The sequence below is a fragment of the Delftia sp. WSY_12 genome (assembly GCF_043104645.1).
Taxonomy (GTDB): Bacteria; Pseudomonadota; Gammaproteobacteria; order Burkholderiales; family Burkholderiaceae_C; genus Comamonas; species Comamonas tsuruhatensis.
In genome coordinates, this window is the sequence record NZ_JBICKW010000051.1 from 1 (window position 1) to 55861 (window position 55861).

At 67.9% G+C, this 55861-nt stretch carries 48 protein-coding genes (1 of these 48 cut by a window edge); 15 read left to right on the top strand and 33 right to left on the bottom strand.

The window, feature by feature from the left end:
* Window positions 1–112: 112 nt before the first annotated feature.
* On the bottom strand, window positions 113–2023 hold the full coding sequence (locus ACF8LI_RS22855) for a bifunctional metallophosphatase/5'-nucleotidase (RefSeq protein ID WP_392413520.1): 1911 nt from the start codon (window positions 2021–2023) through the stop codon (window positions 113–115).
* Window positions 2024–2171: 148 nt separating this feature from the next.
* Between ACF8LI_RS22855 and ACF8LI_RS22860 the strand changes: the two genes are divergently transcribed.
* On the top strand, window positions 2172–4691 hold the full coding sequence (locus tag ACF8LI_RS22860) for a heavy metal translocating P-type ATPase (RefSeq protein WP_392413522.1): 2520 nt from the start codon (window positions 2172–2174) through the stop codon (window positions 4689–4691).
* Window positions 4692–4704: 13 nt separating this feature from the next.
* Here the strand turns inward: ACF8LI_RS22860 and ACF8LI_RS22865 are convergent, their stop codons facing one another.
* The 3 genes from ACF8LI_RS22865 to ACF8LI_RS22875 all read right to left on the bottom strand — a co-directional run bounded on the left by ACF8LI_RS22865 (window position 4705) and on the right by ACF8LI_RS22875 (window position 6690).
* Entirely contained in the window at window positions 4705–5409 is a 705-nt protein-coding gene (locus tag ACF8LI_RS22865) for a riboflavin synthase (protein ID WP_012207520.1), read from the bottom strand.
* A gap of 100 nt (window positions 5410–5509) precedes the next feature.
* The gene (locus ACF8LI_RS22870; protein ID WP_065346807.1) at window positions 5510–6385 is read right to left on the bottom strand and encodes a hypothetical protein; all 876 of its coding nucleotides are present in this window, start codon (window positions 6383–6385) and stop codon (window positions 5510–5512) included.
* A gap of 155 nt (window positions 6386–6540) precedes the next feature.
* Entirely contained in the window at window positions 6541–6690 is a 150-nt protein-coding gene (locus tag ACF8LI_RS22875; RefSeq protein ID WP_013800628.1) for a hypothetical protein, read from the bottom strand.
* Window positions 6691–6886: 196 nt separating this feature from the next.
* On the opposite strand from ACF8LI_RS22875, the gene ACF8LI_RS22880 reads away from it, so the two are divergent.
* The 4 genes from ACF8LI_RS22880 to ACF8LI_RS22895 all read left to right on the top strand — a co-directional run bounded on the left by ACF8LI_RS22880 (window position 6887) and on the right by ACF8LI_RS22895 (window position 14441).
* Window positions 6887–7570: a DUF2760 domain-containing protein gene (locus tag ACF8LI_RS22880; RefSeq protein ID WP_392413524.1), complete on the top strand. Its 684-nt coding sequence runs from the start codon at window positions 6887–6889 to the stop codon at window positions 7568–7570.
* Between the two features lie 2 nt (window positions 7571–7572).
* The gene (locus tag ACF8LI_RS22885) at window positions 7573–9447 is read left to right on the top strand and encodes an Hsp70 family protein (RefSeq protein ID WP_392413525.1); all 1875 of its coding nucleotides are present in this window, start codon (window positions 7573–7575) and stop codon (window positions 9445–9447) included.
* A gap of 161 nt (window positions 9448–9608) precedes the next feature.
* The gene (locus ACF8LI_RS22890; RefSeq protein ID WP_212644759.1) at window positions 9609–11456 is read left to right on the top strand and encodes an ATP-dependent endonuclease; all 1848 of its coding nucleotides are present in this window, start codon (window positions 9609–9611) and stop codon (window positions 11454–11456) included.
* A 150-nt stretch (window positions 11457–11606) separates the two neighbouring features.
* Complete coding sequence (locus ACF8LI_RS22895) at window positions 11607–14441, top strand: Hsp70 family protein (protein WP_392413528.1); 2835 nt, start codon at window positions 11607–11609, stop codon at window positions 14439–14441.
* Between the two features lie 97 nt (window positions 14442–14538).
* Here ACF8LI_RS22895 and ACF8LI_RS22900 read toward each other — a convergent pair whose 3' ends face one another.
* Window positions 14539–16449, bottom strand: a complete 1911-nt coding sequence (locus ACF8LI_RS22900; RefSeq protein WP_392413530.1) for a trypsin-like peptidase domain-containing protein — start codon at window positions 16447–16449, stop codon at window positions 14539–14541.
* A gap of 203 nt (window positions 16450–16652) precedes the next feature.
* Here ACF8LI_RS22900 and ACF8LI_RS22905 point away from each other — a divergent pair, with 203 nt between their 5' ends.
* Window positions 16653–18095 carry an NAD-dependent succinate-semialdehyde dehydrogenase gene (locus tag ACF8LI_RS22905; RefSeq protein ID WP_392413532.1) on the top strand — a complete coding sequence of 481 codons (1443 nt, stop codon included), beginning with the start codon at window positions 16653–16655 and terminating at the stop codon, window positions 18093–18095.
* 44 nt (window positions 18096–18139) lie between these two features.
* Here the strand turns inward: ACF8LI_RS22905 and ACF8LI_RS22910 are convergent, their stop codons facing one another.
* From ACF8LI_RS22910 to ACF8LI_RS22925, 4 genes are all read right to left on the bottom strand, one after another.
* Window positions 18140–18661 carry a GNAT family N-acetyltransferase gene (locus tag ACF8LI_RS22910; protein WP_392413533.1) on the bottom strand — a complete coding sequence of 174 codons (522 nt, stop codon included), beginning with the start codon at window positions 18659–18661 and terminating at the stop codon, window positions 18140–18142.
* Window positions 18662–18752: 91 nt separating this feature from the next.
* Entirely contained in the window at window positions 18753–20738 is a 1986-nt protein-coding gene (locus ACF8LI_RS22915) for an FUSC family protein (RefSeq protein WP_392413535.1), read from the bottom strand.
* Entirely contained in the window at window positions 20735–21196 is a 462-nt protein-coding gene (locus ACF8LI_RS22920) for a MarR family winged helix-turn-helix transcriptional regulator (RefSeq protein ID WP_012207511.1), read from the bottom strand. The genes ACF8LI_RS22915 and ACF8LI_RS22920 overlap by 4 nt, the downstream gene beginning before the upstream one ends.
* A gap of 157 nt (window positions 21197–21353) precedes the next feature.
* Window positions 21354–22439, bottom strand: coding sequence for a YeiH family protein (locus tag ACF8LI_RS22925; RefSeq protein WP_392413537.1), 1086 nt, complete (start codon window positions 22437–22439; stop codon window positions 21354–21356).
* A gap of 132 nt (window positions 22440–22571) precedes the next feature.
* On the opposite strand from ACF8LI_RS22925, the gene ACF8LI_RS22930 reads away from it, so the two are divergent.
* Complete coding sequence (locus ACF8LI_RS22930; protein WP_013800638.1) at window positions 22572–23477, top strand: LysR family transcriptional regulator; 906 nt, start codon at window positions 22572–22574, stop codon at window positions 23475–23477.
* A gap of 6 nt (window positions 23478–23483) precedes the next feature.
* On the opposite strand, the gene ACF8LI_RS22935 is transcribed toward ACF8LI_RS22930, so the two are convergent.
* The 3 genes from ACF8LI_RS22935 to cphA (ACF8LI_RS22945) form a co-directional block, all read right to left on the bottom strand.
* On the bottom strand, window positions 23484–23966 hold the full coding sequence (locus ACF8LI_RS22935; RefSeq protein ID WP_013800639.1) for a CreA family protein: 483 nt from the start codon (window positions 23964–23966) through the stop codon (window positions 23484–23486).
* 1 nt (window position 23967) lies between these two features.
* Complete coding sequence (cphA, locus tag ACF8LI_RS22940) at window positions 23968–26541, bottom strand: cyanophycin synthetase (protein WP_392413539.1); 2574 nt, start codon at window positions 26539–26541, stop codon at window positions 23968–23970.
* 66 nt (window positions 26542–26607) lie between these two features.
* Entirely contained in the window at window positions 26608–28809 is a 2202-nt protein-coding gene (gene cphA / locus ACF8LI_RS22945; protein WP_016450863.1) for a cyanophycin synthetase, read from the bottom strand.
* Window positions 28810–29027: 218 nt separating this feature from the next.
* On the opposite strand from cphA (ACF8LI_RS22945), the gene ACF8LI_RS22950 reads away from it, so the two are divergent.
* The 3 genes from ACF8LI_RS22950 to ACF8LI_RS22960 all read left to right on the top strand — a co-directional run bounded on the left by ACF8LI_RS22950 (window position 29028) and on the right by ACF8LI_RS22960 (window position 32419).
* Window positions 29028–31322, top strand: coding sequence for an ABC transporter ATP-binding protein (locus ACF8LI_RS22950; protein ID WP_016448747.1), 2295 nt, complete (start codon window positions 29028–29030; stop codon window positions 31320–31322).
* 3 nt (window positions 31323–31325) lie between these two features.
* Window positions 31326–31829, top strand: a complete 504-nt coding sequence (locus ACF8LI_RS22955) for a DUF1854 domain-containing protein (protein WP_016448746.1) — start codon at window positions 31326–31328, stop codon at window positions 31827–31829.
* Between the two features lie 155 nt (window positions 31830–31984).
* Window positions 31985–32419, top strand: a complete 435-nt coding sequence (locus ACF8LI_RS22960; RefSeq protein WP_016450864.1) for a hypothetical protein — start codon at window positions 31985–31987, stop codon at window positions 32417–32419.
* A 24-nt stretch (window positions 32420–32443) separates the two neighbouring features.
* On the opposite strand, the gene ACF8LI_RS22965 is transcribed toward ACF8LI_RS22960, so the two are convergent.
* The 17 genes from ACF8LI_RS22965 to gspG all read right to left on the bottom strand — a co-directional run bounded on the left by ACF8LI_RS22965 (window position 32444) and on the right by gspG (window position 47622).
* Window positions 32444–32917 carry an EF-hand domain-containing protein gene (locus ACF8LI_RS22965; protein ID WP_016448744.1) on the bottom strand — a complete coding sequence of 158 codons (474 nt, stop codon included), beginning with the start codon at window positions 32915–32917 and terminating at the stop codon, window positions 32444–32446.
* A 62-nt stretch (window positions 32918–32979) separates the two neighbouring features.
* The gene (locus ACF8LI_RS22970) at window positions 32980–33900 is read right to left on the bottom strand and encodes a 5'-nucleotidase (protein WP_203400404.1); all 921 of its coding nucleotides are present in this window, start codon (window positions 33898–33900) and stop codon (window positions 32980–32982) included.
* Window positions 33901–33916: 16 nt separating this feature from the next.
* Window positions 33917–35143: a type II secretion system inner membrane protein GspF gene (gene gspF, locus ACF8LI_RS22975; RefSeq protein ID WP_016448742.1), complete on the bottom strand. Its 1227-nt coding sequence runs from the start codon at window positions 35141–35143 to the stop codon at window positions 33917–33919.
* Window positions 35144–35285: 142 nt separating this feature from the next.
* A complete protein-coding gene (locus ACF8LI_RS22980; protein ID WP_016448741.1) occupies window positions 35286–35930 on the bottom strand; it encodes a glutathione S-transferase family protein in 645 nt (214 codons plus the stop codon).
* An 88-nt stretch (window positions 35931–36018) separates the two neighbouring features.
* Entirely contained in the window at window positions 36019–36708 is a 690-nt protein-coding gene (locus ACF8LI_RS22985; RefSeq protein WP_016448740.1) for a YafY family protein, read from the bottom strand.
* A gap of 4 nt (window positions 36709–36712) precedes the next feature.
* Window positions 36713–37714: an LLM class flavin-dependent oxidoreductase gene (locus ACF8LI_RS22990; RefSeq protein ID WP_016448739.1), complete on the bottom strand. Its 1002-nt coding sequence runs from the start codon at window positions 37712–37714 to the stop codon at window positions 36713–36715.
* A gap of 85 nt (window positions 37715–37799) precedes the next feature.
* Entirely contained in the window at window positions 37800–38084 is a 285-nt protein-coding gene (locus ACF8LI_RS22995) for a hypothetical protein (RefSeq protein WP_223275171.1), read from the bottom strand.
* 63 nt (window positions 38085–38147) lie between these two features.
* Window positions 38148–39509 carry a GspE/PulE family protein gene (locus ACF8LI_RS23000; protein WP_373800879.1) on the bottom strand — a complete coding sequence of 454 codons (1362 nt, stop codon included), beginning with the start codon at window positions 39507–39509 and terminating at the stop codon, window positions 38148–38150.
* A 14-nt stretch (window positions 39510–39523) separates the two neighbouring features.
* Window positions 39524–41893 (bottom strand): type II secretion system secretin GspD, encoded by a 2370-nt coding sequence (gene gspD, locus ACF8LI_RS23005; protein WP_016450867.1) that lies wholly within the window; start codon window positions 41891–41893, stop codon window positions 39524–39526.
* A gap of 3 nt (window positions 41894–41896) precedes the next feature.
* Complete coding sequence (gene gspN, locus ACF8LI_RS23010) at window positions 41897–42700, bottom strand: type II secretion system protein N (RefSeq protein WP_016450868.1); 804 nt, start codon at window positions 42698–42700, stop codon at window positions 41897–41899.
* A 2-nt stretch (window positions 42701–42702) separates the two neighbouring features.
* A complete protein-coding gene (gene gspM / locus ACF8LI_RS23015; RefSeq protein WP_034364462.1) occupies window positions 42703–43245 on the bottom strand; it encodes a type II secretion system protein GspM in 543 nt (180 codons plus the stop codon).
* Window positions 43242–44486, bottom strand: a complete 1245-nt coding sequence (gspL, locus tag ACF8LI_RS23020) for a type II secretion system protein GspL (protein WP_043790034.1) — start codon at window positions 44484–44486, stop codon at window positions 43242–43244. Before gspL ends, gspM begins: the two co-directional genes overlap by 4 nt.
* 44 nt (window positions 44487–44530) lie before the next feature.
* Complete coding sequence (gene gspK, locus ACF8LI_RS23025; protein ID WP_209799943.1) at window positions 44531–45508, bottom strand: type II secretion system minor pseudopilin GspK; 978 nt, start codon at window positions 45506–45508, stop codon at window positions 44531–44533.
* Window positions 45505–46212 carry a prepilin-type N-terminal cleavage/methylation domain-containing protein gene (locus ACF8LI_RS23030; protein ID WP_043790035.1) on the bottom strand — a complete coding sequence of 236 codons (708 nt, stop codon included), beginning with the start codon at window positions 46210–46212 and terminating at the stop codon, window positions 45505–45507. Before ACF8LI_RS23030 ends, gspK begins: the two co-directional genes overlap by 4 nt.
* Window positions 46213–46611, bottom strand: a complete 399-nt coding sequence (gene gspI / locus ACF8LI_RS23035) for a type II secretion system minor pseudopilin GspI (RefSeq protein ID WP_016448731.1) — start codon at window positions 46609–46611, stop codon at window positions 46213–46215.
* Window positions 46608–47063 (bottom strand): GspH/FimT family pseudopilin, encoded by a 456-nt coding sequence (locus ACF8LI_RS23040; RefSeq protein ID WP_047326421.1) that lies wholly within the window; start codon window positions 47061–47063, stop codon window positions 46608–46610. The genes gspI and ACF8LI_RS23040 overlap by 4 nt, the downstream gene beginning before the upstream one ends.
* Window positions 47064–47145: 82 nt before the next feature.
* On the bottom strand, window positions 47146–47622 hold the full coding sequence (gene gspG, locus ACF8LI_RS23045; protein WP_016448729.1) for a type II secretion system major pseudopilin GspG: 477 nt from the start codon (window positions 47620–47622) through the stop codon (window positions 47146–47148).
* Window positions 47623–47644: 22 nt separating this feature from the next.
* Between gspG and ACF8LI_RS23050 the strand changes: the two genes are divergently transcribed.
* A complete protein-coding gene (locus ACF8LI_RS23050) occupies window positions 47645–48118 on the top strand; it encodes a type II secretion system protein N (protein WP_016448728.1) in 474 nt (157 codons plus the stop codon).
* Window positions 48119–48124: 6 nt separating this feature from the next.
* Here the strand turns inward: ACF8LI_RS23050 and ACF8LI_RS23055 are convergent, their stop codons facing one another.
* The 3 genes from ACF8LI_RS23055 to ilvA are packed head-to-tail and all read right to left on the bottom strand — an operon-like array spanning window position 48125 to window position 51103.
* On the bottom strand, window positions 48125–48718 hold the full coding sequence (locus ACF8LI_RS23055) for a histidine phosphatase family protein (RefSeq protein ID WP_392413543.1): 594 nt from the start codon (window positions 48716–48718) through the stop codon (window positions 48125–48127).
* Window positions 48715–49527 (bottom strand): adenosylcobinamide-GDP ribazoletransferase, encoded by an 813-nt coding sequence (locus ACF8LI_RS23060; protein WP_392413545.1) that lies wholly within the window; start codon window positions 49525–49527, stop codon window positions 48715–48717. The genes ACF8LI_RS23055 and ACF8LI_RS23060 overlap by 4 nt, the downstream gene beginning before the upstream one ends.
* 22 nt (window positions 49528–49549) lie before the next feature.
* Window positions 49550–51103 (bottom strand): threonine ammonia-lyase, biosynthetic, encoded by a 1554-nt coding sequence (ilvA, locus tag ACF8LI_RS23065; RefSeq protein ID WP_392413547.1) that lies wholly within the window; start codon window positions 51101–51103, stop codon window positions 49550–49552.
* Between the two features lie 366 nt (window positions 51104–51469).
* Here ilvA and ACF8LI_RS23070 point away from each other — a divergent pair, with 366 nt between their 5' ends.
* The gene (locus ACF8LI_RS23070; RefSeq protein WP_016448724.1) at window positions 51470–51922 is read left to right on the top strand and encodes an OsmC family protein; all 453 of its coding nucleotides are present in this window, start codon (window positions 51470–51472) and stop codon (window positions 51920–51922) included.
* A 117-nt stretch (window positions 51923–52039) separates the two neighbouring features.
* Here ACF8LI_RS23070 and coq7 read toward each other — a convergent pair whose 3' ends face one another.
* Window positions 52040–52657, bottom strand: a complete 618-nt coding sequence (gene coq7, locus ACF8LI_RS23075) for a 2-polyprenyl-3-methyl-6-methoxy-1,4-benzoquinone monooxygenase (RefSeq protein ID WP_016448723.1) — start codon at window positions 52655–52657, stop codon at window positions 52040–52042.
* Window positions 52658–52988: 331 nt separating this feature from the next.
* Between coq7 and ACF8LI_RS23080 the strand changes: the two genes are divergently transcribed.
* From ACF8LI_RS23080 to ACF8LI_RS23090, 3 genes are all read left to right on the top strand, one after another.
* Entirely contained in the window at window positions 52989–54044 is a 1056-nt protein-coding gene (locus ACF8LI_RS23080; RefSeq protein ID WP_047326424.1) for a porin, read from the top strand.
* A gap of 182 nt (window positions 54045–54226) precedes the next feature.
* Window positions 54227–55375 carry a porin gene (locus ACF8LI_RS23085; protein WP_016448721.1) on the top strand — a complete coding sequence of 383 codons (1149 nt, stop codon included), beginning with the start codon at window positions 54227–54229 and terminating at the stop codon, window positions 55373–55375.
* A gap of 134 nt (window positions 55376–55509) precedes the next feature.
* Window positions 55510–55861, top strand: partial view of a M20 aminoacylase family protein gene (locus tag ACF8LI_RS23090; RefSeq protein WP_016448720.1) — the 5' end (the start) only. It continues 875 nt past the right edge of the window; 352 of the gene's 1227 nt are visible here — the first part of the coding sequence; it begins with the start codon at window positions 55510–55512; its stop codon lies off the right edge, out of view.

The window sequence follows — 55861 nt, forward strand, 5'->3', positions numbered from 1 at the left end:
TACTTTCTTATCGCGCGATAAGAAAGTAGGTCGGCCGCCGGGCCGAAACCCGGCCTCGAAAAACAACCCCCCGGCAGGGAACAAAACAGATCCCTGAACCCATCAGGAAGACTCAGCGCCCACCCTGAAAACTACGCGTACTGTACAGATCCGTCGCCAGCCGCGACAGCAGCGGCAGACCAGACACCGCATCCACCGGCTGCCTCTCGATGTAGTTGAAGAACACATCGGAATCGAGCACGCCAATGTCCAGACGGCGCGCATCAGGCACGGCCGCCAGCGTCTTGTAGCCATCGCCACCCGTGGCATTGAAGCTCAGCACGAACAGCTTGTATGTGCGCGCGGTATCCAGCGGCTTCCACGTCTTGCTCGCGTTGTCATACACCTCGATGCCCGACACGCGCTGGCCGGCTGCCGCTGCCGCGTTCACGTCAAAGCGCAGGCCGCCCGTGTAGGGGTAGGGGCCGGTCGTGCCGCTGGGGCCGTACACGGCCTGCAGGCCGTCCTCGAGCATGCCCTTGACTTCCGTGCCGGTGATGTCCAGGCGGAACAGCTTGTTGCCGAAGGGCAGGACCTGGATGACCTGGGCGGCCGTGGTCTGGCCCAGCAGCGGGATGCGCACGCCGCCGCCGCTTTGCAGGGTGATGTCGGCGCCGCCGTAGTGGCGGTTGGCTTCTTCCAGGTAGGCCTGGGCCACGAGCTGCTGGATGTCGCCGCCGCGCACGCTGACGCTGCCTTCGGCATTGCAGGCGGCGCTGGACTGGCTGTAGTTCATGGTGCCGACGCCGCCGGGCACGCGGCGCGAGCACAGTTCCCGGGGCACGGTGGCGACCTGCTTGAGGTTGAACTGGGCGACCTTGTCCTTGAAGGGCTGCAGCGCGGCGGTGGCCTTGGCCGAGGGCGTGGTCACGCGCAGCACGCCGGTGGCGGCGGCGCTGGCCTTGAGGGCGGTCTTTTGCGCATCGGTGGCGGCCTTGCCGGCGATGGTGAAGCTGTCGCCGATCAGCACATGGGGCGTGCCCGTGCACTGGGTGACGCGGCCGTCGGCGTCGAACTGGACCTTGAGGTCGCCGACGACCTGGGCGTACTCCCAGGCCTGGACCACGCAGACGGGGCTGCCGTCCCTGTCGGTCAGGCGTGTGGGGTAGGCGCCGCCCGGTGTGCCCACGCCGGTGGTGTTGAGCACGTCGGGGCCGAGCAGGGTGTGCGAGTCGCCGCCCACGACCACGTCCACGCCGCTGAGCTTGGGCACGATCTGGCGGTCGTACTCATAGCCCACGTGGCTCATGACGATGATCTTGTTGATGCCCTTGGCGCGCAGCGCGTCGATTTCGCGCTGGGCCGCCGTGGCCTCGTCCTCGAAGGTGGTGTCGGTATCGGGGCTGGACGATGCCTTGGTCTTGCCCGCAATGGTCAGGCCGACGATGCCGATCTTCTGGCCGCCGCGCTCCACCACGGTGGAGGGGTTCACATAGCCGGGCGCCTTGGCCGCGTTCAGGGCCGAGTTGGCGCCAAAGCGCACGTTGGCGCTGAGCACGGGCGTCTTGCAGGTGCCGGCGCGCAGGCGGTCCAGGAAGGACTTGAGGCCGCTGTCGCCCTTGTCGAACTCGTGGTTGCCCAGCGTGAAGGCGTCAAAGCAGACGGTGTTCATGAGGGCGGCATCGGCCTCGCCGTCGGCGCCTGCGCGGTTGAAGTACAGCGTGCCGGTGAGCGCGTCGCCGGCATGCAGCTTGAGCACGTTGGGCGACTGCGTGGCCAGCTCCTCGATGGCCTGGGTCACGCGCGCAAAGCCTGCGGCGTCCACGGCCACGGCTTCGGCCTTGCCCGTGCCGGCGTCCAGCTGCAGGGTCTTGCTCTTGGACTCCAGCGTGGAGTGGTGATCGTTGATGTGCAGAATGCGCAGCTCCAGCGGCTGGCCTGCGGGCGTGTCGTTGCCGGAGCCGCCGCAACCGGCGATCAGGGCGGAGGCAGCCAGGGCCACGGCCAGCGGGCGCAGGGCGGGGCGATGGGAGGTCAAGGACATGAACGGGTTCTCTCTGTATCGGTTTGTCACGGCCGCCGATGCTGGGCAAGGCAGATGACATGGCGATGAAAGCGCCCTGCAGGGGGCTTGACCTTGACATGGTGGCAATCTCTAAAGTGCCTGCATGCGAGAACAAAGGAGTCAGGCAATGAATGCATCGACCAAGGCCGGCATGGCCATAGACCTGCCCGTTCAGGGCATGACCTGCGCCTCCTGCGTGGGGCGTGTGGAGCGCGCGCTCAAGAAGCTGCCGGGCGTGCAGGAAGCCGTGGTCAACCTGGCCACCGAAAAGGCCAGCATCCGCTTCGAGGGCGCGGCCGATCTGCCCGCCGCCATTGCAGCCATCGAGAAGGCCGGCTACGAAGTGCCCCAGTCCAGCGTGGAACTGGAAGTGGAGGGCATGACCTGCGCCTCCTGCGTGGGCCGCGTGGAGCGTGCGCTGAAAAAGGTGGAAGGCGTGCAATCGGCCAGCGTGAACCTGGCCACCGAGCGTGCAGTGGTGACGCTGGCTGGCAGTGCAGATGTGGCGGCCCTTGTGGCAGCTGTGCACAAGGCCGGGTACGAAGCGCGTCCGCTGGGCGCCAGCGCGAACCCGGCCAGTGAAGGCGGCGCAGCGCAGTCGCCGGCCGAAGACGGCACGGAGCAGCGCCAGGCGCGCGAGCGGGCCTCGCTCAAGCGCTCGCTGATCGTGGCCGCAGTGTTCGCGCTGCCGGTGTTCGTGCTGGAGATGGGCGGCCACATGGTGCCGGCCTTCCACCATTGGGTGGGGCAGGCCATCGGCACGCAGAACAGCTGGTATCTGCAGTGCCTGCTGTCGGCCATCGTGCTGTTCGGGCCGGGCCTGCGCTTTTTCCAGAAAGGCATTCCCGCGCTGCTGCGCGGCGCGCCCGACATGAATTCGCTGGTGGCCGTGGGCACTTCGGCGGCGTTTGCCTATTCGCTGGTGGCCACCTTCGTTCCGCAGTGGCTGCCGGCCGGCACGGTGAATGTGTATTACGAGGCGGCGGCCGTGATCGTGGCGCTGATCCTGCTGGGCCGCTTCATGGAGGCGCGCGCCAAGGGCAATACCTCCGAAGCCATCCGCCGCCTGGTGCGACTGCAGGCCAAGACGGCGCGCGTGCGCAAGGACGGCGCCGTGCAGGAGGTGGACATTGCCGCCGTGCGTGCGGGCGACACCATCGAGGTGCGGCCCGGCGAGCGCATTCCCGTCGATGGCGAGGTCATCGAGGGCAGCAGCTTCGTCGATGAATCCATGATCAGCGGCGAGCCCGTGCCGGTCGAGAAAACCCCGGGTGCCGAACTGGTTGGCGGCACGGTGAACCAGAACGGCGCGCTGGCCTTTCGCGCCACCAAGGTGGGCGCGGACACGCTGCTGGCGCAGATCATCCGCATGGTCGAGCAGGCCCAGGGCTCCAAGCTGCCCATACAGGCCCTGGTGGACCAGGTCACCATGTGGTTCGTGCCGGCCGTGATGGCCGTGGCCCTGCTGACCTTCGGCGCCTGGCTGGCCTGGGGGCCGTCGCCCGCGCTGAGCTTTGCGCTGGTCAATGCCGTGGCCGTGCTCATCATCGCCTGCCCCTGCGCCATGGGCCTGGCCACGCCCACTTCCATCATGGTCGGCACGGGCCGGGCCGCGCAGATGGGCGTGCTGCTGCGCAAGGGCGAGGCGCTACAGACCTTGAAAGACGCCCGCGTGGTGGCCGTGGACAAGACCGGCACGCTGACGCGCGGCCGCCCCGAGCTGACCGACCTGGTGCTGGCCCCGGGCTTCGAGGGCGAGCGCAGCCGCGTGCTTGCGCTGGTGGCGGCCGTGGAGGACCGCTCCGAGCACCCGATTGCGCGCGCCATCGTGGATGCTGCCAAGGCCGAGGATTTGCCGCTGGGTGCTGTTGATCGCTTTGAATCGGTGACAGGCTTTGGCGTGCGCGCCCAGGTGGACGGCGTGCGCGTGGAGATCGGTGCCGACCGCTTCATGCGCGAATTGGGCCTGCAGGTGGACACGCTGGCAGACGAGGCCGCGCGCCTGGGCGACGAAGGCAAGACGCCTCTGTATGCCGCGGTGGACGGACGCCTGGCCGCCATGATCGCCGTGGCCGATCCCATCAAGGACAGCACGCCGGCCGCCATTGCCGCCTTGCACGGCCTGGGCCTGAAGGTGGCCATGATCACCGGCGACAACCGCCGCACGGCCGAGGCCATTGCGCGCCAGCTGGGCATCGACGAGGTGGTGGCCGAGGTGATGCCCGGCGGCAAGGTCGATGCCGTCAAGCGCCTGAAGGCCGAGCACGGCACGCTGGCCTATGTGGGCGACGGCATCAACGACGCGCCGGCCCTGGCCGAGGCCGATGTGGGCCTGGCCATCGGCACGGGCACGGACATCGCCATCGAGGCGGCCGACGTGGTGCTGATGTCGGGCGACCTGGGCGGCGTACCCAATGCGATTGCGCTGTCCAAGGCCACCATGGCCAACATCCGCCAGAACCTGTTCTGGGCCTTTGCCTACAACGTGGCCCTGATTCCGGTGGCCGCGGGCCTGCTGTACCCCGTCAACGGCACGCTGCTGTCGCCCGTGTTCGCGGCTGGGGCCATGGCGCTGTCCAGCGTCTTCGTGCTCAGCAACGCGCTGCGCCTGCGGCGTTTCAGTCCGCCGCTGGCGGCGGGGCGTTGAACGACGAAGGCAGTCAGCCGGGCAGCTTGGGGACGTCTATGAAGTCGTCCAGGCTCAGGCCTTTTTCCTTGAGCAGGGCTTCTAGCACGGGCTGCAGGCGGCCCAGGCTTTGCTGCACGGTCTCGCGCACCGTGTCCACCACGACCTGGGTGCTGCGGTCGATCTCCACATTGAGCAGGTCGCCCACGCCCTTGGACTCGAACACGGTCATGCGGCGCGTCTCGGGGATCAGCCAGACCTCGAACCAGCCGGCCTGGCGGTCCACCTCGGACACCGTGAGGCTGGCGCCATTGATGGCGATGTAGCCCTTGGCGAACACGTAGTGGCGAAAGCCCTCGGGAATGCCGAAGCGGATGCGGTGGTTGGTGTCGCTGGAGGCCACTTCCAGCACGGGCGAGGTGAAGTCCACGTGGCCCGACAGCGGATGGCCGCCGATCTCGGCGCCGTCCTTTGCCGCGCGCTCCACATTGACGCGCCCGCCCACGGCATAGCCGCCCAGCGTGGTGATGTTCAGGCTTTGCAGCATCACATCGAACGTGGCGCGCGTGGGCGAGAGGATCTCCGTCACCGTCAGGCACACGCCGTCGGTGGAGACGCTGGCGCCGATGGCCAGGTCCTGGCAGAAGCCTTCGGGAAAGTCGAGGGTGAAGGTGCGCAGGCCGTTCTGGTCGCGCAGCGCGGCAATGCTTGCCACGGCCTGGATGATGCCGGTGAACACGATGTGGGATTCCTTGGAGCCGCCCGGTCGGCGGCGAAGCGGGTATTTTGCATCGCGGCGCTGCGCTGCGGGGGCGCAGGCCGGCGTGTCCCTGCGGGCATCAGGCCGGTGCCGCGGCCTCTTCCCACCAGCCGCTGAGGAGGGCGGGAGGGCGCTGCGCCGCATGCACCCAGGCACAGGACGGCCAGGCATCCTGCTGCACGTTCATGCCCGCATAGATGCCGTAGCCGGGGCCGGCCGCGATCTCGCCTTCGGCATGCAGGGTCTCGCCCGCGCGGATGCTGCAGGCCGCACGGATGTCGCCCAGCGCACGCATGCCCCAGTCCACCTCGATGTGGCTGCCGCCTTCCACGTCGGCGCCAGCGTACAGGCCATGGCCCAGCTCGATCAGGCCGCTGGCGCGGATGCTGCCGCCCGCGCGCAGGCCCTTGCCGCAGCGGATGGCGCCCTGCACCTCGATGTCCTGGCCGGCCTGGGCGCCGCCGGCCAGGCGCAGGTCGGCGCCGCAGCGCAGCTCCCAGCCGGCGCGCACGTCCTCGGCGCGCAGTTCCTCGTGCACGTCCACGCTCCATGCGGCCTTGACCAGGCCGCCGGCCTGCAACGGGCCGCTGCAGAAGATGGCGCCGCCGCTGTGCAGGTCCTGGCCGGCCTCGATGCGGCCGGCGTGGATGCCGGCGCCGGCCTGCAGCGTGCGGCCCACGGCCAGCAGGCCGGGTACGCGCAGCTCGCCATGCACGACGACGCTGCCCGAGAACACCAGGGCATCGGCCTCCAGGTGATCGACCTCCAGCACGGCGTCGGTGGGGCCGAACTGGTTCATGAGCCAGCGCGCGTCCTCGACGCGGCCATCGCCCACCAGGGCATCGAGCACGCGCTGGTAGTCGTTGCCGTCATGGCGGTTGCGCACGAACCAGCGAAAGCCCGCCGCGCAGGGGCTTTTGGCACGCAGAAAGTTTTGGGAGAGTTCCATGTCCATCATCGGCTCCGGGGTCAAGGCGGCTGCGCCATGCGGCGGCGCGGCCGAAAAGGCGTGCAGGCCAGGGAGGTGCGGGGCGTGGGCCGGCAGCTCCTGGCATGCGCTTCGCATGCGGGATTCGCTGCGGGGGCCGTGCGGGAAGCTGGGGGTGGACCTCAGGCTTTCCGCACGGCGGCGGAAAGCAGGGCCGTGAAGCCGCACAGGCTGATGAAGGCCGTGGGCACGCCGTGCACGCGCTGCGGCCGCTGCGCGCGCAAGGCGGTGCAGCGGGTCGGGGCGTGGCGGAAAAGGCGTGTATGGGCCATGGACAGGGGCAGGAGCAGCCGCGATTATGCCGCGAGGCCATTTGCGCACGGGGGCATGGGGCCGTGTACAGCACGGGGCTTCGTTGCTTTGGGTAACATCACGGACCCTGCGGGCGCCCGGTGGAGGACCACCGGCGCCCGGTTGCCCTGCTGCGCGGCGATCGGCCCGGCAGGGTCCTCTCGCCAAGAGAAGCCCATGAATTCCAAGACTCCCCCCTCGTTCCTGAGCCGCATCGCCATCGCGATCGGCAGTTTCTTCGCCATCCTCGGCAACGGCCCCCTGGCCGCCGACGTGTCCCGCCTGCGTGACGGCGAGCCGCTGGCCGCCGACGTGCCGCCGTCCGCACCCAAGGAGGTGCGCGTGGAGGTGCCCGTGGACCGGATCGTCGAGGTCCGCGTCGAGGTGCCTGTCGAGAAGGTGGTCGAGAAAGTGGTTGAAAAGCGTGTCGAGGTGCCGGTCGAGAAGATCGTCGAAAAGACCATCGTGGAGCCGGCCGCACCCGCTGGCACCGCCGCACTGCAACTGCTGGGCCTGCTGCAGCGCGAGGCGCGCTTCGTGGACTTCGTGCAGGAAGACGTGGCCGGCTATGCCGACGCCGAGATCGGCGCCGCAGCGCGCGTGGTGCACGAAGGCTGCCGCAAGGTGCTGCGCGAGCATTTCAGCATCGCCCCCGTGCGTGCCGAGGCCGAAGGCAGCCGCGTCACGCTGGCCGCAGGCTTTGATGCCGCCGCCGTGCGCCTGACGGGCAACGTGGTCGGCCAGGCACCGTTCACGGGCACGCTGGGCCACCGTGGCTGGCGCGTGGACGATGTCCGCCTGCCCCAGCTCACCGATCACAAGGCTGCCGCCATCGTGGCCCAGGCCGAGGTGGAGCTGTGAGCATGGACCAGTCCCGCCAATCCTCCCAGGCGCGCTACAGCATCGGCATCGACCTGGGCACCACGCATTGCGCGCTCTCCTATGTGGACCGCCAGGCCAGCGATGGCGAGAAGGTGGTGCAGGGCGTGCTGGACATTCCCCAGCTCACCGGCCCCTCCAGCGTGGAGGCGCGCCCGCTGCTGCCGTCCTTCCTCTACCTGCCGCATGAAAGCGAGCTGACTGCGGCCGACATGGCCCTGCCCTGGGGCGCCAGCCAGGACTTCGTGGTGGGCGAGTTCGCGCGATCGCGCGGCGCGGCCACGCCGATACGGCTGGTCTCCAGCGCCAAGAGCTGGCTGTGCCATCCGGGCGTGGACCGCCGCTCGCCCCTGCTGCCGGCCGATGCGCCCGAGGAGGTGCACCGCGTCTCGCCGCTGACCGCCTCCATCCGCTACCTGTCGCACCTGCGCTGGGCCTGGGAACAGGCCCATCCCGAGGCGCCGTTCGATGCCCAGGACGTGACGGTGACCATTCCCGCCTCGTTCGACCCGGCCGCGCGCGAGCTGACGGCCGAGGCCTGCCGCGCGGCGGGCTTCCAGAAGCTCACGCTGCTGGAGGAACCCCAGGCTGCGCTGTACAGCTGGATCCAGGCCAGCGGCGGCCAGTGGCGCAAGCAGGTGCAAAGCGGCGAGATCATCCTCGTCGTGGACGTGGGCGGCGGCACCACCGACCTGTCGCTGATTGCCGTGCTGGAAAAGGACGGCGGCCTGGAGCTGCAGCGCGTGGCCGTGGGCGAGCACATCCTGCTGGGCGGCGACAACATGGACCTGGCCCTGGCCTACGGCGTGGCCCGCAAGCTGGCCCAGGAGGGCAAGCAGCTCGACGCCTGGCAGACCCGTGCCCTGGCCCATGGCTGCCGCCAGGCCAAGGAGCAACTGCTGGCCGATGCCACGCTGCAGTCCGTGCCCGTGGTCGTGCCCAGCCGGGGCAGCAAGCTCATCGGCGGCAGCATCCGCACCGAGGTCACGCGTGACGAGGTGCTGCAGATGCTGGTGGAAGGCTTCTTCCCGCGCGCAGCCGTCTCCGACAAGCCCCAGACCCGCGCGCGCGCCGCGCTGACCCAGCTGGGCCTGCCCTATGCGCAGGACGCAGCCGTCACGCGCCACCTGGCGGCCTTCCTCTCGCGCCAGGCCGGCGCCACCGAGCAGATCGAAGGCCTCCAGGGCACGCAGCCCGAGGGCGCGTCCTTCCTGCATCCCTCGGCCATCCTGTTCAACGGCGGCGTGCTCAAGGCGCCGCAGATCGAGCAGCGCATCCTGGAAGTCGTCAACGGCTGGCTGGCCGGCGAAGGCGCGCAACCCGCGCGCCTGCTGGACGGCGCCAACCTCGACCTGGCCGTGGCGCGCGGCGCCGCCTACTTCGGCCATGTGGCGGCTGCGGGCCGTGGCGTGCGCATCCGTGGCGGCACGGCGCAGAGCTATTACGTGGGCGTGGAAAGCAACATGCCCGCCATCCCCGGCATGGAGCCGCCCATATCTGCCCTGTGCCTGGCGCCCTTCGGCATGGAAGAGGGCACCGAGGTGGCGCTGGACACCCAGGAATTCGGCCTGGTCGTGGGCGAGCCCGTGCGCCTGCGCTTCTTCGGCTCCTCCGTGCGCCGCGCCGACCAGGTCGGCACCGTGCTGGACTTCTGGGGACCCGAGGAGCTGGTCGAGCTGCAGGAAATCGAGGCCCATCTGCCCGCCGAAGGCCGTGCGCCCGGCGAGATCGTGCCCGTCACCCTGCATGCGCGCGTGACCGACATCGGCACGCTGGAACTCAACGCCGTGCCCGTGGGTGGTGACGAACGCTGGAAGGTGGAGTTCGACGTGCGGGCCGACACCCTGAAGGACTCGTAAACTTGAGACAGCTGCGTGGCTGGAGCTTGATGGGATGCCGAATCCTATTAAATAGTGAGAGGCAGGTGCGGCCCGACTTGATGCCACTATTTGCTGCAACGCGGTCCGTGCCGAGCGTCTCTCGGCATGACCATGCTTTTATTGAAACTTAGGCCTGAAAAATGCGCTTGTTGCACTACCTTGAAATCCAGAACTTCAAGCGCTTCGGCGAACGTCAGCACATAAAGCTGGATCACCCTGCGGTACTCATTGGCCCCAATAATTGCGGCAAGACTAGTGCGATTCAGGCTTTGGCTTTGTGGGCGCAGGCTGTACAGACTTGGTATGAGGCCCGTCGCGATTCCACTGCGAAGGAACGTACTGCAACATCTATCAACCGGCTCAATATCGTAGCTGTACCGGTACAACGCACGCGGTTTTTTTGGAACAATGCGCAGGTGCGCAAAGGCAGCAAAGATATCCCTCTCCTCATCACTGTGGGCGTGGAGTTTCAAGGAAAAGTGCATGCACTGACAATGCGCTTTCGCAATCAGGGTGACGAACTCGTATATTGCTCACCGGATGAGTCCGTGATGGCTAATCTTGATTTGCTAGCTTACGCAGCAAGCTTGAAGGTGGAGTTGCTTTATCCCATGTCGGGGCTGGACACAGAGGAGCCCATATTGCAACCAGGCCGCGTGGATGTGTTGCTAGGGCAGGGGCGCACAGCAGATGTACTACGTAATCTTTGTCTGGCAGTAGTCAAATCATCGACGGATGATTGGACTCGAATTGCTGGTCTCATGCGCAGACTTTTTAATGTGGAACTGAGTGCGCCTAAAGAGACTACACGCGGAAGTATTATGTTGGCCTATCGGCAGCCTGGGGTCAAAGAGGCATTGGATATTTCTTCTGCTGGGCGTGGTATGCAGCAAATGTTATTGGTGTTTGCTTATCTTTATTCGCACAAGCGCAGCGTATTGCTTGTGGATGAACCCGATGCTCATCTGGAAATATTACGCCAGAAGCAGGTATATGTATTGCTAAGGGACATCGCTAGCGAGAACGGTTCACAGGTGGTGCTGGTAACCCACTCTGAGGTAATTTTGGATGAAGCACTGGACACCAATCTGACGCTATTATTGGAAGGACGTACAGATGATTTGGCGGGCAAGCTGGATATTCGCAATGCCCTTAAGCACTTCGGCGCTGAGCACTACGTCAAGGCTCGCGAGCGTGGTTACGTCCTTTACGTTGAAGGGGGAACGGATGTGGACATGCTCAGGGCTCTTGCCGAGCACATCCGGCATCCGGTGGCATCCATATGGGATGAAAGGATCAATACTTTTTATGTTCAGAACAACTATCCGCAACAAGACATGGATGCGGAGTTGGAGCGGGTGGAAGGTGGTTTTAGCGTAACGCCCCGGGATCACTTCAAGGGGCTGAAAGGACTGCTTTCCGGCCTGCAAGGATTGGCCATCCTTGACAACGACGGGCATAGTCGACAGGACCGAGATGAAGGAGCACTGAAGATCCGGTACTGGAGACGTTACGAAACCGAGAACTATTTCCTGACGCCGGATCTTTTGCGGCGCTATGCGCTGCATCAGTACCCGTCCGACGATTTGTTTTCGCAGGATGCGCAGACTGCTGTGCACGATGTTCTAAGGGCATTGGTCACAGAGTTAATCTTTGATGGCAATAAGACAGACTATGACGCATGGCAGCAGTTTCCACCTGAGGCCGCACGGCTCTTATGGGAGGCCAAAACCGAGCGCCGCAAGCTCAGTACGTTGGCAGAGACATTTTTCCGGCAACTCGCACGACGCCTAGGCGGCGCAATGCTGCTGACCAAGGGAGAGCTTCATCGGCTGGTTCCCCTCGCTGAATTGTCAGCAGCAGCAGAGACTGAGGTGCGCGCGAAACTAGATCTCTTGGAGGAACTGTTCCGTAGGGCCCAACGGCATGGTGAGCAAGTAAACGTGCCTGATTCGGAGCATGTTTTGCCCACTGAGTCGCAAGGGTGATGACGGTCCCACCATTTCCTTGCATTTGGCTTGTGTCTGGAGGCACTCTATCGTGCAGAAGGCTGGCGAGTCAGACGCGATGGTGCAGCATTGATTCAGGACTGCGCAGGATCGTACGGACGCTCTTCCGTTTTCAAAAAGGCAGCTTGAATGCCTGATACCGCCGCCCTCGCTCCCGACGCCGCCCACATCGTGGGCATCGACCTGGGCACCAGCCACACCGTGGTGGCGCATGTGCCCGTGGGCGGCACGGCGGCCGACATCGCCTTGCTGCCCGTGGCGCAGCGTGTCTCGGCTGGCGAGGTCGCTGCCCAGGTGCTGCTGCCTTCTGCGCGCTACCAGGCGGCGCCCGGCGAGCTGGGCGATGCCTGGCAGCAGCCCTGGGCGGCACTGGGCGCCGATGCGCAAGCGCCCGCCGTCAATGGCCGCTGGGCGCGTGATCTGGGCGCGGCCGTGCCGTCGCGCCTGGTGGCCAGTGCCAAGAGCTGGCTGTCGCACGCGGGCGTGGACCGCACGGCGGCCATCCTGCCCTGGGGCGCGCCCGAAGAGGTGGCCCGGCTGTCGCCGCTGCAGGCCTCGGCCAGTTACCTGGACCATGTCCGGCAGGCCTGGGACCGCACGCACCCCGGCGCGCCGCTGAGGGACCAGCTGGTCGTGCTGACCGTGCCGGCCTCATTCGACGAAGGCGCGCGCGCACTGACGCTGGAGGCCGCGCGGCTGGCCGGTCTGCCTGCGGTGCAATTGCTGGAGGAACCCAAGGCCGCCTTCCACGACTGGCTGGTGCTGCAGGGCGAACGCCTGGCGGCCGAGCTGGCGCACTGCCGCCTGGTGCTGGTGGTGGATGTGGGCGGCGGCACCACCGACCTGACCCTGATCCGCGTGCAGCCCGCTGAAGCTGGAGGCCTGCCCGTGCTGACACGCACGGCCGTGGGCGAGCACCTGATGCTGGGCGGCGACAACATGGACCTGGCGCTGGCCCATCGGCTGGAGCCGCAGTTCGCCCCGCCCGGCGAGCGTCTGCCCGCCGCACGCTTCGCCCAACTGGTGCAGCGCTGCCGCATGGCCAAGGAACAGTTGCTGGCCGACGATGCGCCCGAGTCCGTGGCCGTGACCCTGCTGGGCGGCGGATCGAAGCTGCTGGCGCAGACGCGCACGGCCACGCTGCGCCGCGACGAGGTGCGCGAGGCCGTGGTCGAAGGCTTCATGCCGCTGGCCGGCCTGCAGGATCTGCCCACCCGGCGCCAGGGCGCTTTGCGCGGCCTGGGGCTGCCCTATCCTGCCGATGCGGCGATCACACGGCACCTGGCGCAGTTCCTCGCGCAGCACGCGGCTGGGGAGTTGCCCGATGCGGTCCTGCTCAATGGCGGCGTCTTCCACGCCCATGCGCTGGCCCAGCGGCTGGTGGCGCAACTGCAGGCTTGGCGCGGCCAGCCGCTGCGCCTGCTGCACAACCCGCATCCCGACTGGGCCGTTGCACGCGGCGCAGCGGCGCATGGCCTGGCCATGCATGTCCAGTGCCGTCCGTCTGAGGATTTGCCGGAATCGGAAGATGCCCGGACTGTGCCCGCCCCGGTACCGCGCATCGGCGGTGGCTCGCCGCGCAGCTACTGGCTGGTCCTGCCCGAGAAGGCGGGTGCCGCACCACAGGGCATCTGCCTGCTGCCGCGCGGCACGGAGGAGGGCGTGCGCATCGTGCTCTCCGGCCGGCGCTTTGCGTTGCGCCTGGGCCAGGCCGTGCGCTTTTCGCTGGTGGCCAACAGCTTGGCGGCGGCGCCTGCGCAGGCCGGCCGTATCGCGGCGCTCGACGGCGAGGGCTGGGTCGAGCTGCCCGCCCTGTCCACCGTGCTGCCCGCGCCCGAGGGCCGGGACAAGGCCCAGGTCGAAGTGCAACTGCAGGCCTGCATGACCGAGGTCGGCACGCTGGAGGTGCGCTGCGTGGCCGCCGACGATGCGCAGCGCCAGTGGTTGCTGCCGTTCAGCGTGCGCGGTGCGCTGGCCGCAGATGCGCAGGACACCGGCGATCTTTCTGCCCGGCAGGGCCGGCTGGCGGATGCCGTGGCCCTGATCGAGCGCATCTTCGGCAGCCAGGCCCAGGAGGTGACGGCCAAGGAGGTCCGCCAGCTGCGCCAGTCGCTGGAGCGACGGCTGGGCCCGCGCGAGGACTGGGACCTGCCGCTGCTGCGCGCACTGTTCGACGCCTTGCTGGCCCGCGCCAGGCGCCGCCGCCGCACGGCCGAGCACGAGCGCGTCTGGCTGAACCTGGCAGGCTGGTGCCTGCGCCCCGGCGTGGGCGCCGAGCTGGACGGCTGGCGCATGCAGCAGGTCTGGCAACTGCATGGCCAGGGCCTGGGCCATGGCGGCGAGGCGGCCAACCGCACCGAATGGTGGGTGTTCTGGCGCCGCGTGGCCGCGGGCCTGGACGAGGCCCGGCAGATGGAGCTGCTGGAAGAGGTTGCCGGCCACATGCAAAAGGCCGTGCAGCAGTCCGCGCAGCGCAGCCAGGGCAAGTCCGCCCATGGCAGCTACGACGACATGCTGCGCCTGTTCGCCGCCATGGAAGCTGTGCCCTGGCAGTACCGCCAGGAAATGGGCCAGTGGATGCTGCAGCGGCTGAAGCACCCCGGTGAATCCGTGCAGACCTGGTGGGCCATAGGCCGGCTGGCCGCGCGCATGCCGCTGGCGGCCAACGCCCACCGCGTCATGCCGCCCGAGGCTGCGCAGGAGTTCCTGGACGCCACCCTGGCGCAGGACTGGCGCCGCAATGAAACCGCCATGTTCGCCGCCGTGCAGATGGCCCGCATGACGGGCGACCGTGCGCTGGACCTGTCCGATGTCCAGCGCGCCCTGGTGCTGGAGCGGTTGCGCGGCGCCGGTGCACCGCAGCGCTGGATCGACCTGGTGGAACAGGTCCAGCAGATGGACGCCCAGGATGCGAAGCGCAGCTTTGGGGATAGCCTGCCGCCGGGGCTGGTGCTGGTGGGGTGACGGCTGTTGTCCCAAAAAGAAGGCCCCGCAGTGCGGGGCCTTCTTTTTGGGGAGGCACTGCAGCAAGGGCAGTGCGCTGTGCCGGGTAGTGCTGGGCTTATTGCGATGTCCAGACGTAATAGGCGATGCCTTCGTTGCGGAAGCGGGCAAAGGTGGCGATCACATAGTCGCGTTCGCTGGCATTGGCCGTGTAGAAGTGGGCACCGGAGTCCAGGTTGTAGAACCGGTATACGGGAACGCTGCCAGCGACGGCATTCTTTTGCGCGTACCAGGTGGGGCCTTCGTAGTTGAAACGGGCAAAGGTCTGCAGAACGTAGTCACGTTCGCTTTCATTGATGGTGTAGAAGTGCGCGCCCGAGTCCTGGTTGTAGAAGCGAAATACCGGGCTCAGGTCCTGCCGGGGCTGGGCAGATGCATAGAACGCCACGTTCTCGTACTGGAACTCAGGGAGTTTGGCGATCACGAAATCCCGCTCGGCCACGCTGCCCGTATAGAAGTGGGCACCGGTGCTCGCGTTGTAGAAGCGGTACACAGGGCTGCGTGCGGCGGTTGTGCTGGCTGCCAGCCACTTCTGGATGGCGGGGAACAACAGGTCAAAGCGCCCGTAGATCGAGGTGCCACCAGATGCGGGGCAGGTTTGATCATCACCCCCGTAGAGCGTGCCCGCCAGCCGCCCCTGCAGGAACAGGCCCGAGCCACTGCTGCCCGGCTGCGTCAGCCCCTGGTTCCAGGTCACAAGGTTGAAGCCGCCGTTGCCCTTGCTGTCGTTGGCGCAAAGCATTGTGCCTTCACTCGACGGCTCGCATGCGACCGAGCCATAGACCGTGCCGAAGCTGATCTTTTGCAGGTCGCCACGGGGATGGTGTATGCCCGCGACGCTGGCATTGCTCGTCAGCGTCTGCGTGGTCCAGCCGGAGAAGACTGCGCCAGCGGGAGGTGTGTCGTTGAGGCGCATCAGGGCACCGTCATAGGTGGCCGTCGCATAGAGCAGGGTCGCGCCGTTGCGGAGGACCTTGCTCCCCGATGACAGGGTGCGGCTGTTGCACGAGGGCGTGCGGTAGAACCACGAGGTCTCCAGCGTTGAAGCCACGGTCTGGTTGCTGATGCAGTGGTTGGCCGTGACGAAGTAGGGGGTGCCGGAGCTTGCCGTGTCGTTGAGCAGGGTGCCGGAGCACACGTAACCCATGCCATCCTTGATGTAGAGCATACGGGCCACTGCGTTGCGTTGCGCGCTGTAGTCGTCGTAGCAGGTGGAGTCGAGATGGCAGGACAGGGACTCGTTGAGCTGGGCAGAGAACTGCATTTCGCTTTCCAGCGGAAGCGAGAGGTTCTCGTGCACATGCATCACGCGCGGAATGGCGATGCGCAGCGTCTCGGCGGGTGTGCCTGGCGGAAGTTCGATTTCCAGCGTCACCTCGTCGCCGCCCGTGTCCGGCGTCCACCAGGTGCGGGCATCGGCGCTTTTGTCGCCAGCGTCCAGGTTGGTCTGCAGTATCTGCAGGATGCGCTGGCCGGCGATTTCGTAGGCACCTGCGCGATCGCCTTGCGCGTAGATGCGCAGCAGCGCGCTGCCAGGCAGCTGATTCATTTCCACGCCCAGGCGGATGCCGTAGGCACCTTCCGAGCGCACGCTGATGGCAGCCACGTGCCCGCCAGAGGCGGTGGGGCTCCATTGCAACTGTGATGCCAGCGCGTCCGCCGTGGCTGTGCCTGCACTCAGCCGTTGTGCGCCCACCTGCATCGCGCCGCCAGCGGGCGCCGATGCTGCGCGGTATTCCTGCCAGGCGCCCAGCTCCACGCGCAGCGGCGTGACTTCGGCGATGGCGGCCTGGCTGCGCGCGGCCAGGAATTCCCGGGGTGTGTTCAAGGGCTGGACATGGTGATCCACGCTCATGATGGGGGCGGCGCCCTCCTGCCCCCATGCCAGCCCCAGGCTGCCTGCCAGGGCGAGCGCCAGCGCGACGCTGCGCAAGCCCCTGCGCGCAGTGGTGTCGAAAAGATCGGTCATGAGCTCCCTCTCAACGGATTGGTGGATATTGCGAAACCCGGGCATTTTAGGTGTTGTGTGCGTGACAGCCCGGTGACGGCAGGGCCGTCCGGCGCTTCCTAGAATGGTCGCTGCGCTGCAGCGGCAGCCGGGAGCGGACACTGCGAGCGCCGTGCCTGCCCCACACATCTGCCCCCTGTCATCTACCAAGGATCTGATCCAGCATGAGCCACTCCTACTCCGACACCCAACTCCTGATCGACGGCCAATGGCAGGACGCCGCCAGCGGCAGGAAGATTCCCGTGCGCAACCCGGCCAGCGGCGAGGTCATCGGCCATGTGGCCCATGCCGACGTGGCCGACCTGGACCGTGCGCTGGCCGCCGCTCAGCGCGGCTTCGAGACCTGGCGCAAGGTCTCCGCCCATGAGCGCGGAGCCGCCATGCGCCGTGCCGCAGCCCTGCTCAAGGACCGGGCCGACGAGATCGCTGCCCTGCTGACGCAGGAGCAGGGCAAGCCGCTGGCCGAGGCCAAGGGCGAGATCCTGGCCGGCGTGGGCATCATCGAATGGTTTGCCGACGAGGCGCTGCGCGTGTACGGCCGCATCGTGCCCTCGCGCCGTCCCGAGGTGCAGCAGCTGGTGATCAAGGAGCCCGTGGGTCCCGTGGCCGCCTTCACGCCCTGGAACTTCCCCGTCAACCAGATCGTGCGCAAGATCGGCGCGGCGCTGGCCACGGGCTGCTCCTTCCTGTGCAAGGCGCCCGAGGAAACGCCGGCCGCGCCTGCCGCCCTGTTCAAGTGCTTTGTCGATGCCGGCGTGCCCGCCGGGGTGGTGGGCCTGGTGTTCGGCGATCCGGCCCAGATTTCCTCCTACCTGATCGCCCATCCCGTGATCCGCAAGGTCACGTTCACGGGTTCCACGCCCGTGGGCAAGCAGCTGGCGGCGCTGGCCGGCCAGCACATGAAGCGCTCGACCATGGAGCTGGGCGGCCACGCGCCGGTCATCGTGGCCGAGGATGCCGATGTGGCGCTGGCCGTCAAGGCGGCGGGTGCCGCCAAGTTCCGCAATGCAGGCCAGGTCTGTATCTCGCCCACGCGCTTTCTGGTGCACAACAGCGTGCGCGAGGAGTTCACACGCGCCATGGTGGCGCATGCCGAAGGCCTCAAGGTCGGCGATGGCCTGGTGCAGGGCACGCAGATGGGCCCGCTGGCCAATCCGCGCCGCGTCACCGCACTGGCCCGTTTCATCGAGGACGCGCAAAAGCAGGGCGCCAAGCTGCTCACGGGCGGCGGCTCCCTGGGCGACAAGGGCAACTACTTTGCACCCACGGTGCTGGGCGATGTGCCGCTGAGCGCCGAGATCTTCAACCAGGAGCCTTTCGGCCCCGTGGCTGCCATCCGCGGCTTCGACGATCTGGGCGATGCCATCGCCGAGGCCAACCGCCTGTCCTATGGCTTGGCCGCCTATGCGTTCACGCGCTCCATCAAGACCGCTCACCAGCTGGCGCAGCAGGTCGAGGCCGGCATGCTGTGGATCAACCAGCCGGCCGTGGCCTCGGCCGAGATGCCGTTCGGCGGCATCAAGGACTCGGGCTACGGCTCCGAAGGCGGACCCGAGGCGCTGGAGGCCTACCTGGTCTCCAAGGCCGTGTCCATTGCCGCCGTGTGATCATGGCCGGCTGAACGATGAACGGCCCCTGAGGGGGCCGTTTTTCATGGGTGCGGCTTGCGCGCGGGAATGCGGTAGATGACGGCCGCGTACTTGGGCCGCTGCTGCTGCTCCACGACGACTCCGCCCAATCCTTCGGCGATGCGCCGGCTGGCCGTGTTGGCCTCGGCCACCGGGTAGCTGAAGGACTGCGGGGCGAAGGTTTCTGCGGCCCAGGCGGCCAGGGCGGCAACGGCCTCGCGGCCATGGCCCTGGCCATGCGCGTCCTCGCGTATCCAGATGCCGAGTTCGGGCTCGGCATCGCGCGCGCGGTGCAGGCCCAGCAGGCCGGTGAATCGGCCTGACGCGCGCTCGCGCAGCGTGAAGTTTAAGTCCGTGCCGGCTGCGATCTCCGGCAGCCATCCGCGCCAGACCGCCTCGAAATCGGCAGGCGCCGATGGCGGCTCGAACGACAGGTAGCGCGTCAACGTGGGCGTGATGCAGGCAAAGGCCTCATCGGCATCGGCGGCAGTGAAGGGGCGCAGCGCCAGGCGCTGTGAGGTGATGGTGGTGTCGCTCCACGTCATGGATGCTTTCCTCGCAACAGGGGGACAGAGAGCGTGGGGCGCTGCCGGCCTGGGCCGGCCTTAGCCGTTCATTCTGGCATGGGTCCGTGCTTCAGCCGGCATTGCGGAAAAAGGCTTCGTGCTGCGCGATCTCATGCGCGGCATGGCGCAGCTGGCGGGCCTGGTCGGGGTGGCGTTCGGCCACGCGCTGCGCCAGCGCGCGCAAAAGCGGCGGGCACTGGCCGGGGGACTGCTGCAGCCGCTGCAGGCGCAGCAGCGCGGCGCGCACGGCGCGGGCCGTGCCGTCGCCCAGCGCGGCTTCCTCGGACAGCTGGTGCAGCGCCTGGATGGCGCGGCCCACATGCAGCGCGGCCAGGCCGCACTCGGCCGCCTGCGCGCCCAGCTGCCCTCCAGCCTGCTCCGACATGCGCACCAGGCGCAGCAGCCGGTGGTACAGGCGGGCGCGCCAGATGCGGCCATCGCGCGCATGGCCCGGCGTGGCGGCCATGTCCTGCAGCTCGTGGACCATCATGGAGCGCAGGCCCTGCAGCCGTCCCTGCAGGGTGACCGGCAGGATGAATCGGTAGGCAGCCCAGCCGGCCAGCGGCCCGGATACCACGGCCAGCCCCAGGGCCAGCGCATGGCCGAAGCTGGCCGTCTGCGGGTAGTGGGGCTGCAGCAGGAGCAGCAGCACCATGTTGCAGTCATAGCCCGAGAGCGCGGTGCGCTGGTGCGAGAACAGCAGTGCGCCCACGTAGACGAAGGGCAGCATCAGCCACACCAGGCCCGCCTGGCTGCTGGCGAACGGCCAGACCAGCCACTGGCAGGCCAGGGCCACCAGCACGCCCATGGCCTGGCCCAGGGTCACATGGCGCATGGTGGCCGACGGGTTCTCGAAGCCCGAGAACACGGTCAGCATGATGGACATGCCCAGCAGCATGTAGGCGCCGCCGCTCCAGCCCGTCACCACCCACAGCAGGCCCACGATGGCGATGGCCGCGCTGGCACGCAGCATGGCGCGGCGCGCGCCCAGCCAATCGCTGTGCAGCACCACGGGCCATTGGCGCGCGCGGTGGCCGGGCGGCAGGGCCACGTCATGGGTGGCGGCCAGGTGGGCCTGCAGCGCAAAGCCCATCGGGGCCAGCATGTCGGCCGCGCCGGGCCAGGTTGCGGCGGACTCGCGTGCGCGTATCAGGGCCGCCGCGGCCTCGTGCAACTGCACGCGCGTCTCCAGTGCCACGGCGGCTTCGCGCAGCGCCTGCGCGGCAGCCAGGGCCTGCGCGTCGCCAAAGGCCGCAGGCGGCTCCTGCGACGGCGCGTCACGCAGCCACAGCAGGGCCGAGATCTGGGCATTCATGAGTCGGCGCAGCGCGTGCACGGCCTCGCGCGAGCGCTGCGATCCTGCGGCGTGCGGGTCCAGCCCCTCCTCGATCACCGCCATGGCCAGCAGGCGGGCGGCGATCTCCTGCGAGCCCAGTGACGAACGGCCGCGCGCCTGCAGGCTGTCGGCCAGATCGCGCAGCAGCCGGGCAAACAGCTGGCGTACCTCGGCATTGCCGGGAATGCCGCTGCCCTTGGGCGTGAACAGCCAGCCCACGAGCAAGGCTGCGAATACGCCGGTCAGCGCGGTGAACAGCCGGTCCCAGCCCAGGGCGAAGACCTGGTCGGGATGGGCGAAGTCCAGCAGCGCCACCATGGCTGCCGAATAGCCGGCCAGCATGGTGCCGTAGGCCACGAAGCTGCGCTGCAGATTGCCCACGCCCGCACACAGGCCCAGCCAGACGGCCAGGCCCAGCACCAGCCACAGCAGATTGCCCTGGGCCAGCAGCACCAGGCCCACGCCCACGGCCGTGCCGGCCACGGTGCCTGCGACCCGGAAAAAGCTTTTCTCGACCAGTTGCCCGCGCAGCGGCTGGGATGCGGCCCAGGTGGCCATGGCGGCCCACTGCGGATGCTCCAGCCCCAGCTGCCAGGCGGCCAGCAAGGCCAGGCAGGCGGCGAAGGCCGTGCGCAGGTGCTGGCGCAGGCGCACGGGGTCGAAGCCCCAGCGGACCGAGGCCTGCAGCAGGCGGCCATAGGCATCGTGGAGGGCGCTCATGGCGCGCCTTCCGTGCGCAGCGCGGCCATGCGCGCCTGGATCTTGGCCATGCCGGCCAGCATGGCCTCGACCTCGGCATCGTCCAGGTCCTGCAGCATGGCCAGCTCGGCCTGCAGCATGGTGGCGCGCACGCGGTCCACGGCGCCGTTGCCTTCATCGGTCAGGAAGATGCGCTTGCTGCGCCGGTCGCCGGGGTCGGCACGGCGTTCCACCCAGCCGTGGCCTTCCAGAATATCGAGCAGGCGCACCAGGCTGGAGCCGTCCAGGCCCACACGCTCGGCCAGTTCCTTTTGCGTGACGCCATCGCCCCAGGCGCGCAGGTGGATCAGCGGCGCCCAGGTGGCGTCGGTCAGGCCGTCGGCCAGCAGTTGTTCCTCGACCTGGCGGCGCCACTGGCGTACCAGGGTGACCATGAGAAAGCCGAGACGGGCGCGGGGAGGGGCAGAGGCAAAGGACATGCCTCGATTATCTTTGTAGTTCAATTAATTTGCATTGCAAATTAATTGTGCCTGCATTTGATTCAAGGGTATTCCCTTGTTCTGGAAGGCAGGCCGTCCATGAAAAAGGCCCTGCAAGACGATGCTTTGCAGGGCCGGTCGATGGATGCTGGCAGCTTCAGAGCAGGCCGGGCACCCAGCGGTTGAAGAGCAGGCCCGCTACCAGCAGCCATGCGAAAAGCAAGGCGGCCAGCAGCAGGGGCTTCGTGCCTGCGGCACGCACGGCGCGGACATGGGTGGTCAGGCCCAGGGCCGCCATGGCCACGGCCAGCAGCGCGCTGTCCAGCTGCACGCCCACCTGCACCACGGCGGCAGGCAGCACGCCCAGCGAGTTCACGCCGGCCATGGCGACGAAGCCCAGCGCAAACCAGGGAATGGTGATGCGGCGCGGCTGGCTGTCGCTCACCTGGCTGCTGCGGTTGCCGCGCGCCACCGCCATGGACAGCAGCAGCAGGAAGGGGGCGAGCATCATCACGCGCACCATCTTGGAGATCACGGCCACGTCGGCGGCTTCGGGCGCAATGGCTTCGCCGGCGGCCACGACCTGGGCCACCTCGTGCACGGTGGAGCCCACGTACAGCCCGTACTGCGCGGGCGACATGTCCAGCCAGCCGTGGGCAGCGTTCCAGTGGAACAGCGCGGGATAGAGGAAGGTGCCCACGGTGCCGAAGACCACCACGGTGGCCACGGCCACGGCCACGTCTTCGGCACGTCCCTTGATCACGGGTTCGGTGGCCAGCACGGCAGCGGCGCCGCAGATGGAGCTGCCCGCGCCGATCAGCACCGTGGTGCGCGCATCCAGCCCGAAGACGCGGCGGCCCAGCCACTGCGCCAGCAAAAAGGTGCTGCCCAGCACCAGGGCATCGACCACCACGCCGGCCATGCCCACATGGCCTATGTCCTGGAAGGTCAGCCGCAGGCCGTAGAGCACGATGCCCGCGCGCAGCAGGCGCTGCTTGGCCAGGCCCACGCCGGCATGGCAACTGGGCGCCAGGCGCGGATAGACGGTGTTGCCGATGACCAGGCCGATGCAGATGGCCAGCGTCAGCGCGCTCAGGCCCGAACCGGCCAGCAGGGGCTGGCGTGCGCCCCAGGTGGCGGCTGCGGCAATGGCTCCGGCCAGCAGCAGGCCGGGCGCAAGCTCGGTCAATTGGCGCAGCCAGCCGGACGGATGGGAGGGGCGTGGGAGGGATGTGGTGTTCATGGTGCCTGCGCGCCGCGTCAGGAGCGCGGTGCATGGGAGGCACTTTAGATTTCTTGGCTATATTCGTATAACGAATAGTTTTTGTAGCACCAACCGGGCAAACAGGTTGATGCCTCGTCCAGACTGCACGCCATGCTGCACCTCACCCTGCGCCAACTTGAAATCTTCTGCGCCGTCGCTCAGGCGGGCTCCACCGTGGCCGCGGCCGACGCCGTGGCCCTGTCGCAGTCGGCCACCAGCGCCGCGCTGCAGCAGCTGGAGCAGGCCATGGGCGCCCAGCTGTTCGAGCGCGTGGGCCGGCGGCTGGCGCTCAACGACGCGGGGCGCGCCCTGCTGCCCGAGGCACTGGCGCTGCTGGAGCAGGCCAGGGGCATAGAGCAGGCGTTTTCGGTGCGGGCCGCCAGCCTGCCCGTGCGTCTGCGCGTGGCAGCCAGCACCACCATAGGCACCTATGCGCTGCCGGCCGTGCTCGCGCACCTGGCGCGCAGCCATCCGCACCTGAGCGTGGACCTGCAGATCGCCAATACGCGCGAGGTGGGCCAGGCCGTGGAGTCGCTGGACGTGGACCTGGGCCTGATCGAGGGCACCAGCCACTGGCCGGGGCTGGAGGTCGAGCCCTGGATGCGTGACGAACTCGTCATCGTGGCCGCAGCACAGGACCCGCTGGTGCAGGCCGCAGGCCAGCGCCCGCTGGGCGTGGCCGCCTTGCGCGGTGCGCGCTGGCTGCTGCGCGAGCCGGGCTCGGGCACGCGCGAGATGGTGGAGCATGCCTTGCTGCCGCATCTGCACCAGCTGCCGGCTGCCGCCACGCTGGGCAGTTCGGAGGCGATTGCGCGCTGCGTGGCCCAGGGCCTGGGCGTCAGCTGCCTGTCGCGCGTGCTGGTGCAGGCCCTGGTCGCCTCGGGAGAGCTGGCCGTGCTGCCGACCACGCTGCCGCGCATGTGGCGGGATTTCTCGCTGGTGCAGCGGGCGGGCAAGCGCCGCTCGCCGGCGCTGGCGGCCTTTGTGCAGGCCTGCCGCCAACACGCCCAGGACTGAGGCGGGTTATTTGCCCAGCGGAATCGGCGTGCTGCGCGGCACGGGCACGGCGGTGACGCTGTTTTGCGGCGAGCCTTCGATCACGCGGTCCGAGTAGGTCATGTAGACCAGGGTGTTGCGCTGCGCATCGACCATGCGCACCACGCGCAGACGCTTGAACAGCAGCGAGATGCGTTCGGTGAACACCTCGTCCTGCTGCTTGAGCGGCGCAGGGATCTGGATGGGTCCGGTCTGCACGCAGCTGATCGAGGCTTCGGCGCGGTCCTCGGCCAGGCCCAGGCCACCCTTGATGCCGCCGGTCTTGGCGCGCGAGACATAGCAGGTCACGCCCGCCACCTTGGGATCGTCATAGGCATCGACCACGATCTTGTGGTCCGGGCCTATGAACTTGAACACCGTGTCCACCGCGCCCACCTGCTCGGCGCGCGCACCGCAGGCGCCCAGCAGCAGCGTGGCCAGAGCGGCCGTGAGCAAGGCGCGGCCGTTCATGTCAAGCCTCACCCGCCACATGGCGGCGCAGGTGTTCGAGGGCTTCCTCGACCTGGTCCACCAGCACCAGGCACAGGTCGCCGGGCGTCAGCCGCGCCAGCGCGTGGTCGATGGCGTTGAACTCACCCTGGATCTGGGTCACGTAGTCGGTGCGCGGTGCGCCTTGCAGGCCTTGCTGCAGCAGGGCCAGGACTTCACCGTCGGCGCGGCCGCGCTGGCAGGCATCCTGGTAGAGGATGACGTCGTCGAAGGCCTTGCCCAGGATCTGTGTCTGCTCGGTGATGTCCTGGTCGCGGCGGTCGCCCGCGCCGCTGATGACCACGCTGCGGCGCTGGGCCGGCATGGCATCCACGGCCTGCACCAGGGCGCGGATGGCGTCGGGGTTGTGGCCGTAGTCGGCGATCAGCGTGGCGCCACGGTAGTCCATGACGTTGAAGCGTCCGGGGGCGTTGTCGCTGTCGTTGACGAAGCCGGCCAGCCCGCGGCGGATGGTCTGCCACGGCAGACCCACGCCCCAGGCGGCGGCGATGGCGGCCATGACGTTCTCCACCTGGAAGGTGATGGTGCCGTTGCGCGTGATGGGGATCTCGCGCAGGGCGATGGTCTCGCGCCACGAACTTTCGGCCGCAACGATGCTGTCGCCGTCCACGTAGACCACGCGGTTGCCCTGGGCACGGTGCGTGGCCATCACGGGGTGGTGGCGGTCGGCCGCGAAATAGATGACCTTGCCCGGCGAGGTGGAGGCCATGGCCGCCACCAGCGGGTCGGCGGCGTTGAGCACGGCATAGCCGTCGGCGGCCACGTTCTGCACGATGACGCGCTTGAGCACGGCCACGTCTTCCACCGTGGTGATGTAGTTCAGGCCCAGGTGGTCGCCTGCGCCCACGTTGGTGACCACGGCCACCTGGCAGCGGTCGAAGCCCAGCCCTTCGCGCAGGATGCCGCCGCGCGCGCATTCGAGCACGGCCGCATCGGTCTCGGGGTGGGCCAGGGCGTTGCGCGCGCTGCGCGGGCCCGAGCAGTCGCCGCTGTCGATCTGGCGGCCGTTGACGTAGACGCCGTCGGTATTGGTCATGGCCGTGCGCCAGCCATGCGAGGTGAACAGGTGGGCGATCAGGCGCGTGGTCGTGGTCTTGCCATTGGTGCCGGTGACGGCCACCAGCGGGATGCGGCCATCCTGGCCGGGTGCGAACAGCTCATCGACCATGGGCACGCCCACGTTGCGGGGCTTGCCGAAGGACGGCGCCAGGTGCATGCGCAGGCCCGGTGCGGCGTTGACTTCGACGATGCCGCCGTTTTGCTCCTCCAGCGGGCGCAGCATGGTCTCGCAGACCACGTCCACGCCGCAGATGTGCAGGCCGATGGTCTGGGCGGCCTCCACGGCGCGCGCAGCGATGTCGGGGTGCACGTCGTCCGTCACATCGGTGGCGCTGCCGCCGGTGGACAGGTTGGCGTTGTTGCGCAGCACCACGCGCTGGCCCTGGGCCGGCACGGATTCGGGCGTGAGCCCTTCTGTGGCGATGCGCGCGATGGCGATGTCGTCCAGGCGGATCTTGGTCAGCGCCGTGCCGTGGCCCGAGCCGCGGCGCGGGTCCTGGTTGACGATGTCCACCAGCTCGCGGATGGTGTGCTGGCCGTCGCCCAGCACCTGGGGCGGCTCGCGGCGCGCAGCGGCCACCAGCTGGCCGCCGACCACCAGCAGGCGGAAGTCATGGCCTGGCAGGAAGCGCTCGACCATGATGTCGTCGCCGAATTCCGAGGCGGTGGCGAAGGCAGCCTTGAGCTGCTCGTGCGTGGTGATGTTGACCACCACGCCCTTGCCCTGGTTGCCGTCCTGGGGCTTGACCACCACGGGCAGTCCCACTTCCTGGGCCACGAGCCAGGCTTCTTCCACGTCCTTGACGGGGCGGCCCAGCGGCACGGGCACGCCGGCGGCGTGCAGCAGGCGCTTGGTCAGGTCCTTGTCCTGGGCGATGGACTCGGCCACGGCGCTGGTCTGGTCCAGCTCGGCGGCCTGGATGCGGCGCGCCTTGGAGCCCCAGCCCAGTTGCACCAGCGAGCCCGAGGTCAGGCGGCGGATGGGAATGCCGCGCGCCACGGCCGCATCGACGATGGAGCCTGTGGAGGGGCCGATGCGCTCGTCCTCGTCGAGTTCACGCAGCTCGGCCACCACCTTGTCGGCGTCGAAGGGCGTGTCGGCCAGTGCCGACTGCAGCAGCGCACCGGCCTGTTCCATGGCCAGGCGGCCCACGGATTCCTCGGTGTACTCCACCACCACCTGGTAGGTGCCGGCTTCCACGGTCTCGTGCGTGCGGCTGAAGGTCACGGGGCAGCCGGCCTGGGCCTGCAGCGACAGGGCCGCCACTTCCAGCACATGGGCCAGCGACAGGCGCTGGTCGGCACCGTGCGGCTGCAGCGTGCCGATCTTGGGAAAGCGTGCGCGCAGCCGGTCCTCGAACCCTGCCAGGGCCGAGTAGTCACAGTCGCCGGGCTCGCATTGCACGATGGCTTCGATAGCGGTGCTGCGGGTCCAGAGATTGGGGCCGCGCAGGGCTCGGATGCGGGTGATCTGCATAGTGTCTTCTTTCGGAGGGCAGGCCCGCGTCGCCGGGCCTGCCTGCATGTCATCGTGTGGTCGGGCTCAGGCGGCGGCGGTGGAAACCGCAGCGGCGGCCGGCGTGTAGTCGAAGGTCTTGATGCCGGCGACGATGAGGTCGGGGGCAATGTCCATGGACCACGCCGCGGCAATGGCAGCGAGCAGGGCCGGCGTGTCCGGGCGCAGGCCGCCGGGCAGGCTCAGCGCGTCCAGCGTGCCCAGCACGCGCTCGGCGGCGCCCGTGGCCAGGATCACCTGGTTGCCGCGCACGAAGACGGCACGGCCTTCGCTCTCGCAACGGTGGGCCGCGACCACGGGGCTGTCTGCCTGCATGGAATAGAACAGCACCTCGCCGTCGCACAGGCGGGCCAGGTCGGCCACCTGTTCGATGTCGGCATTGAGCACGCCCGCGCCTTCGTCCAGCACCACGTCGATCTGGGTGCGCATCACGCGCGTCATCTGTGACTGCTCGTGCACGTCATGGTCGGGCAACTGCTCGAAGCCGTCCATGTCGGTGACCACGCCGACCAGGCAGCGGTCGTAGGCCAGGCCTTCCTCCAGGATGGAACGGGCCGTGGTCTGGATGACGGCGGCCTGGGCCAGGCGGTTGGTCAGCAGCCGGTGGGCGCCGGCCCAGTTGGCGGTATTGGTCTTCTGCGTCTGGCGGTTGGACAGGAACATGCCCTCGCTGCTGGCCACGCCCGTGAGCTTGCCCGACAGCTGCAGCAGCCAGCCCACCAGGCGGGCCGTGAAACCGTTGTTGCGCGTGCCGGCAATGCCGACCAGGGGGATGCGGCCGGCGCCCGTGCCCTCTTCGGTGCGCGGGAACAGGTGGTCGGCGATGGCCATGCCCACGGGGCGCGGCGCGCCGCTGGTGGGCTTCAGATGCATCAGCAGGCCGGGGCCGGCGTTGACTTCGAGGATGGCGCCGCCCTGCTCCTTCATGGGGCGCGAGACGTCCTGCAGGATCATGTCCATGCCCGCGATGTCCAGGCCCACGATCTTGGCGGCCAGCGTGGCCATGTAGGCCACTTCGGGATGGACTTCGTCGGTGCAGTCGATGGCCATGTTGCCGTTGCGCTGCAGCAGCACGCTGGTGCCCTGGGCAGGAATGGTGTCGGGCGTGACGTTCTGGCGCTTGAGTTCCAGCTTCACGGCCGGGGCTTCGAGGTTGATCCAGTCCAGCGGGTATTCCTGCTCGGGGCCGCGGCGCGGGTCCTGGTTGACCACGGCGACCAGTTCGCGAACCGTGGACTTGCCATTGCCGGCCACGCTCACGGTCTCGCCACGGCAGGCGGCAACCACCTTGCCGCCCACGACCAGGATGCGGTGCTCGGTGCCGTCGATGAAGCGTTCGACGATGACGTCCGAGCCTTCAGGCTGGGCCAGCGCGAAGGCGGCCTTGATGTCGGCCTCGTCGCGCAGGTCCAGCGTCACGCCGCGTGCGTGGTTGCCGTCCGAGGGCTTGACGGTGACGGGAAAGCCGATGTCCTGCGCCACTTCCCAGGCTTCCTCGGGGCTGTGGACGATCTGGCCTTCGGGCACGGGCACGCCGCAGGCGGCCAGCAGGCGCTTGGTGAAGTCCTTGTCCTGGGCAATGCCCTCGGCGATGGCGCTGGTCTGGTCGCTCTCGGCGGTCCAGATGCGGCGCTGCGCGGCGCCATAGCCCAGTTGCACGAGGTTGCCGTCATTGAGGCGGATGTGGGGGATGCGGCGCTCGCCGGCCGCATCGACGATGCAGCCCGTGCTCGGGCCCAGGTAGCGGTCGTTGATCTCGGTCTTGATGGCCTTGATGGCGGCCTTCAGGTCGAAGGGCTCGTCATTGATGGCGGCCATGATCAGCCTGTGGCCATGGGCCAGGGCCGTGCGCGCCACGGTTTCCTCGGGGCAGCGGAAGACCATGCGGTAGACGCCGCGCTGCGAGATCTCGCGGGTCTGGCCGAACTCGGCAGGCATGCCCGCCAGGTTCAGCAGCTCGATGATGATGTGCTCCAGCACGTGGCCGCACCAGGTGCCGCCTTCCAGGCGCTGGATGAAGCCGCCGCGCTCGCCCACGCCGCAGTGGTGCTCGACCAGGTCGGGCAGCCAGGCCGTCAGGCGCTCGTTGAAACCGGGAAGCTTGTTCGAGGGATAGTCCTCCAGCTCGCCCAGATCCAGCCAGACCTCCAGCACGGGACGGTAGGTCCAGACGCTGGGTCCACGCAGGTAGGTGGTGCGCAAGAGTTGGATGTCTTTGAATTTCGCCATGTCGGTCAACGGGTAAGCGTGAACGACGACCCGGATTCGGATCGCCGGAGAATGGGAGAGGATTGTGCGCCCAGAAAACCCATGCGCAGTGTTGTCAGCCTAAACCAGGGTTGGCGCGTTGAGCAGGGTATGCCGTGCAACGCGCGGGATATCCACCGGGGAGCTGCGGTTGCCCGCATGACACCAGGAGCCGCCAGGGGCGGGAAAAACAACTCAACATGCAAGAACACCATTCTGTGGACGTTTCGGCCTTCCTTGCCAGCCCCCGCGGGGCTGAGCTGCGAGCCAGGCTCGCTTCCAATGAAAACGTGCTGGCCCTCGCCACGGTTGACCTGACCCTGGATATGCGCTTCGGCGAAGGCTGGGTTGTCCTGACCAACCAGCGCCTCATCGCCTGTGATCCTGAGGATCAGCGATGGAGTGAGTGGATACTCTCAGTCGATCAGAATTTGCGTACGCTGGACCACGGCGGCGTGGGCAACCTCGAATTGCATGGTCCTGCGGCTCGGCTGGCGCTGTGGCGCTTCACCTTGCGCCACCAGGCGGGCGTATTGCGCCTGCTGCAACAGTTCGATCACCAGCGTGAGCGCATGGCGCGCGGCGAGGACTTCGACGGGCCCGAGGACGATGTGCCCCGCTGCCCGGCCTGCCAGACCGAGCTGCCGCCCGAGGCCGACGAATGCCCGGCCTGCGCGCGCCAGCAGGGCCCGCAGACCTCCACCTGGGTGCTGCTGCGCCTGTGGCGCTTTGCCCATCCCTACCGGCACCAGCTGCTGCTGGGCTTTTTGCTGACCCTGGCCTCCACGGGCGCCACCCTGGTGGCGCCCTACCTGACGATTCCCATCGTGGACAAGATCCTGATCCCGTTCCAGAACGGGCAGCAGATCGACAGCAGCCTGGTGGTCTTCTACCTGAGCGGCCTGCTGGCTGCGGCCCTGGTGGCCTGGGGCCTGGGCTGGGCGCGCACCTTCGTGCTGGCCAAGGTCTCCGAGCGCATTGGCTCGGACCTGCGCACGACCACCTACAACCACCTGCTGACGCTGTCGCTGGACTACTACGGCAGCAAACGCACGGGCGACCTGATGGCGCGCATCGGGGCGGAAACAGATCGCATCAATTTGTTTCTATCCTTGAACGCGCTGGATTTTGCGACCGATGTGCTGATGATCGTGATGACCTCGGTCATCCTGTTCTCCATCAATCCATGGCTGGCCCTGGTCACCCTGGTGCCGCTGCCCTTCATCGCCTGGATGATCCACCTGGTGCGTGACCGCCTGCGCACGGGCTTCGAGAAGATCGACCGCGTCTGGTCCGAGGTGACCAATGTGCTGGCCGACACCATTCCCGGCATCCGTGTGGTCAAGGCCTTCGCCCAGGAAAAGCGCGAGGCCGACCGCTTCGCCCAGGCCAATCTGGTCAACCTGCAGGCCAACGACAAGGTCAACAAGACCTGGTCGCTGTTCACGCCCACGGTGACGCTGCTGACCGAGATCGGCCTGCTGGTGGTCTGGGGCTTCGGCATCTGGCTGGTGGCGGGCGGCCAGATCACGGTCGGTATCCTGACGGCCTTCATCGCCTACATCGGCCGCTTCTACAGCCGCCTGGATTCGATGAGCCGCATCGTCTCGGTCACACAGAAGGCGGCAGCCGGCGCCAAGCGCATCTTCGACATCCTGGACCACGTGAGCAACGTGCCCGACCCGGTCAACCCGGTCAAGCTGCCGCGCGTGCAGGGTGCCATCACGCTGGACAACCTGACCTTCCGCTACGGCAGCCGCGCCGTCATCAAGAACCTGGATCTGCAGATTCGCCCGGGTGAAATGATCGGCCTGGTCGGCCACAGCGGCTCGGGCAAGAGCACCCTGGTCAACCTGATCAGCCGCTTCTACGACGTGAGCGAAGGCTCCATCCAGCTCGACGGCGTGGATATCCGCCGGCTCAAGGTGTCGGACTTCCGCAGCAACATCGGCCTGGTGCTGCAGGAGCCCTTCCTGTTCTTCGGCACCATTGCCGAGAACATCGCCTACGGCAAGCCCGACGCCACGCGCGAGGAAATCGTGGCGGCCGCGCGTGCGGCCCATGCCCATGAATTCATCCTGCGCCTGCCGCACGGCTATGACTCCCTGGTCGGCGAACGCGGCCAGGGCCTGTCGGGCGGCGAGCGCCAGCGCATCTCCATCGCGCGCGCGCTGCTGATCGACCCGCGCATCCTGATCCTGGACGAGGCCACCTCGGCCGTGGACACCGAGACGGAAAAGGAGATCCAGAAGGCGCTGGACAACCTGGTGCAGGGCCGCACGACGATTGCCATCGCCCACCGTCTGTCCACGCTGCGCAAGGCAGACCGCCTCGTGGTCATGGACCGGGGCGAAATCGTGGAAGTGGGGCCGCACGACGAACTGATGGAAAAGCAGGGCGCCTACTGGCGCCTGTACCAGGCCCAGGCGCGGCGCGCCGAAGAGGATGCCCAGGCCGCAGGCCTGACCCTGGTCGCAACCACCATCGAGGAATAAGCCATGTCCACTGCCCAACATTGCGCCGCCGGCGCCGATCTGAGCCGCGTACGCGTGGAGCGCAACGCCCATGGCCGCCTGGTGCTGATCCTGGCCGACGGCACGCGCCATGAATCCGTGGTGCCCGTGCGCGCCTTTCCCATTGCCGCGCCGCTGCAAGGCCTGTCCCTGGTCTGTGCCGATGGCAAGGAGGCGCTGTGGGTGGACCACATGGACCACCTGCCCGCGCAGGCCCGCACGCTGATCGAGCAGGATCTGGCCGTGCGCGAGTTCGTGCCCGTCATCCAGCGCATCCGCAAGGTGTCCAGCTATTCCACGCCCAGCACCTGGGACCTGGAGACCGACCGCGGTCCCGCGCAGCTCGTGCTCAAGGCCGAGGAGGATATCCGCCGCCTGTCGGGCCGCACGCACCTGATGATCACCAGCCAGGACGGCGTGCAGTTCAGCGTGCCCGACAGCACGGCGCTGGACCGTGCCTCGCGCAAGATGCTGGAGCGTTTCCTCTAGCGCCTGGTCAGGGTGGTTTCGGGGTTTACCCTTGGTTTTAGGCAGGCCTGGGCGTCTTTCAAAAAAAGCGCTTCAGTTCTTTCAGGTTCTGTCGATGATGAGGCGACGGCGGGAAATTCCCGCCCACAGCACACATCCAGCAAGAGGGTCGAGCCATGCCAATTCCACCTGTTGACCGATCGCCCATACCGTGGCGCCCGCAAAGCGCCGATCTGTACTCCACCGGCGCGTCGGGCGCGGTGCCCGTGCGTCCCGTGAACGCTGCCAATCCTGTCGAATCCACGGACCGCATCGGCGAAGGCCGTGTGATTCGCGATCCTGAAAAACCGTCCGTGGTGGACCAGGAAAACCGCGACTGGACGCTGGCCGAGGAGATCAAGCAGAAGGAAGAGGTCGAGGAGCCGCCCAAGGAGCCGATTTCCAAGCAGCTCATCGAGTTCATCCAGTCCATGTGGCGCGCCAGCGCCATGGCCGTGGAGCAGGCCCAGGAGGTCAGCAAGGCCGATGACGTGGCCCGCAACAAGCTGCAGGTGCGCGAGGAGCCGTTGACCTATTCGGAACCCAAGGTCAAGCGTACCGGCGGACTCTGAGTGTCAGTGGCTGAATGCGCAGGCTCAGTCCTTTGAGCCTTCGCCTTCCTTCGTGTCCCTGGCAGCGGACACGGCTGCGGCATGCTCGGCGGCCTTTGCCTCTTCGGCCTGCGCCTTGGCCTTCGCCTTGTCGCGCTCGGCGCGGTACTTGACGGCAAAGGCCTGCACTTCCGCATAGGAGACGTAGCCGTCCTTGTCGGTGTCGGCCTCGTCGAAGGCCGCCGCCAGGCGCGGGAACAGCGCCACTTCGGTGCGGCTGAGCTTGCCGTCCTTGTTGAAGTCCAGCATCTTGAATTCGCGCTGGGCCTTGATTTCCCCCTTGGTCAATGGCGCCGGGCTGGCCGAGGCCTGTCCGGTGGACGCCTTGTCGGCCGTCTCGGCCGCCTGCGCGCGCGCGGCGGGCAGCATGAAGGCGCTGGTCAGCAGGACGGCAGCGGCGGCCTGCAGCACAGGCGGCCGGCGCAGCAGGGCGGAGCGGTTCATGAGGGGAAAATGCATGGCACCTATTTGGGCATGGAACCGGTGTCTGCAAGCCAGGGCTGTGCGCCCTTTGCAATTGTTTACTTCAGCGGATCGGCGTCCGGATTGGAGACGCCGCTGTTCACATGGCCTGCGGGCACATGGCGGGCCGCCGAGCTGACATGGCCCGATTGGTCGTCGAAGAAGAAATCCGGCTCGAACTCGCGCAGGAAGGGGCCTTTTTCCAGGCCGCCGAGGAACATGGCCTCGTCCACGGTGATTCCCCAATCGAGCAATGTGCGGATGGCGCGCTCGTGCGCCGGCGCACTGCGCGCCGTCACCAGGGCCGTGCGAATGCGCATGGTCTGGGACGAGTCCGCCTGCTGCTGAAGCCGGTGAAGGGCTTGCAGCAGGGGTTTGAACGGCCCTTCTCCCAGGGGCGTGGCGGCATGGGAGACCTCATGGCGCAGAAAGGCCGGCAGCCCGCCTTGCTGGTAGATGCGCTCGGCCTCGTCGGAAAACAGCACGGCATCGCCGTCGAAGGCAATGCGCACTTCCTGCGGGTAGCGGTCGCCTGCGGGCGTGGAGTCGACCATCACGCGCGCCGCGGGAAAGCCGATGGACAGCGCCCTGCGCACATCGACTTCGTTGGCCGAGAGGAACAGGTGGGCGCCCAGCGGCCGCAGGTAGGAAAACGGATCGCGCCCGCGCGTGAACACGCCGCGCTCTATGTGCATGTCGGCCGCCTTGGCCGAGGCGAACACGCGCATGCCGCTGGCCGGGTCGTTGCGCGAGAGCATCATCACCTCCACGCGCTGCACTTCGGGCGTATTGAAGGCCAGCAGCTTGCGCACCAGCGGGAAGGCGATGCCCGGGCGTGCCGGCTGGTGCACCAGGTCCAGCTGGCGGCGCATGTAGGCCTGCTCGTCGCCCGCATCGAACAGCCGGTTCTCTTCCTCGAAGTCGAACAGTGCGCGCGATGAGATGGCGACGACCAGCTTGTCTTGCAGGGTCACGGGCATGGCTTGGCGCTTGTCGCTATTTGACGAACTGGTTGAGCTGGATGATGGGCATGAGCACGGCCAGCACGATCAGGGCCACGACCATGCCCATGGCCACGATCAGCAGCGGCTCCAGGATGGTGGCCAGGTGCATGGCGCGGCGCTGCACCTCGGTGGACAGCTGGTTGGCCGCGCGCTGCAGCATCACGGGCAGCTGGCCGGTCTGCTCGCCCAGGCGGGCAAACATGGAGATCAGGCCCGGGAAGCGCTTTTTCTGCGCCAGGGCCGAGGCCAGCGGCGCGCCCTCGCGCACCAGGGCCAGCGCGTCCATGGCATCGGCGCGCAGCGCGCGGTTGCCCAGCGTTTCGGCGGCGGCCTGCAAGGCCTTGAGAATGGGCACGCCTGCGCCCGCCAGCATGGCCAGCGTGCCGGCAAAGCGTGCCGCGTTGTAGTTGCGCGCCAGCCGGCCGATCAGCGGCAGGCGCAGCCACCAGGCGTCGAAGCGCTCGCGCAGCACGGGGTTCTTCATGGACAGCCGGAATCCCACGGCGCCCAGCACCAGGGCGATCAGCGCGGCCCAGCCATAGCTGCGCACAAAGTCGCTGAGCGCCAGCATGGCCACGGTGAGCCAGGGCAGGGCGCGCTTGGTGCCCGCGAACACGCTGGCCACCTGGGGCACCACGTAGCTGACCAGGAACAGCACGATGACGATGGCCACCAGGGTCACGATGGCCGGGTACAGGGCTGCGCCAATGAGCTTGGACTGCAGGGCCTGGCGCGATTCCAGGTCGTCGGCCAGCCGCTCCAGCACCGGGCCCAGGCTGCCGCTGGCCTCGCCGGCGCCGATCACGGCGCAGTAGATGTCGGAGAACTCGCGCGGATGCTGGGCCAGTGCGCGGGCAAAGGTGGAGCCTGCGTTGACCTCGGCGCGCAGCGCGGCCACCAGGTGGTGCTGGCGCGGGTCGTCGGCTTCTTCGGACAGCGCGGCCAGTGCGCGCTCTATGGGCAGTCCTGATCCGACCAGCCCCGCCATCTGGCGCGTCCACACGGTGAGCCCTGTGGAGCCAAGGACGGGGCGGGTCAGCCAGCGCGAGGCGCCACCCTGCGGGCCGGACGCGGACCCCGAGGCCACGATCTCCACGGCCATGGGCACCAGGGCCTGGGCGCGCAGCTGGCTGCGCGCAGCGCGCGCGTTGTCGGCTTCGATCGTGCCCTTGCGGGTCTGACCTTGGGCATCCAGGGCTTCGAAGGAAAAGGCAGGCATGCGCGGCGGGAGTCGGGAGGGGCTGGGGAAGGATGGCGTTCAGGAAACGCCAGGCGGCGATCCAACCCCCGATGGTAGCCGCTGCCGGTGACGGCTGGATGGCGAGGCCGTCTCGGGCCTCGTCCCCAGGTCCCGGAGGTGCCTATGCCGGCTGGGCGGCCAGGTCCGCTTCGTTGAGCTGGATGGAGCGCAGCGAGGCCGGGCGTTCCATCAGCGGCTGGCCGTAATCGCTGAATTCGGGCAGCGCGGGCAGCAGCTTCATCATCGTGCCCCAGCGCAGGTAGCTGGCCATGAGCACGTCGGCCGCGGTGAACTGGTCGCCGCACAGGTAGCGCCTGCCGGCCACGGCCTGGCGCAGCGTCTGCACCACGTCGTCATAGCGGCCATAGCCGGCGGACATGGCCTGGTCGGCCGTCTGCTGCTCCAGGTGGCCCTGGCTCTTGGCTGTCATCAACGCGTCGACGGGGCCGGCCAGGAAGAACATCCAGCGGTGGTAGACGCCGCGCAGCGGGCTGTCCACGGCCGGCGCGAGCCTTCGTTCGGGGAAGATGTCGGCCAGATAGGCAAGGATGGCGGCCTGTTCGGTGATCACGGTCTCGCCATGCACCAGGGCGGGGACCTTGCCCATGGGGTTGATGGCCAGGTAGTCGGCAGCCTTCATGGTGCTGCCGAATTCCAGCCGCACGGGCTCATAGCGGGCGCCGCATTCCTCCAGCATCCAGCGCGCGATGACGGCGCGCGAGCGGGGGTGGAAGTAAAAGCGCAGAGGCTTGATCGAGTCGTTCATGAAGGCTCCCAGTGGTTTGAATGCATGGCGAGAAGGCCATGGGAGCGACTGTAGGAGGCCATGCTGACAGTTTTTGTCAGCAGTGGTGTCAGCGGACCGTGTAGCCCAGTTGCCGCGACCAGCGTTCGATCAGGCCGCTGCGGTGGTCGGGATACCGTTCCTGCAGATCGGTGACGGAGCGCACGCGGTCGGCGCGGAAATGGCGGAAGTCCTGGCGCAGTTCGCACCAGGCCGCAAGAATGCGCCGCTGGTCGAAGAAAGCCATGGCAAAAGGCCAGATCCGGCGCTCGGTCGGCTGGCCCTTCTCATCCGTGTAGTGCAGCAGCACCCGGTGCTGGCGCCGTATCGCCAGGCGCAGCGCGGTCTGCCAGGGCTCGGTCACGGATTCGTGGCAGATGGGCGGCACCAGCAGGCCGCTGGTGTCCACCTCGATGCGCAGCTCCAGCGGCAGCGCGCTGCGTATGCGGTCCAGCGCGGCGGTGGCGGCCTGGGCGAGCTCGGGGTCGGCCTGGCGGCTGGCCCAGCGCGCGCCCAGCAGCAGGGCTTCCAGCTCATCGGGCGTGAACATCAGCGGCGGCAGCAGAAAGCCGGGCCGCATCTCGTAGCCCACGCCCGGGTCGCCCGCAATCGCGGCACCCTGTTCGCGCAGGGTGGCGATGTCGCGGTACAGGGTGCGCAGGCTCACGTCCAGCTGCCGGGCCAGCACCGGCCCGGCCTGGGGCAGGCGCGCGCGGCGCAGCAGGTCGATCAGCTGCAGCAGCCGGGCGGAGCGGCTCATGCCTTCAGCGGCCCATGACGCCGGCCGTGATCTCCAGCGAGCGCAGGCGCAGGTCGCGGTCATACACGTCGCTGACCAGGATCAGCTCGTCGGCCTCGGTGTCGGCCTGCAGCTTCTGCAGGCGCGTGCGCACCTTGTCCGGGCCGCCGATGGAGGCCACGGCCAGGAAGTCGCCGATGGCGCGGCGCTCCTGCTCGCCGAGCTGGGCCGCGTAGTTCTCGATGGGGCGCGGCAGCAGTCCGCGCCGGCCCGTGATGATGCCCAGCACGCGCTGGTAGGTGCTGCTGGCCAGGTACTCGGCCTCGTCATCGGTGGGCGCGGCGATCACGGGTGCGCCGACGATCACGTAGGGCTTGGCCAGTTGGGCCGACGGCTTGAACAGGCTGCGGTACAGCTGTACGGCCTGGTAGAGCATGCGCGGCGCGAAGTGCGAGGCAAAGGCGTAGGGCAGGCCCAGATGGGCTGCGAGCTGGGCCGAGAACAGGCTGGAGCCCAGCAGCCAGATCGGCACGTTGGTGCCCGCGCCGGGCGTGGCCACCAGCTTTTGATCCGGCGTGGCCGGGGCCAGCAGGCGCTGCAGCTCCATCACGTCGCGCGGGAAGTCTTCCTCGGTCTCGACGCGGTCGCGGCGCAGGGCGCGCATGGTGGCGCCATCGGTGCCGGGCGCACGGCCCAGTCCCAGGTCGATGCGGCCCGGGTACAGCTCGGCCAGCGTGCCGAAGGCTTCGGCCACCACCAGCGGGGCATGGTTGGGCAGCATGATGCCGCCCGAGCCCACGCGGATCTTCGAGGTGCCGCCTGCGATATGGCCGATCAGCACGGCCGTGGCCGAGCTGGCGATGCCGGGCATGTTGTGGTGCTCGGCCAGCCAGTAGCGCTCGAATCCCAGTGCCTCGGCCTTGCGGGCCGTGGCCAGCGCGATGTCCAGGGCCTCGGCGACGGTGCCGCCTTCGCGCACGGCCACGAGGTCGAGCATGGACAGACGGACTTCATTGAATGATGTCATGGCAGGTTCCAACTTCCAGTTCACGGTGGGTGGGGGCGGCGCGGGCCTTGCCGCGCCAGGGCATTCCTGGTGCGCGTTCGCGCACTCAGTTTCTTCTGGACATTTCCCGCGCGCAGGTGATGCCCAGCACCACGCACCAGACCAGGGGGAGGATGGCTGCCGCCAGATGGTTCTCGCCCTGCTGGATGGCCAGCCAGGACAGCGGCAGCGCCACCAGCGCCGACAGGCGGATGACGCGGCGCAGCTGGCTGGTGGACAGCCGTGACTTGAACCACCACAGGGCGATGTAGCTGATCAGGCTCAGCGTGGCGACCCACAGGAACAGGTCGCCGCCATAGGGAGCGCTCCAGGCGCGTAGGGATTCCAACATGCCGACCATTGTGGCAAACAGGGATGCCCCGTGCTGCGCAGGGTCGGGCGTGGCCGCCTGCGCCTAGTCGCGCGTGACGCGCAGCACTTCCTCGGGCGTGGTGATGCCCTCGCGCACCAGGCGCTCGCCGTCGTCGCGCATCAGGCGCATGCCCGCGGCCAGCGCGGTGTCGCGGATCTCGGCCTCGCTGGCCTGGCGGTGGATCTGCGCGCGGATGGTGTCGTCCACCACCAGCATCTCGAAGATGCCGGTGCGCCCCCGGTAGCCGCTGGGCTCGGTGGTGTCGATCTTGCGCACCAGGCGCTGGGCCAGCACACCCAGCAGGGAGGACGACAACAGGAAGGGTTCCACCCCCATGTCGATCAGGCGCGTGACGGCGCTGGAGGCATCGTTGGTGTGCAGCGTGGCCAGCACCAGGTGGCCGGTCAGCGAGGCCTGGATGGCGATCTGCGCGGTCTCGAAGTCGCGGATTTCGCCGATCATGATCACATCCGGGTCCTGGCGCAGGATGGCGCGCAGGGCCTTGGCGAAGGTCAGGTCGATCTTGGCGTTGACCTGGGTCTGCCCCACGCCGGCCAGCTCGTACTCGATGGGGTCCTCCACCGTCATGATGTTGCTGTGGCTGGCGTCCATGCGCGACAGTGCCGCATACAGCGTGGTGGTCTTGCCCGAGCCCGTGGGGCCGGTGACCAGCACGATGCCGTGCGGCTGGGCCGTCAGGTGGGTGAATCGCCTCAGCGTCTCGCCCTGCATGCCCACGGCCTCCAGGCTGAGCTTGCTCTCGCTCTTGTCCAGCAGGCGCAGCACGGCGCGCTCGCCGTGGGCGCTGGGCAGGGTGGAGACGCGCACGTCGATGGCGCGCGTGCCCAGGCGCAGGCTGATGCGGCCGTCCTGGGGCAGGCGCTTTTCGGCGATGTCCAGGTCGGCCATGATCTTCAGTCGCGAGATCAGCGCTGCATGCAGTGCGCGGTTGGGCTGCACGACTTCGCGCAGGTCGCCGTCCACGCGAAAGCGCACGCTGGAATGGCGCTCGTAGGGCTCGATGTGGATGTCGCTGGCACCGTCGCGCGCGGCCTGCGTGAGCAGGGCGTTGAGCATGCGGATGATGGGCGCGTCGTCGGCCGTCTCCAGCAGGTCCTCGACCGCAGGCAGCTCCTGCATCATGCGCGAGAGGTCGGCGTCGGACTCGACCTCGCTGACCACCAGGGCCGCGCTGGACTCGCCCTGCGAATAGGCGGCGCTGATGCGGTGGGCCAGCGTGCCCGCGTCCAGCATCTGCCAGCGCTGCACCGCATGCTTGCGCTGGACTTCGGACAGGGCCTGCCAGTCCGGCGAGGGGCCGTGCCAGAGCAGGGGCTCGTGGCCGTCGTCCTCGATCAGCAGCTGGCTGGTGCGCGCAAACGCATAGGGCAGGGGATAGCGCATGGGGCCTTCCTGCCTCAGAGCGCGCCGGGCGCGGCCGGCACGGGGGCGGGAGCGGCGGGCTGCGGCTGGGTGAAGTCGATCAGCTCGGGCCTGGCGCCCGGCACGTTGACGATGGCGGCCGGGTTGGTGAACGAGCCGGGGTCCGGCTGCGGCGTCAGCGTGGGCAGCACGGGCGCGGCATTGACCGAGCGCAGCAGGGCGCTGGGCTCGGGCTGCAGGCTCTGTTGCTGCGCGCGGATGGCTTCGTAGCGCTCGGAAGAGACCTGGTTGGTGGCAGTCGCATCGCGCATCACCACGGGGCGCAGGAAGACCATCAGGTTGGTCTTGTTGCGCTTGCGGTTGGTGTTGCGGAACAGGTTGCCCACGACGGGAATGTCGCCCAGCAGAGGCACCCGGTCCTCGGCCTGGGAGTAGTTGTCGTCGATCAGGCCGCCGAGCACGACGATGTTGCCGTCCTCGACCAGCACGTTGGACTCGATGGAGCGCTTGTTGGTGGTCAGGCCGTTGGTGTCCTTGCGCGTGGACTCGTCCACCGAGGAGACTTCCTGGAACACGGCCAGCTTCACCGTGCCGTTCTCGTTGATCTGCGGGCGCACGCGCAGCATCAGGCCCACGTCCTTGCGCTCCACGGTGGTGAAGGGGTTGACCGTGCCGCCCGTGGAGTTGCTGGCGTACGAGCCCGTGACCATGGGCACGTTCTGGCCCACGATGATGCGCGCCTCCTCGTTGTCCAGCGTCATCAGGTTGGGCGTGGACAGGATGTTGGCGTCACCGCTGTTTTGCAGGAAGTTGGCCAGAAAGCCCAGCGTGTCCTTGCCGTTGACGCGCTGCGTGAAGCCGAGGTTGGTGCCTCTCAGGCTGGACAACGTGTCTCCCGTAATGGCGCTGCCGTCCAGGCCTCCATCCTTGACCAGGCCGAGCAGGTTCAGGATGTTGGCGCCCGCCACATTGGAGTTCGTGCCCAGTGTGCCGATCACGCGGCCGTTGTTGCTGAGCATGGCCTGCCACTGGATGCCGAACTGGGCCAGCCGGTTGTCCTTGATTTCGACGATCAGGCTTTCGATCAGCACCTGGGCGCGGCGGCCGTCGAGCTTGTCGATCACGGCGCGCAGTTGGCGGTAGACGGGCGGCGGTGCCGTGATGATCAGCGAGTTGGTCGAAGGATCGGCCTGGATCATGCCGCCCGTGGAGGGCTGCTGGGCCACGCCCAGCGCGCCGCCCCCGCCGCCGCTGCCCAGGCCCGAGGACGAGCCCATGCCCATGGATGCCGTGCCGCTGGAGTCGCGCGAGACCACGGGCTGCGAGGTGGGGATGGAGGACATGCCGCCGCCCTGCGGCAGGGTGCCGCCCGCACCGGGCTGGCCGCTGGCCGTGCCGGCGGCCGTGGCCTGGGCGCCGATGGCGGCGCGCAAGGTGGCGGCCAGCGCCACGGCGTCGGCGTTCTTGAGATAGACCACGTGGATGTTGCCCTGGTCGCCGCCGCCGTTCATGGCGGGCTGGTCCAGCCGCGCGATCAGCGAGCGCACCTGGGCCAGGCGTGCCGGGTTGGCCGCGCGCAGCACGATGGAGTTGCTGCGCGGCTCGGCCATCAGCGAGGTCTTGAAGGCGTTGTCGCTCTGGCCCGGAATATTGGCGCCGCCTGCGGTCACCGTGAGGCCGCCGGGGCTGGCCGTGCCGCCTTCGATCAGGCGCGAGACCAGGGCCACCATGTCGGTGGCCACGGCATGGCGCAGCGGAATGATTTCGACATCGGTGGCGTTGGATACGTCCATGGTCGCCACGATGCGCGAGATGCGCTGCAGGTTGTCTGCGTAGTCGGTGATGACCAGCGAGTTGTTGCCCGGGTTGACGTTGATGGTGTTGTTGGGGCTGATCAGGGGGCGCAGCACGGGCACCAGGTTGGCCGCGTTCTCGTAGTTGAGCTTGAAGATCTGGGTGACGATCTGGCTGCCGGTGCTGCTGCGGCCCGCGCCCACGGCCACCTCGCTGGCCTGCAGCTTGGCGTCGGCTTCGGGGATGACCTTGTACAGGCCGGCCGATTCGACGATGGTGAAGCCCTGCAGGCGCAACGCGGCCAGGAACTGCTGGTAGGCGGTGGCGGGCGGCACGGGCCTGTCGGTCAGCAGCGTGATCTGGCCCTTGACGCGGGGGTCGACCACCACGTTGCGGTTGGTGATGGCGCCGATGGCACGCGAGACGGCCTCGATGTCGGCGCCCGAGAAATTCAGCGTCACAGGCTCGCCCGGACGCAGGCTGGGCGTGGCGCCGGCCGGTGCATTGGTCTGCTGGGCCTGGGCGGTGCCAGCGGTGCAGGCCAGCATGGCGCTGACGGCCAGCGTGTGCAGGGTGTTGCGCCAGAACGGGGTCGTGTGCTGCTGAGTCATGGATCAACCAAAGGAAATGATGGACCGGGGCCCCTGGCGCCGTCCCAGAATGTTGAGCAAGTTGGACAGCGCGGTTTCGCGCTCGGGGCTGGCCGAGGCCTCGCCCTGGAAGTGCAGCCGCTGGCCTACCCATTGGCCCTGGCCGCTCAGGCGCAGGTCGCCGGTCAGGGTACTGAGCTGCAGCTGCGGACTGTCGCCCCCGAGGATGTCGAGCCGGTAGCTGCCCAGCGGGCGCAGAGGGGACAGCCGCGAGGATACGGCCAGCGCCTCCAGCCGCGTGCTGCCGTCGCTGCGCCAGCGCCCCGATTGCCACAGCAATTGCAGTTGCAGGGCCTGCGTGGCCAGCCGCAGCTGGCCTTGCAGGTCCACCGTGTTCCAGGGCGTGCCCAGGCCGGACAGCAGCGAGGCGGGCCAGCGCGTGTCGCTGTCGTGCACCACGGCGCTCAGGCCCTGCCAGCGCGGCAGCAGGTCCAGCACCACGGGCGTGGGTGTGCAGCATTCGCTGCGCAGCTGAATGCGGGCACCGTCCAGGCGCGGGCGCAGCGTCCATTCCAGCCGCGTGGGCAGGGCCGTGCGGTCGCGGCTGCCGGCGCCTCCGGTGAAGGCCAGGGAGGCCGAGCCGTTCCACAGCGTGCCGCGCGGTTGCAGCAGCAGTACCTGGCCCTGTGTGGCGGAATCCACGCCGCGTGCCAGCCAGGCGGCGGGTGCCCAGACGACGGTGGTGGCCACCAGGCCGCACAGGGCGCCTGCCAGCGCCCAGCCGCGCGGTGAGCGCAGGACAGGCTGGGAGCGGGGCTGGCGGCGCATGCTCAAGGTGCCCGCGACGGATCGACAGGCAGGTCCAGCACCAGGCTGCCATCCCAGCGCACGGCATCGGCAGCGCCTGCGGCGCTTGCAGATGCACTGCGGGCCAGCTTCATCTCGGCGGGAACGGCGTGCGTGTTGCTGCGGACCTGGGCCAGCCAGCGCGCCAGCGCGGCGGCGGGCGCGGCCTTGAGCGTGATCTGTGCGCGGTCGCCCATCCAGTTCAATTGGGCGGAGGCGCCCAGTTCGGCGGACAGCGAGCTTTGCAGCAGCGCCTTGGCATCGCCGACCACGGGGCGTGCGTTGCCGCGCAGCTGCTCGGCCTCGGCCTGCAGCAGCTGCATCTGGCGCAACTGGCGGTCGGCCTGGGCATGGCGTTCGGGCGCGGTGCGCAGGCTGTGCAGGGCGGGGGCCAGGGCCAGCCACCACAGCAGGGCCAGTGCCACCACGCCACCGGCCAGCAGCGTCATGTTCTGTTCACGCGGCGCCAGGGCATTCCAGCGCGCGCGCAGTGGGGCCAGGCTTTGGCGGGATGCGCGCATGTTCATGGCCGGGCCTCCTGGGCAAGCAGCAGGTCGGCACCGTCGCGCTGCAGTCGCAGGCCGCTGCCGGCCAGATGTTGTTGTGCCTGCTCCAGTGCCTCGGCCTCCAGCGAGACGCCCTTGAGGCGCAGCTGACGGTCCTGGTAGTCCATGGCCTGCGGCAACTGGCCGGCAGGCAGGGCCCGGGATGCGGCGGCCAGCAGGGGTTCCAGGTCGCCCTGCGTCAGCGCGCCGGCGCTCTGGCGCAGCGTGGCGACTTCGCGCTGCATTTGAACGGGCGCATCGACGATGACGGGAACGCGCGGAAAGCTGGTGGCCAGCGTGGAGCGCACCTGGACCTGCTTGGCCGCGATGGCTCGGTTTTCGGTCCAGGCCCAGGCATTGAGGCCCACCACCTGGGCCAGCAGTGCGAGCGCGGCACCCCAGCGCGCGGCCTTCCATTGCGGCGCGCGCAGAAAGCTCTGCCAGCCGTCGAGCATGCGCCGGCGGGTGCGGCTGCCGCCGCCCAGGTCGAGGTCGAACTGGGCCAGGTCCCAGTTTTGTGCGCGGGCCGCCAGGCCGCGCTGGGCGTCCGTCAGCAGGCTGACGGGGCGCTGCAGGGCCTCGGCGGCGCGGGCCAGCGCCGGGTCCGCCTGGATCGGGGTGTCGGGGGGCAGGGCCTGCAGCAGGGCGGCCAGCATGGCGGGGTCGGCACTGTCGGTGCGCAGCGGCAGGCAGGCCAGCGAGTCCATGCCTTGCGGGGCCGTGCTCAGGCCGGTGGCCAGCAGCCAGGCCGATTCAGGCGTGCCCACGGCCCACAGCTGGGGCGTGGACTGGGGCGGGCATTCGGGCACGATGCGGCCCACGGGCCGGCCTGCGGACTCCAGGGCCTGCAGATGGGCATGGAGCCAGGCCTTGTCGCAGGCGGCAACCCAGCAGGGTTCGCCCGCGCGTGCCTGAGGCTGCAGCGCCAGATGCAGTTGGGAGGGGTCGTCGAGCAGGCGCTCTTCCAGCAGCCCGTCGAGCACGGCACGCAGGCGCACATGTCCACGCCGGCTCCCCGTAGGCACGCCATGGGGGAGGCTGACCAGATGCCAGGACAAGGCCTGGTGCGGCACCACGGCAACCGTCTGGCCGGTGCGGCCAGGATCGGGCAGCAGGCCTGCTGCGGCGTGGCCATGCCGGTCGGCGCGCAGGCCGTCGCTGCTGAGTGCGTAGGCGTATTCGCCAGCGGGGCCCGCAGGCAGATGAAGAATCAAGGTGCTCATGGACGGAAGCGGGCATTGTAGGGGCCGAGTGTGACAGGCATCTGTCACGGCGCGGGAGCTTCGGGCAATCCCCAGTCCCCCCTCTCGCGCCAGATGGTAGTGACTGTCATGTTGTTGCGCCGCAACATGGAGCGTTCGCTGGCCACGATCTCGCCCAGGCGCATGCGGCCACGCGCCTCGAAGAAGCTGGTGGCGACCGAAAGGTTCTGTCCCTCGAATTTCTGCGGCAGGCCCAGCGCGTTGGAGGCATCGGCCAGGCTGCGCAGCGGGCGCGATGCGCGCAGCTGCACCAGTTGGCTGGCCTGGGACCAGGTCAGGTCCTCCACGCTGGCCCAGATGACTTCGGCGCTGGCGGTGTTGAGGTTGACGGGCGTATTCTCGGGCAGCAGGGTGATGTAGGGCTCCAGGCGCGAGACGACTTCGGGCGGCAATCCCAGCCAGCCGAACTGGCTCAGCGTGCGCGGCATCAGGAACTGCGCGCCCTCGCCGGCGGTGGCCGCTGCGCGCAGGGCCTGGACGATCTGGGCGGCATAGGCAGGGGGCAGGTTCAGGCGTTCCAGCAGGCGGGCCAGCGGGCGCAGGGTTTCGGGCTTGTCGGGCGCGCCCAGCAGGTTGCGCAGGTTCAGGCGCGACTGCAGGTCGATGATCTGGCCCGAGAGAAAGGCGTCCTGCATGTCGGCCATGCCGTCATCGACCTGGCTGACGTTGTTCTGCGCCGCCAGGAAGGTGGACAGGCGCGCCTCCTGCAGCGGCACGGCCCAGGGTTCGGCCAGGTGGTCCACCTGCAGGCTGGTGCGCGCATCCTCGGCCAGCACCACGCGCGACCAGTCCAGCGCACCCAGCAAAATCCAGGCGGCCTGCATGCGGTTGCGCTCGGCGGTCTCGACCTCCACGCTGCGCCACTGCTGCCACAGCGCGGTGGCGGCAAAGGTGGCGACCAGCGTGACCGTGAGCATGGCGGCCAGCAGGGCCACGCCGCGAGGGCGGCGGCGGACGGGCAGGGTGCGGGGTGCGCGCATCATGATCGGCTGTTGGATCGCAGGGGGTTGACCCAGTCCATGGTGACGCGGCCGGGGACGGCGCTGTCGGGCGGCAGGGTCAGTTCGACGCGTATGCCGTCAGGAATCGCGGGCAGCTGTGCGCTGCTGTTGGTGCCGCCGGATGGTGGATTGGGCGTGCCCGTGCCGTTGTCCGAGCCGCTGGACTGCGGGTTGCTCCAGGCGTTGTCACGGTAGTAGTACAGGCGCCACTGGTCCAGGGGCAGCAGCACGGTTTCGCGGCGGCGCTGGTCGTCCGAAGGATTGCGTCCCCATTGCGCCCCCTGGTTCCAGGCCTCGCGCCACTGGGCGCGCGTGCGCAGCGGTGGCGACTGCCAGCGCAGCCACTGGTCGCGTCCGGCTGTCTGGCGGCGGGCCCAGGCCACGACCACGGCGCCATCGTCCACGGCGGCACTGCTCTTGCGGGTCATGCGCAGCACCTGGCCATCCCAGTCGATGACCTGGGCGTGCTCCAGCGGCATCAGGGCTTCGAGGTCGGCATTCCACTGGGCGATCACGGTCTGCAGCACGATCTGCTGCTCGTTGCGCGCGCGAATGGTCTCCTGCGAGCGCACCATGCTGTCCAGTCCGCGCCAGCTCACCAGGGCCAGCAGGGCCATGACGGCGATGGCCACCATCAGCTCCACCAGGGTGAAGCCTTGCGCGCGGGAGAAAGGGCGCAAACGCATCTAGAAGCGGCCCACGATGGTCGATACCCGCAGCACCGGATGCTCGGCCGTGACGACCAGGGCATCCACGCGGCGGAAGCTGGGGTTGGGCGTGGGGCGCACGCTGAGCTGGACCTGCAGCTGCCGGCTGCCCTGCTCGCAAGTGAAGCTGTTGTCGCCCACGGGCGGCATCTGGCGCGACAGGCGCAGGCGCACCAGTTCGTTTTGCGCGCACAGCTGGGCCAGCAGCACCTCGGACTGGCGCTCGGCATTGCGAGTCAGGGCCGATGTGGCCTGCAGGCCTGCCATCAGGGCAATGCCCACGATGCCCAGGGCCACCAGGACCTCGATCAGCGTGAAGCCGTGCGGCAGGCGCCTTGGCGCGCCGTGCCTGCGGCGTGGTCCGTGGATGCCTGTCATGGCAGGGATTGCACGGCAAAGGGCCGCAGTCCATCCGTGGCCACGCGCAGCGGCGGGCTGTTGGAGTCGCGCAGCGTCAGCGTGACGGACTGGGGAGGAATCAGTGGCTCGGGGCCGAGGATCAGCGGCGTCGCCGGCTGTGCCTGCACCCCGGACTGCAGCCATTGCGAAGGCAATTGCGCGCTGGCCGGCAGGCCCTCGAAGCGAAAGCCCTGCGGCATGGGCCGCCAGCGCACGGGCACGCCGTTGGCTCGTGCCTGTGCGCGGGCCGATTCCAGCAGTGCGGCCAGGCGCTCGGCCTCGCGTTCCAGCTGGGCCTGCCCGCTGTCGCGCAGAGACAGGCTTGCGCCGGCAGCGGCAATCGCCATGATGCTGATGACCACCAGCAGTTCCAGCAGGGTGAAGCCGCGCGAAGGAATGGTCAGGGTGGGCGCAACCGTCTGGCGGGGCATGAGAGCAGGCAGGCCCGCCGGGAGTGCGGGCCTGTGGTGCGGTGCAGCGCGGCGCTTGCGGGCCATCGCCCGGGCCATCGACTTACTGCCAGCTGCCGATGTCGGCATCCTTGCCCTCTCCGCCGGCCTGGCCGTCGGCACCGAAGGACATGATGTCGATGGGGCCCTTGATGCCCGGATTCAGGTACTGGTACGGGCGGCCCCAGGGATCGTTGGGCAGCTTTTCCAGATAGGGCTTCCAGTTGTTGGGCAGCGGTCCGCTCGTGGGACGGATGATCAGCGCCTGCAGGCCCTGCTCGGCCGTGGGATAGCGCTGGTTGTCGAGGCGGTAGAGCTTGAGCGCCTGGGAGATGTTGGTGATGTCGGTGCGTGCAGCCGTGACGCGGGCATCGTCGGCGCGGTCCAGCACGTTGGGCACGATCAGGGCCGCCAGCACGCCGATGATGACCAGGACCACCATCAGCTCGATCAGCGTGAAGCCGCGCTGGACGGCGGTGCGCAGGGCAGGCAGCGGACGGCGGGGAAGGCTGGTCATGGAACGGTGCAGCAAATTGGACATATCGCTCCATCATAATCGCGCGATGGTGACACTTTCATTGAACCGGGGCCAGGCCCGGACCTGGCACGTCAAGGCGGCCACATTCGTGCTCTGGCTGCTGGCGGCCGGCATCGTGGCTTTCTGGGCCATGCGCCTGGGCAATGGCGGCGCGGGGGCGCCCGTGCCACCGGCTCCCCCCGAGGCACTGCAGGTCGATGCACCCGCGCTGGCGCAGGCCCTGGGGGGCGTGGCCGCTGCTCAGGGTGTTGCTGTGCCGGTCGCGGCGCCTGTGGTCTCGCGCTATGCGCTGGTGGGTGTGCTGGCCGGTCGCGACAGCGGCGGCGGCGCGGCGGTCATCGCCGTGGGCAACCAGCCGGCCAAGCCGTTTCGCGTGGGGCGTGCCGTGGAAGAGGGCGTGGTGCTGCAGTCGGTTTCGGGCCGCGAGGCGCGCCTGGGCCCCAGCGTCGATGGCCCCGCCTCCATCACGCTGCAGCTGTCCCTGCCCGACAAGCGCTGAGTCCGGTCAGTGCGGCGGCTGCAGTTCCAATACCAGCCAGCCGCCAAAGTCAGGCGCCGGCAGCGTCCACTGGGCCGCCTGAGGCAGGGCGTTCCCTTCACGCATCAGCCATTGCACGCAGCGCGCCACGCCGGCATGGGTGATCCAGACGATGTCGCGCCCGGCGCCGTCGTCCTTCGAGTACATCCTTGCCTGCTGCAAGGCCTCGTCCACCCTGCGCAGCATGGTCGCCAGGGACTCTCCCCGGCCCGGCGCGTGCCCGGCAAGGTCTGCCGCCCAGGCATCGATGGCGCTGCGGTCCAGCGCATCCCATGGCTGGCCTTCCCACCCGCCGAAGTCCATCTCCAGCAGGCGGCTGTCCGCCGCCGATGCCAGGCCGGGCCGCAGTGCCTGCAGGGCCTGTGCCAATTGATGGCATCGGCGCAGTGGCGAATGCGCCAGCAGGCAATCCGCAGGCAGGGCGAGGTGCAGGGCCTGCGCCGCATCGGCCGTGGCCTGGGCGTCGGCCTCCATGTCGAGCCGGCCATAGCAGATGCCGGGCTCCACCAGGGGGCGGGCATGGCGTACCAGCCAAAGGCGCGGCGTGGGGAGAGCGTTCATTGCATGCGCATCAGCACAGCGGCGGCGCCCAGCAGCATGGCCAGTTCACAGACCTGCTGGGTGGCGCCCAGGCAATCGCCCGTCATGCCGCCCAGCCGGCGGCGCAGCCAGCGCACCATGGCGGCCGTGGCCAGGGCGCCGGGCAGTACCAGGCCGATGACGAGCGGCAGGCCCGCCAGCCAGCCTGTCAGCGCCAGGGCGGGCAGGCACCAGAGGATTGCCGCGACCAGGCCCCTGGCAGCCAATGGCCGACCCGCGGCATGCAAGGCCTTGGAGTGGGCTGCCTGGCCCAGATAGGGCAGGCATTGCATGAGAGCCAGCGGCGCCATGCGCGACAGCACATGGCTGCTGCACAGCAGCAAGGCCGCCCATTCCGCGCGAATGTCGATCAGCAGCGCGACCAGGGAGATCCTGGTCATCAGCGCCATCACCAGCGCCATGGCGCCGTAGGCTCCCAGGCGCGAATCCTTCATGATTTCCAGCGCGCGCTGGGGCGGGACAAAGCCGCCCAGGCCGTCGGCCACGTCGGCCAATCCATCCTCGTGCAAGCCGCCTGTCATCCATAGCGTGGCAATGGTGGACAGCACGGCAGCCACCAGAGGCATCCAGGGGCTGGGTGCCAGCAGCCAGCCTGCGGCCAGCAGCCACGCCGCGCCCCAGGCGCCGACCAGCCAGCCCACGCCCGGCAGATGGGCCACGCTGGCGTGCTGCATTGCCGGACTCCAGCCGGCCCAGGCCGCAAGCCGCCCGGTGACCGGAATGCGGCTGAAGAACTGCAGAGCCAGCAGGAAATGGCGTATGGGCTGCATGTCTGGACAGCCGAGGCGGGGCCTACTTCAGGAAGAGCTGGTAGGCAGGGTTGCCGGTTTCCTCGACCCAGGGGTAGCCCAGATTGCTCAGGAAGGCGTCGAATTTACGGCCATCCTTGGCGGGCACCTGCATGCCGACCAGGATGCGGCCGTAGTCCGCACCCTGGTTGCGGTAATGGAACAGCGAGATGTTCCAGGTCGGCGCCATCAGGCTGAGGAACTTGAACAGTGCGCCGGGGCGCTCGGGGAAGACGAAGCGCAGCAGGCGCTCCTCCTGGGCCAGCGGCGAATGGCCGCCGACCATGTGGCGCAGATGCTCCTTGGCCATGTCGTCGAAGGTCAGGTCCAGCGCCTCGAAGCCCTGCTTCTCGAAGTTCCTGGCGATCTTCTCGGACTCGCCGCGCGCTGCCGTGGTCAGGCCCACGAAGACATGGGCCTTGTTCTCGTGGCTGATGCGGTAGTTGAACTCGGTCACGTTGCGCGGGCCGCCAGGCAGCTTGCCCACGACTTCGCAAAAGCGCTTGAAGCTGCCGCGTTCCTCGGGGATGGTCACGGCAAAAAGCGCCTCGCGCTCCTCGCCCACCTCGGCACGCTCGGCCACGAAGCGCAGCCGGTCGAAGTTCATGTTGGCGCCGCACAGGATGGCGGCATAGGTCTCGCCCCTGGTCTTGTTCTTCGCGACGTACTGCTTGATCGCCGCCACGGCCAGGGCGCCGGACGGCTCGACGATGGAGCGCGTGTCCACGAAGATGTCCTTGATCGCGGCGCAGACGGCATCGGTATCGACCACCACGTAGTCGTCCACCAGGTCCTGGGCGATGCGGAAGGTCTCCTCGCCCACCAGCTTGACGGCCGTGCCGTCGGCGAACAGGCCCACGTCGGCCAGCTCCACGCGGTGGCCAGCGCGCACGGACTGCAGCATGGCGTCCGAATCCTTGGTGTGCACGCCGATCACCTTCACGTCGGGGCGCACGGCCTTGATGTAGTTGGCCACGCCCGAGATCAGGCCGCCGCCGCCGATGGCGACAAATACGGCATCCAGGCGCGGGCTGCCCAGCTTTTGCAGCTGGCTCAGCATTTCCATGGCAATCGTGCCCTGGCCGGCGATCACATAGGGATCGTCGAAGGGGTGCACAAAGGTCAGGCCCTTTTCCTTTTGCAGCCTGACGGCGTGCTTGTAGGCGTCGGAATAGCTTTCCCCGGCCAGTTCCACCTCGCCGCCCAGCGCCTGTACCGCATCGATCTTGACCTGCGGCGTGGTGGTGGGCATCACGATCACGGCGCGGCAACCGAGCTTGCGTGCGCCCAGCGCCACGCCTTGCGCATGGTTGCCGGCCGAGGCGCAGATCACGCCCTTTTCCAGCTGCTCGGCGGACAGGTGTGCCATCTTGTTGTAGGCGCCTCGCAGCTTGAAACTGAACACCGGCTGCTGGTCCTCGCGCTTGAGCAGCACCTTGTTGTGCAGGCGGCGGCTCAGCGCCTTGGCGGGCTCCAGGTCCGACTCCACGGCCACGTCGTACACGCGCGCGGTAAGGATCTTGGTCAGGTAGTCGGCAGGGGTCAGGGGGTGGTTCATCGTCGGCGAAAGGCTGGAGAGCAGCAGGCCGGGAGGCGGCCCGTCGGTGTCAGGCGGCCATCATAGGCGCTTGTGACTCATGCTGCAGTGCAGCGTCCAGGCTGGGCCAGGGACGACAAAGGCAAAAAAAAGCCCCAGGCTGTAAAGCCGGGGGCTGAATCCACCAATAGAGGAGGTGGAGGAGACAACTGGTGCGATGCAGAGTGAAGTTGGTTCACAATCTGCAGTCCATCTGGAGGGTTGTCCGGGTTAACCCTTCAGATAACGCTTGGGTGCATTGTATGCACGGCAGGTGCTGCGTTGCAACAAAATCAGGGTTTTTGTGTAGTTGATGCAAAATAGCAACAGTTTTTTGAGGACGCAACAATGGAATGCACAGTGAGTTGGACAGGCGGCACGACCGGCATGCGCTCGGGCATGGGCTTCGTGGCGGAAACGGGCAGCGGCCATGTGGTCAATATGGACGGGGCGCCGGATGCGGCCAATCCTGCCAATGGAGGCCAGAACCAGGCACCCCGCCCCATGGAAATGCTGCTGGCAGGCGCAGGCGGCTGCACGGCCTACGACGTGGTGCTGATCCTCAAGCGCGGCAGGCACGCGGTCAAAGGCTGCAGCGTCAAGCTCACTTCGGAGCGCGCGGACACCGACCCCAAGGTGTTCACCAAGATCCACATGCAGTTCACCGTCAGCGGCACCGGCCTGCCAGCGGGCGCGGTGGAGCGGGCCATTGCCATGAGCCACGACAAATACTGCTCGGCCACCATCATGCTGGGCAAGACGGCCGAGATCACCACGGGGTTCGACATCGTCGAGGCCTGAGGTATCTGGTGCTTGGTTCCGTGCCTCGACAGGGACTCGGCAAGAATGAAGAAAGCGGGCCGGGCCCGCTTCTTTTTTGGCTGGATGCAGCTCCCGTCGTTTCAGAAGCTTCGGATCTCAGATGCGGTGAGCGGTCGTCGTCATGACCTTGGCGGCCAGGCGCATCAAGGCGCGGGCGGGCGGCGGCAGCTCCAGCGCGCCGGCTTCGCGCGCAGCGGCGGCATGGCGCTCCTCATCGTCCTTCATGCGGGCCACCACGGCCAGCGAAGGGCGGTCCTCCTCAGGCAGACGGCCCAGATGGGATTCCAGGTGGGCGGAAACCTGCTCCTCGGTCTCCACCACGAAGCCCAGGCTGGCGGCGTCACTGATCTTGGCGGCCACCACGCCGATGGCGAATGCCCCGGCGAACCACAGCGGGTTCAGCAGGCTGGGTCGGTCGCCCAGGGCGTTGAGCCGGTCGCGGGTCCATGCCAGATGGTCGGTTTCCTCGCGGGCCGCCTCCAGCAGATGCTCGCGCAGCACCATGTCGCGCGTCACCATGGCCTGGGCGTTGTACAGCGCCTGGGCGCAGACCTCTCCGACATGATTGACGCGCATCAAGGCGCCCGACAGGCGGCGCTGTGCCTCGGTCAGCTCACCCTCCGCGATGCCGGTGGCGGGCGAGCGCTCGGCCGCGGAAGGCTGTGCAAACAGGGTGCGAAGCGCCGCATCGGCGGCAGTCAGTATCTTGTCCATGGGCGGTCCCTAGAGCGGAAAATCTTGGCAAATTCAGGGTCTGAACGGTACACCAGGACGACATGCCCTCTCTTTGTGCAAGCGCAACAAGGCCGGCGCGATGTTCGGGTTGGGCCTGATTGTGTTGGTCTGCAGGTTTGTTGCGGCAGTGCAACGAAAAACGGGGGTTCAAGCCCGTTTGTGGGTGAATTTCTTTGCATGGGCAGCGGCGGTCTGGTGCAATAGGCCCTAACTTCCCCACCAGGAGGTTGGCGCGGGAAACCGGTGGAGCCTCAGGCCAAGCCTCTCTTCCTCACGACCGGCGCCCTTCTAAACCTTGGAGTAACTCGTAATGAAAAAATCTCTGATTGCCCTGGCAGTGCTGGCTGCTTCCGGCGCCGCAATGGCTCAATCCTCCGTGACCCTGTTCGGTATCGTGGACACCAACGTTGCCTACGTGAACAAGGACGCAGCTGGCGACAGCCGTTATGGTCTGGGCACCAGCGGCGCTTCCACGAGCCGTCTGGGCCTGCGCGGCACGGAAGACCTGGGTGGTGGTCTGAAGGCTGGCTTCTGGCTGGAAGGCGAAATCTTCGGTGACGATGGCAACGCCAGCGGCTTCAACTTCAAGCGTCGTTCCACCGTGAGCCTGTCGGGCAACTTCGGTGAAGTGCGCCTGGGCCGTGACCAAGTTCCGACCTTCCAAAAGCTGACCTCCTACGACCTGTTCAGCGCCACCGGTATCGGCCAGTTCATGGGCTTCCGTAACTGGGCTGCTGGCCAAGGCGCCGACGACAACGGCATCCGCGCTAACAACCTGATCTCGTACTACACCCCCAACTTCGGCGGTTTCAACGCCGGCTTTGGCTACGCTTTCGACGAAAAGCAAACCATCGGTACTGCTGACAGCGTCGGCCGTTACATCGGCGGTTACGTTGCATACGACAACGGCCCCCTGAGCGCCAGCCTGGGCGTTGCCCAGCAAAAGACTGCCGTTGGCGGCCTGGCTACCGACCGTGACGAAATCACCCTGGGTGCTTCGTACAACTTCGGCGTTGCCAAGCTGAGCGGCCTGCTGCAACAGACCAAGTTCAAGCGCGACATCGGCGGCGACATCAAGACCAACTCCTACATGCTGGGCGCTTCGGCTCCCGTGGGCGGCGTGGGCGAAGTCAAGCTGCAGTACGCTCTGTACGACCAGAAGGCCATCGACTCCAAGGCTCACCAGATCACTCTGGGCTACGTGCACAACCTGTCCAAGCGCACCGCTCTGTACGGCAACCTGGCATTCCTGAAGAACAAGGATGCTTCGACCCTGGGCCTGCAAGCCAAGGGCGTGTACGCTGGTGGCGTGCAAGCTGGCGAAAGCCAGACTGGCGTGCAAGTCGGTATCCGCCACGCTTTCTAATGAACGGCTGGCGTAAGCCAGTTGCCATTTGAAGCAAAAAAGAGCCAGTCTTCGGACTGGCTCTTTTGTTTTGTGCTAGGGAAAGACCTGTGTTGTGCTTGTGCCAACGGTGACGAGGCGGGAAAAGCGTTTCTAGAATGAAATTTCCACCAACCAATCGTTAACAAGAGAGAGACAACACAATGAATTCTTCATTCGTGAAAAAGAGCGTGGCACTGGCGGTGTTGGCAGCAACGGCACCCTTGGCAGCATTCGCCCAGCAAAGCAGCGTACAGCTGTACGGCATCGTCGATGCCGGCGTGCGCCACACCACCAATGAAGGCCCGACCAAGAGCGGCAAGACCCAGATGATCGGCGGCGGCATGTCGCAAAGCCGCTGGGGCATCAACATCACCGAGGACCTGGGCGGCGGTCTGGCAGCCATTGCCAACCTGGAAGCCCGTTTCCTCACCGACACCGGCGAGCAGGCTGCGGCCAGCTACTTCCAGCAATCCTGGGTGGGCCTGCGCAGCAAGAGCTTCGGCCAGATCACCCTGGGTCGCCAGTACAACATGCTGTTCGATCTGGTGACGTCCACCTATGCCTCCTTCCCGTATTCGCCGTACATGGAGGCCTACAAGCCTGAAATCGGCATGTCCATGGGCGCGCGCGCCAGCAACATGGTCAAGTACCTGGCCGAGTTCGGCCCCGTGCGCGGCGCATTGCAGTATTCGTTCGACGAGAACAACACCTTCGACAAGGTCGGCACTGGCGTGGTGCCCGGTGGCGCCATCAAGACGGCCGGCGGCTATCTGCGCTACTCGCAAAGCGGCATTTCCGCAGGCGCCGGCTACCTGGGGACGACGCTGCCGGCCGGCACCAAGGTCGATGCCTATACCCTGGGCGGCTCCTACCGCGTGGGTCCCTGGTACGTCAACCTGGGCTACGGCCTGAACAAGCGCAAGGACGCATTCCCGGCGGCAACCGCAGGCGGTGGATTCGACCAGGCCATCCTCAACTCCTTCTGGACGGGTTCGTCCAACGGCGGCTTCGTGGCCGGCGACGCCAACAAGCGCCAGATGTACAAGATGGGCTTCGGCTACCAGATCACGCCCCAGATCAATGTGGGCGCGCATTACTACCATGCCAAGCAGTCGGGCTCGGGCACGGGCAATTTCAATGGCAAGGCAGACTTCCTGGTGGCGGTGCTCGACTACGCCTTCTCCAAGCGTACGGATGCCTATGTGGCCCTGGACCACACCAAGACCAGTGGCGGCTCGGGCGTGATGCTCGACGCCAATGGCGCCACCAAGCGCACGGGCTTCACCGTCGGCCTGCGCCATCGCTTCTGAGCGCGCGGCGTTTGCGCAACGGATGGCCTCCTTCGGGAGGCCTTTTTGTTTCCTGTCGATGGGCTGACGGTGGGCGGGCGCGATTTCCTGCGTTAAGGTAATGCGCAGGCCAATGAAGCGAAAGAACCAAGGCGATGGAAGCCACTCGATACAAGGCAGGCGGTCGGGTCTTTGCCCAGATCGCTCAGTACCACCCCGAGCTGACGGCGCTGCGCCGCGAGCTGCATGCGCATCCTGAGCTGGGGTTCGAGGAGCGCTTCACGGCTGCGCGCGTCAAGGAGGCCTTGCGGCAATGCGGCGTGGACGAGATCCACGAAGGCCTGGGCACCACGGGCCTGGTGGCCGTGATCCGTGGCCAGGGGCACAGCTCGGGAGCGATGGTGGGCCTGCGTGCCGACATGGATGCACTGCCCATGGTCGAGCACAACGAATTTCCCTGGAAATCGGGCAAGCAGGGGCTGATGCACGGCTGCGGGCATGATGGCC

Excerpts from the sequence above, each read along its gene's own strand:
- ACF8LI_RS23030 (WP_043790035.1), bottom strand. The coding sequence starts at position 46,212 with ATGCGTTTGCGCCCTTTCTCCCGCGCGCAAGGCTTCACCCTGGTGGAG.
- ACF8LI_RS22925 (WP_392413537.1), bottom strand. The coding sequence starts at position 22,439 with ATGAACACCACATCCCTCCCACGCCCCTCCCATCCGTCCGGCTGGCTG.
- gspK (WP_209799943.1), bottom strand. The coding sequence starts at position 45,508 with ATGATGCGCGCACCCCGCACCCTGCCCGTCCGCCGCCGCCCTCGCGGC.
- ACF8LI_RS22915 (WP_392413535.1), bottom strand. The coding sequence starts at position 20,738 with ATGAGCGCCCTCCACGATGCCTATGGCCGCCTGCTGCAGGCCTCGGTC.
- ACF8LI_RS22990 (WP_016448739.1), bottom strand. The coding sequence starts at position 37,714 with ATGACATCATTCAATGAAGTCCGTCTGTCCATGCTCGACCTCGTGGCC.
- ACF8LI_RS22860 (WP_392413522.1), top strand. The coding sequence starts at position 2,172 with ATGAATGCATCGACCAAGGCCGGCATGGCCATAGACCTGCCCGTTCAG.
- ACF8LI_RS22870 (WP_065346807.1), bottom strand. The coding sequence starts at position 6,385 with ATGGACATGGAACTCTCCCAAAACTTTCTGCGTGCCAAAAGCCCCTGC.
- cphA (WP_392413539.1), bottom strand. The coding sequence starts at position 26,541 with ATGCAGATCACCCGCATCCGAGCCCTGCGCGGCCCCAATCTCTGGACC.
- gspN (WP_016450868.1), bottom strand. The coding sequence starts at position 42,700 with ATGCGCCGCCAGCCCCGCTCCCAGCCTGTCCTGCGCTCACCGCGCGGC.
- ACF8LI_RS23050 (WP_016448728.1), top strand. The coding sequence starts at position 47,645 with ATGGTGACACTTTCATTGAACCGGGGCCAGGCCCGGACCTGGCACGTC.
- ACF8LI_RS22855 (WP_392413520.1), bottom strand. The coding sequence starts at position 2,023 with ATGTCCTTGACCTCCCATCGCCCCGCCCTGCGCCCGCTGGCCGTGGCC.
- ACF8LI_RS22900 (WP_392413530.1), bottom strand. The coding sequence starts at position 16,449 with ATGACCGATCTTTTCGACACCACTGCGCGCAGGGGCTTGCGCAGCGTC.
- ACF8LI_RS22965 (WP_016448744.1), bottom strand. The coding sequence starts at position 32,917 with ATGCATTTTCCCCTCATGAACCGCTCCGCCCTGCTGCGCCGGCCGCCT.
- ACF8LI_RS23085 (WP_016448721.1), top strand. The coding sequence starts at position 54,227 with ATGAATTCTTCATTCGTGAAAAAGAGCGTGGCACTGGCGGTGTTGGCA.
- ACF8LI_RS22910 (WP_392413533.1), bottom strand. The coding sequence starts at position 18,661 with ATGACGTGGAGCGACACCACCATCACCTCACAGCGCCTGGCGCTGCGC.
- ACF8LI_RS23055 (WP_392413543.1), bottom strand. The coding sequence starts at position 48,718 with ATGAACGCTCTCCCCACGCCGCGCCTTTGGCTGGTACGCCATGCCCGC.
- ACF8LI_RS22895 (WP_392413528.1), top strand. The coding sequence starts at position 11,607 with ATGCCTGATACCGCCGCCCTCGCTCCCGACGCCGCCCACATCGTGGGC.
- ACF8LI_RS23070 (WP_016448724.1), top strand. The coding sequence starts at position 51,470 with ATGGAATGCACAGTGAGTTGGACAGGCGGCACGACCGGCATGCGCTCG.
- ACF8LI_RS22985 (WP_016448740.1), bottom strand. The coding sequence starts at position 36,708 with ATGAGCCGCTCCGCCCGGCTGCTGCAGCTGATCGACCTGCTGCGCCGC.
- ilvA (WP_392413547.1), bottom strand. The coding sequence starts at position 51,103 with ATGAACCACCCCCTGACCCCTGCCGACTACCTGACCAAGATCCTTACC.
- gspL (WP_043790034.1), bottom strand. The coding sequence starts at position 44,486 with ATGAGCACCTTGATTCTTCATCTGCCTGCGGGCCCCGCTGGCGAATAC.
- cphA (WP_016450863.1), bottom strand. The coding sequence starts at position 28,809 with ATGGCGAAATTCAAAGACATCCAACTCTTGCGCACCACCTACCTGCGT.
- ACF8LI_RS22930 (WP_013800638.1), top strand. The coding sequence starts at position 22,572 with ATGCTGCACCTCACCCTGCGCCAACTTGAAATCTTCTGCGCCGTCGCT.
- gspI (WP_016448731.1), bottom strand. The coding sequence starts at position 46,611 with ATGACAGGCATCCACGGACCACGCCGCAGGCACGGCGCGCCAAGGCGC.
- gspM (WP_034364462.1), bottom strand. The coding sequence starts at position 43,245 with ATGAACATGCGCGCATCCCGCCAAAGCCTGGCCCCACTGCGCGCGCGC.
- gspF (WP_016448742.1), bottom strand. The coding sequence starts at position 35,143 with ATGCCTGCCTTTTCCTTCGAAGCCCTGGATGCCCAAGGTCAGACCCGC.
- ACF8LI_RS23040 (WP_047326421.1), bottom strand. The coding sequence starts at position 47,063 with ATGCCCCGCCAGACGGTTGCGCCCACCCTGACCATTCCTTCGCGCGGC.
- ACF8LI_RS22880 (WP_392413524.1), top strand. The coding sequence starts at position 6,887 with ATGAATTCCAAGACTCCCCCCTCGTTCCTGAGCCGCATCGCCATCGCG.
- ACF8LI_RS22875 (WP_013800628.1), bottom strand. The coding sequence starts at position 6,690 with ATGGCCCATACACGCCTTTTCCGCCACGCCCCGACCCGCTGCACCGCC.
- ACF8LI_RS22960 (WP_016450864.1), top strand. The coding sequence starts at position 31,985 with ATGCCAATTCCACCTGTTGACCGATCGCCCATACCGTGGCGCCCGCAA.
- ACF8LI_RS22955 (WP_016448746.1), top strand. The coding sequence starts at position 31,326 with ATGTCCACTGCCCAACATTGCGCCGCCGGCGCCGATCTGAGCCGCGTA.
- gspD (WP_016450867.1), bottom strand. The coding sequence starts at position 41,893 with ATGACTCAGCAGCACACGACCCCGTTCTGGCGCAACACCCTGCACACG.
- ACF8LI_RS22885 (WP_392413525.1), top strand. The coding sequence starts at position 7,573 with ATGGACCAGTCCCGCCAATCCTCCCAGGCGCGCTACAGCATCGGCATC.
- ACF8LI_RS22980 (WP_016448741.1), bottom strand. The coding sequence starts at position 35,930 with ATGAACGACTCGATCAAGCCTCTGCGCTTTTACTTCCACCCCCGCTCG.
- ACF8LI_RS22950 (WP_016448747.1), top strand. The coding sequence starts at position 29,028 with ATGCAAGAACACCATTCTGTGGACGTTTCGGCCTTCCTTGCCAGCCCC.
- ACF8LI_RS22970 (WP_203400404.1), bottom strand. The coding sequence starts at position 33,900 with ATGCCCGTGACCCTGCAAGACAAGCTGGTCGTCGCCATCTCATCGCGC.
- ACF8LI_RS22920 (WP_012207511.1), bottom strand. The coding sequence starts at position 21,196 with ATGTCCTTTGCCTCTGCCCCTCCCCGCGCCCGTCTCGGCTTTCTCATG.
- ACF8LI_RS22935 (WP_013800639.1), bottom strand. The coding sequence starts at position 23,966 with ATGAACGGCCGCGCCTTGCTCACGGCCGCTCTGGCCACGCTGCTGCTG.
- ACF8LI_RS23060 (WP_392413545.1), bottom strand. The coding sequence starts at position 49,527 with ATGCAGCCCATACGCCATTTCCTGCTGGCTCTGCAGTTCTTCAGCCGC.
- coq7 (WP_016448723.1), bottom strand. The coding sequence starts at position 52,657 with ATGGACAAGATACTGACTGCCGCCGATGCGGCGCTTCGCACCCTGTTT.
- ACF8LI_RS22890 (WP_212644759.1), top strand. The coding sequence starts at position 9,609 with ATGCGCTTGTTGCACTACCTTGAAATCCAGAACTTCAAGCGCTTCGGC.
- ACF8LI_RS23000 (WP_373800879.1), bottom strand. The coding sequence starts at position 39,509 with ATGCGCTATCCCCTGCCCTATGCGTTTGCGCGCACCAGCCAGCTGCTG.
- ACF8LI_RS22995 (WP_223275171.1), bottom strand. The coding sequence starts at position 38,084 with ATGTTGGAATCCCTACGCGCCTGGAGCGCTCCCTATGGCGGCGACCTG.
- ACF8LI_RS23080 (WP_047326424.1), top strand. The coding sequence starts at position 52,989 with ATGAAAAAATCTCTGATTGCCCTGGCAGTGCTGGCTGCTTCCGGCGCC.
- ACF8LI_RS22905 (WP_392413532.1), top strand. The coding sequence starts at position 16,653 with ATGAGCCACTCCTACTCCGACACCCAACTCCTGATCGACGGCCAATGG.
- gspG (WP_016448729.1), bottom strand. The coding sequence starts at position 47,622 with ATGTCCAATTTGCTGCACCGTTCCATGACCAGCCTTCCCCGCCGTCCG.